Raw genomic sequence first — 57671 nt, forward strand, 5'->3', positions numbered from 1 at the left:
AATGAATACTGATAAGTTTCTAGTCCCTAGAAGCTAGTTCCTAGAAAACTTGAATTGACTGTGCTCGATACCGAAGTATCAAATTGGTCACTCAGTTCATTGATAAATCTTTTGGATTATCATCAACAAGTGCCCACACAGATTGATAGGTTTATATTGTTAAAGAGCTTTCTTCCTGCTTCAGTGACTGAGTCACCGTGGAAGAGGCGGCCATTTTAGCGAGTTAAGTTTTTGTGTCAACCACTTTTTTTCAAAACTTTTTCAGGTGAATCACCTGACTAAAATGCCTTGCTGATTTGCCTTGGTTCCTTATGGAGCCTTGCCGTGTCAGCGAGGTGGCATTATAGAGATTGCGATCACATTGGCAAGCCATTTTTGCACTTTATTTTGCTTTTTTTGCCTTATGGGTGTTTTTTACGCACAAAAGGGTATTTTTGCTACTTAAGTAACCGAAACCTTCGGCCTTAAACCTCAACTCAAGGAGAAATAATGAGCTCAATAAGAAGTTATAAAGGTATTTGCCCACAAATTGGCGACCGCGTTTACATCGATAGTAGCTCGGTTTTAGTTGGTGACATCCAAATTGGCGATGACTCGAGCATTTGGCCACTGGTTGCTGCACGTGGCGATGTTAACCACATTCGTATTGGCGAGCGCAGCAATATCCAAGATGGTAGTGTTTTGCACGTCACACATAAAAATGCCGTCAACCCCGATGGCTATCCACTGCTCATTGGTAATGATGTCACCGTCGGGCACAAAGTGATGCTGCATGGCTGCACGATAAAAGATCGGGTTTTGGTCGGTATGGGGGCGATTGTGCTGGATGGGGTAATAATAGAAGAAGAGGTGATGATCGGCGCAGGCAGTTTGGTCCCCCCCGGAAAAGTCTTAGAAAGTGGCTTTCTTTATGTAGGCAGCCCAGTAAAGCAAGCTCGTCCTTTAACCGACAAAGAGCGAGCATTTCTGCAAAAGTCCGCGGATAATTACGTGCAAAACAAAAATGACTACCTCAGCCAAGTAAAAGTCATCAACCAATAACAATGTGGCCTTCGTCATCGAAGGCTTCTTCTTCAATGAGCTCTTCTGCTAATTCTTCAAGGTCAAAACGACACAGACCAAATGCACTTAGCGCCTGTTCTTGGTTCGCAATCGTCGACATGGTTAATTGCTCTAACTTCGCTTTCTCGACAAAGCACTGAATCAAAGCCCCAGATTGCTGCGCAGCAAACTGCACCACCTGACGCTTCTCATCCCAACTCTGTATATCGGGGAACAAAATGGCTTGGTTCATTGACTACTGACCTTCTAGGTTTTTGCGTAATTCACGTAATATCTGCTTTGCGCTCGGCCGCAAGCCGCGCCACAACATAAAACTTTCCGCCGCTTGGTTGACCAACATTCCCAGGCCGTCATACGCTTGGGCTACACCATGCGCTTTAGCCCATTGGTTAAATGTCGTGTCTCCTTTGCCATACATCATGTCGTAGCTAATGCTGCTGGTGGTAAATATAGCGGGGCTGACAGAGGGGAGCTCATCACTCAAAGAAGCGGACGTGGAATTGATAATGACATCGTACCCTTCCTCAATCGCACTCATCGCTTTTGCCATGACTGGCCCATAGGGGGAAAATAGCTCCGCAAGCGCCTGTGCTTTGACGAAGGTGCGGTTGGTAATAGTCAATGATGCGGGCCGCTGTTGCAACAAAGGCAGGATGACACCCCGCGCGGCGCCACCAGCACCGATTAACAAGATTTTTGCGCCACTAAGCGACACTTGATACTGCAATAAATCTTGCACTAACCCTGCACCATCGGTGTTATCACCAATGATCTCACCGTCATCAAGTTTCTTTAAGGTATTCACGGCCCCTGCCAGTTGCGCGCGCTCGGTTAACCGATCCGCCAATTGATAAGCCTCTTCCTTAAACGGCACCGTCACATTACACCCTTTTCCACCTGTGGCAAAAAAGGCGTTTGCGGCGGACTGAAAACCATCCAGCGGAGCGAGCTCTGCGGTATAGCTTAGGGACTGATTAGTTTGGCGAGCAAACAGGGTATGGATAAACGGCGATTTACTGTGCCCGATCGGGTTACCAAACACCGCATAGCGATCAAGTTGCTGGGTCATTTCCTTACCTTAAAAACAAAACAGGGCCATCTAATTCGATGACCCTATCATTATCTCCTTGAGGAGAAAAGCGTTACCAATCTCTCGGCTGGAGGAACTCGTCATACAAGCGTGCTTCCGCCGAACCCGGTTGTGGCTGATAAGCATATTCCCAGCGAGCCAATGGCGGCATAGACATCAATATCGACTCAGTTCGACCGCCACTTTGCAGACCAAACAAGGTGCCGCGGTCATAGACCAAATTGAATTCTACATAACGACCTCGACGATAGAGTTGGAACTCCCGCTCGCGCTCACCATATTCAAGCACTTTGCGACGTGCGACGATTGGCAAATACGCCTGACAATAGCCTTCCCCCACCGCCTTAAGGTAATCAAAGCATTTATCAAATTCCCATTGGTTCAGATCGTCAAAGAACAAACCGCCCACACCGCGGGTTTCGTTGCGATGCGGCAAGAAGAAGTATTGGTCGCACCACGCCTTGTGCTCAGCGTAAACCGTCTCACCAAACGGCGTGCATAGCGCTTTGGCCGTGTCATGCCATGATTGGCAATCTTCTTCAAACGGATAGAAAGGCGTCAGATCGAAACCGCCACCAAACCACCAAATCGGCGCTTCGCCCTCTTTTTCGGCGATGAAAAAACGCACGTTGGCGTGTGAGGTGGGTACATAAGGATTTTTCGGATGCATCACCAAAGACACGCCCATCGCTTCAAAACGCCGCCCAGCCAACTCCGGGCGATGTGCTGTGGCAGAAGCTGGCATCATTTGGCCCTGAACGTGAGAAAAATTAACCCCACCTTGCTCAAACACATCACCATCACGCATTACCCGCGTGCGGCCTCCACCGCCCAGTTTTTCTCCGGGTTCACGCTGCCAAGCATCCTCGACAAACACCGCTCGTCCATCTTCTTGTTCTAATTGCTGACAAATTGCATCCTGCAGTGCCATCAAATACTGCTTCACTGCTTGTTTATTGATTGCTGACATTCTTTACTTACCTTTGAAGCAATGCAGGGTTATCCCTGTCTTAATATTTGTGCGCTTCGCACATCGCGAATTTCACTCGGTTTTGTTCGCCCACCCGTTTCACCAATGAGTATGGCCTGAACTTTATCGCCCAACTGCTGTTGCACTTGTTCCAAAGTGAGGCAGGCAGGAAGCCCGGACAGATTGGCGCTGGTAGAGGTTAACGGCTTTGCAAAGGCGATGCACAACTTTTGCACTAAAGGATGATCGCTGACACGCACCGCGACCGTATCATACTGTCCCGTGACCCAAGATGAGGCAGACGTGCTGGCAGGAACCACCCACGTATACGGCCCCGGCCAGCTTTGCTGCATGCGTTCGATCTCGATGTCAGTCAGAGCGTCTCGGTCGATGTAGGGCCATAACTGGTCAACATTGGCTGCAATCAAAATCAGCCCTTTATCGACCGGGCGCTGTTTGATTTCCAGCAGCTTACCGATCGCTCTACTGTTATCCGGATCGCAGCCCAAACCAAATACCCCTTCGGTAGGGTAAGCGATGACTTCGCCTTGCTGTAAAGCACGCAGTACCTGTTGAAAATTGTCCATCCCATATCTACCCACTGTTTGATTCGTTCTCAGTGTACAAACAATTCTCTCAGTGAGCGAAAAGGAATTACTTGAGCTCAGCGATTGGCGAAGTGACGCAAACGTTTGCTTGGCATCAAAAACCCCGTATAATGCGCACAAATTTTATCAGCTCACCCAATTATGCAGCTTGAAGGAGTTTGAGATGAAAGTCGGTATCATCATGGGTTCTAAATCGGATTGGCCAACCATGAAATTGGCAGCAGAAATGCTGGACAAATTTGGGGTTGAATACGAAACCAAAGTCGTTTCTGCACACCGCACCCCTCAACTTCTGGCTGAATACGCGTCCACCGCCAAAGCGCGCGGACTCAAAGTGATCATTGCTGGTGCAGGCGGCGCCGCTCATTTACCCGGCATGACCGCCGCATTCACAAGTTTGCCTGTACTTGGCGTTCCGGTGCAATCGCGCGCGCTCTCTGGGCTGGACTCGCTCTACTCCATCGTACAAATGCCAAAAGGCATCGCGGTTGGCACATTGGCGATCGGTGAAGCAGGGGCGGCCAACGCAGGGTTATTAGCTGCGCAAATTCTCGGCACCCATGATGAGGCTATTATGGCAAAAGTCGAAGCGTTTCGCGCCGAGCAAACCGAAAGCGTCCTTGCTCATCCAAATCCGGCCGAGGATTAATCCCATGCATGTACTGGTTCTTGGTGCGGGTCAATTGGCTCGCATGATGTCTCTGGCTGGTGCGCCACTGAATATTCAGATCTCCGCCTACGATGTGGCAAGCGGTAATATCGTCCACCCTCTGACTCAGCACCTGCTCGGCTATGGCTTAGAAAATGCCATTGAACAAGTCGATGTGATTACCGCAGAGTTCGAGCACATTCCCCATGATGTACTTGATGTGTGTGAAGCGAGTGGCAAGTTTCTACCTAGCACGCAAGCGATTAAAGCTGGTGGTGATCGTCGCTTGGAAAAAGCGTTGTTGGATAACGCAGGTGCGCGCAATGCAAACTACTACATCATTGAGACGCGTGAAGATTTTTCTCGGGCGATAGAGCATGTCGGTGTACCTATGGTGCTCAAAAGCGCCTTGGGTGGCTATGATGGCAAAGGCCAGTGGCGCTTGAAAGACGCCACTCAGGCGGAGGCTATCTGGAAGGAAATGGCCGAATGCATTGCGGCCACGCCAACCCAAGCGATTGTCGCTGAAGAGTTTGTCCCTTTTAACCGTGAAGTCTCGTTAGTCGGCGCACGAGCCAAAGATGACCACGTCGAAGTGTATCCTTTAGCGGAGAACGTACACACCAACGGCGTTCTGAGCCTTTCCACCGCAATTGATGCGCCAGAGCTGCAAGCCCAGGCAAAGCAGATGTTTACCGCGGTCGCGGAGAGCCTCGATTACGTGGGTGTGCTGGCGCTGGAGTTTTTTGATGTCGATGGGCAACTGCTGGTGAATGAAATCGCGCCTCGAGTACATAACTCTGGCCATTGGACACAGCAGGGCGCGGAGACCTGTCAGTTTGAAAATCATCTGCGTGCCGTATGTGGCCTGCCACTTGGCAGTACCAAGCTGGTGCGTGAAACGGCGATGATCAATATTCTCGGCGAAGAGAGTTTGCCTGAGTCGGTGCTCGCGATGGCTGGCTGCCATGTTCATTGGTATGGCAAAGAAAAACGGACTGGACGCAAGATGGGACACATCAATGTGTGCGGTGACTACAGCGGTGAACTGCAACGCCGTTTGTGCGCGTTAGCCAAAGTGCTGGACGCCGATGCGTTTCCGGCCGTGCAAGCCTTTGCCAGCAAATGGCGTGATTAATTCAATCGCTGATGATAACGAAGATAACAAAGGAGCACATGGCCCCTTTGTTGTTTAATCGTCCTCTTTAGGATTCAGTACCACTCGATTGCACATGCTGGCACTTACGATCTGCGCACTGATATTTCACCCCGTGAGCGGATTTCTTCTCCACCAATAAAGCAAAACCGCACTGCTCACAGCGCCCTTTCACTGGGGCTTGATTGAGCGCGAATTTGCATTTTGGGAACTGATCGCAGGCATAGAAGGTTTTACCAAAGCGATTTTTCCGTTCCAGCAAATGGCCTTTTCCGCATTCAGGGCAAGCGAACAACACCTTTTGATCTCTGGCTTCAACTGGATTAATCGATTCGATATGATGGCACTGCGGGTAAGCACTGCAACCGACAAACATGCCATAACGCCCCTGACGCAGCACCAACTCTTGACCACACTCTGGACAGGCGACGCCAAGTTCTTTAACGATATGACCGTCATTGTGATGCAGCGCTTTGATGTAATCACACGCGGGATAGTGGCCGCAGCCAAGGAAAGGACCGTGTTTACCGTGCTTTAACACCAATTCTCCACCGCATTTCGGGCATGGCTCACGCTCTAATGCGTGTTCATGCGCCGAAAATAGGGTGTGGTCGATTTTACTACTCATAGATACCGTGCAGGGAAAGCGTTAATGCAAAATGCCTTGTTCTTTGGTGTACAACAGCTCTTCCATCAGCGTGTAGGCGTTTTCATTGCCGGGCACATTAAACAGCACCATCAGAATAATCCACTTGAGATCGTCGAGCTCAAATTCGTTGGTTTCGAGCCCCATCACCCGATCGATCACCATTTCACGGATTTCGGTGGTCAGCACATTAATTTGCTCGAGAAACAACAGAAAGCCACGACTTTCGAGATCCAATCGTTGCATTTCCTGCGCCGTATAGATACGGGTAGACGCGGTGGCACTACAACGCGAAATGGCTGAGTGCGCATCGCTTTGCTGCAACGCGGCGAGCTCTTCTAACCAAAGAAGGGCTTTATAGATATCTTGTTGGTGAAATCCCGCTCGAAGCAGTTCTTCTTCAAGCTCATCTTGATCCACTTGCAAATCTGCATCGCTATGGATGTAAGTTTCAAACAGATACATCAGTATATCCATCATCATAGCTAGCCCCTCCCCCTTCGAATATAGCCACCGTTAATTGCAACAACATGTCCTGAAAGCTCAAGCTCTAGGAGCTGCATCATGACTTCTTGCACAGGTATATTGGTCCTGTTTGCCAGAATATCAACTGGTGTCGCCTCACTTCCTACGTTAGCTAACAGCTCAGAAAATGGCAATTGTTCTTCGGTATTAAGTGGAGAAAATAAATCTCCCGTTTGCTGCTGATAAGACCAATCCAGTAACGATTGTATTTCACGCAAGATGTCATTGGGCTCAGAGACTAAGCACGCCCCGTTTTTGATCAGTTGATTGCCACCTCGGCCATTCACCGAAGAAATCGAACAAGGCAGAGCAAAGACTTCTCGCCCTTGCTCTGCCGCATAACGAGCGGTGATGAGTGAGCCGCTTTTTTCAGCCGCTTCCACAACCAACACCCCCAGCGCCAAGCCACTGATAATACGATTACGGCGAGGGAAGTTCTCCGCACGGGGTTTAGCATCAGGGCGAAACTCAGACACCAGCGCACCTTGCTCGGCGATTCGTTGCGCCAACTTGCGATGGCGAGCGGGATAAATGTGTTCGAGCCCTGAGCCTAGCACGGCGATGGTGTCACCACCTGCATTGAGTGCGCCATCGTGAGCGTGGCCATCAATACCCAGCGCTAAACCACTGGTCACCGCAAGCCCCTGTTGAACTAAAAACTCCGCAAACTGCCGAGCATGCTGTAGCCCTTCTAGACTGGCATTGCGACTACCAACCATCGCAAGTTGCGGCTTGCTCAGTGCGCCCACCTCCCCTTTAACAAACAGATAAGGCGGCGCGGCTCCAGCTTCTTTAAGCAGTGGCGGATAATCGTCATCGACTAAGGTGAGAATGTGATGACCTTGTTGCAGTTGCCAAGTCAGTGACGCTTCCACATCGCGGCGAGCCTCTTGCCGCAGATAGGCGAGTTGAACGGCAGAAAACCCCAAATTGAGCAATGCATTATCTGAGTAGGCGAGAATATTGAGCGGAGAATCAATACTGAGTAATTTGGCTAATCGTTTTACCCCGATCTGCGGCGTAAAACTTAAGCTTAACCAAGCGATCAGTTCTTGCTCTGACATTACGGCTCCTGAGCAGAGGGACGCGGTTGATGAGCTTTGGGCGGCACAACGATAATGTCTCGGGTGATCGGTTTATTGCTGCGAGTAATCAAAGCAAGACTAAAATAGTCGTAAGGGCGGATCACCATCAGTTCGCCAACGCGCGTTTGTGGCAAGGTGATGGCTTCGTCAGCCGAACCGGATTCATAGCTAAAGGCATCATCTCGGCGATACACCTCAGCCGAGGAGTTATACAACTCAAACATATGCCCTTGACGCAGATTGTCCGCCGAACCTTTATCCAAAATTACCACCTGATTTGGCGCGCTGTAATCAATGCCATCAATATTGCCAAGCATTTTCACCGCTAACCCTTGCGGTGCCGGAGAAGGATAAAAGGTTGCAGAAAGGGTATTGAGCTGAGTTTCTGAGACGGGCAAAGCAATGTCATTCAGCAAGACTTCTTGGCGAAGGGCTGTCACTTCAAGACTCGAATAGTCTTCAGCACTTTGACGAAGCTTCCCTTCTGCGACCACACGCAGCGCAACCACTGGCGATGATTGATCGTCACGGGTAAACTCGGCCACCACACGGTAGATGGCCCACTGCTTTTCACTGTGTTGGCCGCTGATAAACAAGCTCTCTTCTTTTGCGAGATATTGATGCCCCTCACTGGTGCCCATCACTCGAGCGACCGTGGCGAGCTTTTCCTTTTCTAATAAGCGATCCGATTGGAGATAAGGGAGCACTAAGCTTTCCACCACAACCGGCAGAGCTTTCTTCTCGGTAATGCGCGCTTTGGGGCTCAAGGTGACCACGGGTTTTAAACTCAGCATCGGCTGACCATTTTTCCACACCAGCGACAACTTATCGCCCGGATAGATCAGGTGAGGGTTCTCAATCTCCGGGTTAATCTGCCATAAACGTGGCCACAACCAAGGGCTGTCTAAGTAGAGCGCGGAAATATCCCACAAGGTATCGCCCTTCACCACCACATAGGTTTTCGGTGCATCCGCTTTAATCGCCAAAGGCACCGTTTCGGCCTGAGCCATTAACGTAGCGGTACAAAACAGAGGCAATAATATGGCGCGCGACAGCGCTTTAATGGCTAGCTTCATGATTAAGTTCCCTACTCCAAGAACGGGAGTAACACGCGGAAATTGGTGTCAGGATGCTGTCATTTAGGCTATAAAATGTCTAGAATTGAGCCAACTAGGTTTGTGCTGTTTCGGCACGCTTCAACATTTTGAGTGTATATGTCTGTATTGCAAGTATTAACATTCCCGGATGATCGCCTGCGCACCGTTGCAAAACCGGTCGAAACCGTGACCCCTGAAATTCAGAAAATCGTCGACGACATGATCGAAACCATGTACGACGAAGAGGGCATCGGCCTTGCTGCAACACAGGTGGATATCCACCAGCGTATCGTGGTGATTGATATCTCCGAAAACCGTGATCAGCCGATGGTGCTGATCAATCCAGAAATTTTAGAAAAACGCGGCGAAGACGGCATTGAAGAAGGCTGTTTGTCGGTTCCCGGCGCGCGCGCATTGGTACCTCGTGCGGCAGAAGTCACCGTCAAGGCGCTGGATCGTGATGGCACCCCATTCACGCTTGAGGCCGATGATTTATTGGCGATCTGTATTCAACACGAGCTCGACCATCTTCAAGGTAAGTTATTTGTCGATTACCTCTCGCCGCTTAAGCGCAAACGTATTCAGGACAAATTAGCGAAAATTAAACGCTACAACGAAAAAAACGCCTAATACGACCATTTTTAATTTAGAAGGAAGTCAGCCTTGAGCCAGTCTTTACGTATTGTCTTTGCAGGGACTCCGGATTTCGCCGCCCGTCATTTGGCGGCGTTGTTGTCTTCGGAGCACGACATTATTGCGGTGTACACTAACCCCGATCGCCCCGCGGGCCGGGGTAAAAAACTGGCCGCGCCGCCAGTCAAAGAGTTAGCCCTAGAGCACAACATTCCAGTGTATCAACCGGAAAACTTTAAATCGGCTGAAGCCAAGCAAGCGCTTGCCGACTTAAATGCCGATCTCATGGTGGTGGTGGCTTATGGGATGTTACTGCCGCAAGCGGTATTGGACACGCCTAAACTCGGTTGCATTAACGTACACGGTTCTATCTTGCCACGTTGGCGTGGCGCTGCGCCGATTCAGCGTTCTATCTGGGCGGGTGATGCCGAAACAGGCGTAACCATCATGCAGATGGACATCGGCCTCGATACCGGTGACATGCTCAAAGTCGCCACTTTACCGATTGAACCGAGTGACACCAGCAGCTCGATGTACGACAAACTGGCGCAACTGGGTCCGAAAGCGTTACTCGACTGTTTGAGCGAAATTGCCTCTGGCACCGCCGTGGCGGTAAAACAAGACGACGAGCTTGCTAACTACGCGAAAAAACTCAGCAAAGAAGAAGCACGCATCAACTGGCAAGACGATGCAGCGCACATTGAACGCTGTGTACGCGCCTTCAACCCTTGGCCGATCAGCCACTTTAACGTGGCCGAAAACAGCATCAAGGTGTGGCAAAGCCGCGTCGCAGAGCAAACCAGCTCAAAAGCGGCTGGGACCATTTTGCAAGCAGACAAAAACGGTATATACGTCTCCACTGGCAACGGTGTACTGGTTTTAGAACAGATCCAAATCCCGGGTAAAAAAGCGATGCCAGTGCAGGATGTACTTAACTCGCGCGCGGCTTGGTTTGAAGTCGGCTCGGTGCTGGTTTAATTTTCCGGGCGATGCAATTCGCCTCACTAAGAACTTTACGAGGGCAGAGACGCCCTCTTTAACTTTAAGGTACTCAACATGAATGTTCGCGCTGCGGCTGCCAACGTCCTGTATCTTGTGGTCGACAAAGGCCACTCGCTGTCCAATGCCCTTCCAGAAGCTCAACAATCAATTCGTCCACGTGACCACGCGCTGCTGCAAGAGATCTGCTATGGCGCGCTGCGCTATCTTCCTCGTTTGGAAAGCATTGCCAGCCAGTTGATGGAAAAACCGCTGAAAGGCAAACAACGCGTCTTTCATCATCTGATTTTGGTTGGCCTGTATCAACTCGGGCACATGCGCATTCCAGCCCATGCCGCCGTAGCGGATACCGTAGAAGGTGCGCAGGATCTCAAAGGGCCACGCCTGCGCGGTCTGATTAACGCGGTGCTGCGTAACTACCAGCGCAACCAAGAACAGCTTGATGCCTTTTCCGTTAGCCACAATGCGGGAAAATACGCCCACCCAAGCTGGCTGCTGAAAACACTACAACAAGCCTATCCGCAGCAATGGCAAGAGATTGTGGACGCCAATAACCAAAAAGCGCCAATGTGGCTGCGAGTCAATCGACAGCACCACGATCGCGATGCCTATGTGGCGCTGCTCAATGATGCAAACATTGATAGCACAACGCACAGCGAAGCAAAAGACGCGATAAAATTGGCCGCGCCTTGCGATGTGCGCGCTCTACCCGGGTTTGCTGAAGGCTGGGTTTCAGTCCAAGATGCCGCTGCCCAATTGGCTCTGCGTTATCTACAGCCACAAGATGGCGAGTTGATCCTCGACTGCTGCGCGGCACCGGGTGGCAAAACCGCCCATGTGTTAGAGCAGGTAAGCGCGCGAGAAGTGGTGGCGATCGACTGCGATGAAACGAGAACCTGCAGCGCCTCAATCTGCAAGCGCAGGTGATTTGCGGCGATGCACGCTACCCACAGCAGTGGTGGCAAGGCGAACAATTTGACCGCATTTTGCTTGATGCTCCTTGCTCTGCCACGGGCGTGATTCGTCGTCACCCCGACATCAAATGGCTGCGCCGCGAGGACGATATTGCGGCCTTGGCCCAACTGCAGAGCGAGATTTTCGATGCAATGTGGACACAGCTCAAACCGGGCGGTACGCTGGTTTACGCCACCTGTTCCATCATGCCAATGGAAAACGTCGAGCAGGTCAACGCGTTTTTGCAGCGCACCCAAGATGCCGAGTTAGTGGGCTCCGATCCTGAGCAGCCAGGGCGTCAGATTCTGCCGGGCGAAGAAGACATGGACGGCTTCTACTACGCGGTACTTCGCAAGCACGCATAAGCACAACAGGCGATTGAGCACAGCTCAGTCGCCTGTTCCCATTTAAGAGAACAGAGTATGAAGATCATTATTCTTGGTGCTGGCCAAGTTGGCGGCACGCTGGCAGAGAACCTGGTCGGGGAAAACAACGACATCACCATCGTCGACAAAAACGGCGACCGACTGAGGGAGTTGCAGGACAAATACGATCTGCGCGTGGTTAACGGCCATGCCAGCCACCCCGATGTGCTGCATGAAGCGGGCGCGCAGGATGCCGACATGCTGGTCGCCGTGACCAACACCGACGAAACCAACATGGCGGCGTGTCAGGTGGCGTTTACTCTGTTCAACACCCCGAACCGCATTGCGCGTATTCGCTCTCCGCAATACTTAGCTGAAAAAGAGGCACTTTTTAAATCGGGCGCGATTCCGGTCGATCACTTGATTGCACCAGAAGAGCTGGTGACCAGCTACATCGAACGTTTGATCCAATACCCGGGCGCGTTGCAAGTGGTCAGTTTTGCCGATGAAAAAGTCAGCCTCGTGGCGGTCAAAGCCTATTACGGCGGGCCATTGGTTGGCAATGCACTCTCTGCACTGCGCGAACACATGCCGCACATCGACACCCGCGTCGCGGCGATTTTCCGCCAAGGCAGACCGATCCGCCCGCAAGGCACCACGATTATTGAAGCCGACGACGAGGTGTTCTTCGTTGCGGCGAGCAATCACATCCGCTCGGTAATGAGTGAATTGCAACGGCTGGAGAAAACCTATCGCCGCATCATGATTGTCGGCGGGGGCAACATCGGCGCCAGTTTGGCGAAAAGACTTGAGCAGACTTACAGCGTCAAACTCATTGAGCGCAACTTGCAGCGCGCCGAAAAACTGTCGGAAGAGCTGGAAAACACCATCGTTTTCTGCGGTGACGCCGCAGACCAAGAGCTGCTGACGGAAGAGAACATCGACCAAGTGGACGTGTTTATCGCCCTAACCAACGAAGACGAAACCAACATTATGTCTGCCATGCTGGCCAAACGCATGGGGGCAAAAAAAGTGATGGTATTGATCCAGCGTGGCGCGTATGTGGATCTCGTGCAAGGCGGCGTGATTGACGTGGCGATTTCCCCACAACAAGCCACCATTTCAGCCCTGTTAACCCACGTTCGCCGCGCGGACATCGTCAACGTTTCCTCACTACGCCGCGGCGCGGCAGAGGCGATTGAAGCGGTCGCACACGGCGATGAAAACACCTCGAAAGTGGTTGGCCGCGCGGTGGGCGACATCAAACTGCCACCGGGTACCACCATTGGCGCCATCGTACGTGGTGAAGAAGTACTGATTGCCCACGACAGAACCGTGATTGAGCAAGATGACCACGTGGTGATGTTCTTGGTCGATAAGAAATACGTGCCCGACGTGGAAGCCTTATTCCAACCGAGCCCATTCTTCCTCTAGGACTGTTGTATGGTTAACTTTCGTCCCGTACTGTTTGTGATTGGGCTGGTATTGTCCAAAATCGCCCTATTCATGTACGTTCCGACGCTAGTGGCGTTTTTTACCGCGACCGGCGGCTTTCTCGATTTCGCCCAAGCGGTAGTGATTACGCATATTGCGGCGTTTATCTGTTTGAGCATCGGCCGCACCGCGCACTTTAAACTCAGCGTGCGCGATATGTTCCTCATCACCAGTTTGGTGTGGACCATTGCCAGTGCGTTTGCCGCGCTGCCTTTCATGTTCATCAACCACATCAGCTTTACCGATGCCTACTTTGAAACCATGTCCGGCATCACCACCACAGGCTCGACCGTGCTCAGTGGTTTGGACAACATGGCACCGAGCATCTTATTGTGGCGTTCGATTTTGCAATGGCTCGGCGGAGTGGGCTTTATCGTTATGGCGGTAGCGGTTTTGCCGATGCTCAACGTCGGTGGGATGAAGTTGTTCCAAACCGAATCTTCCGATTGGTCGGACAAAAGCAGCCCCAGAGCGAAAACCGTGGCCAAAAATATTGTGGCGGTGTACCTAATCCTCACTGTGCTTTGTCTGATGGGTTATTTGCTGACCGGGATGAACCTGTTTGACGCCATCAACCACTCATTCACCACCTTATCAACCGGTGGCTACTCCACTTCCGACGGCTCGATGAACCATTTTTCCAAAGGGGCACATTGGGTTGCAACCCTGTTTATGTTTTTGGGCGGCTTGCCTTTTCTGCTGTTTGTCTCGGCGCTGCGCAAACGACGTTTAGACGCGCTGTTTCGCGATGCGCAAGTGCAAGGCTTTACCTTTTTGTTTCTCGGTTCAAGCTTAGTGGTCGCGACTTGGTTGGTTATGCGCGACGGTTATACCATCGCCGATGCACTGCGGGTGGCAATGTTCAATATTGTCTCTGTGGTGACCACCACCGGATTTGGCCTGGAAGATTTCACCGCGTGGGGCGCTCTGCCGACCACGTTATTTGCCTTTTTGATGATGGCCGGAGCCTGCTCTGGCTCGACCTCAGGCGGAATTAAAGTCTTCCGCTTTCAGATAGCGATGACGCTGCTCAATAAGCAGATCATGAAACTCATCCACCCTTCGGGAATTTTCGTGCAGCGCTACAACCATCGCCCAGTCAATGACGACATTGTGCGATCCGTGGTGGCTTTTGGTCTGATGTTTTTTATTACTATCATCGCCATCGCAGGGGGGTTGAGTGCCATGGGGCTGGATCCCGTCACCAGCATTTCGGGCTCAATCACCGCAGTGGCGAACGTCGGCCCGGGAATGGGCAATGTGATTGGCCCAACAGGCAATTTTGCCCCGCTGCCGGATGCTGCCAAGTGGTTACTTAGCCTAGGTATGTTGATGGGACGTTTAGAAATTTTGACCTTGTTGGTGCTGTTCTTCCCCGCTTTTTGGCGACGTTAAGGAGATGCGATGAAACTGTGGACAACGGCCTTGATGCTACTGAGTGGCGCCAGCTATGCCGGGCAAGTGATTACCCTGCCCGATGGGCGGCAAGCCGAACTGAATGATGATTTTACTTGGCGCTATCTGCTACCAGAACAGAGCGAGAGAACACCGCAACCAATGCCACTGCGTAAACCGCTGCTGGCCGGCGTAACCATCACTCCCGGTAATGGCAAACCCGTGTTGCAACTCTCGCACTCTGGTGTGGATGTGATCCTGCGAGCGGCCGAGTATCAAGACGGCGAGTTGCTCATTCCGCTCTCCGTCGCCAATCAGAGCACGCAATCGGTGATCACTGTCGCCGTAGAGCTGACGATCACTAACTTAGATGGAGAAATTCTCTATCACGACAACGTCGGCGTCTGGCAATCAATCAAGCGTTTAGCAGAAACCTATTTGCGCCCACAACAGTTAGCGCAAGGCAAAACGATAAAAATCGCTTTGCCACCGCATGCTCAGTATCAGCTACAAGCCAATATCGTGCAGATAGAAAGCCGTTAAACCGGCTGAACGTAGAGATAAATAGCCAAGAAGTGGCAAACGCATCCAGCCAAGACAAAACAGTGCCAGATGGCATGATTGAAGGGAATGCGCTTTGCCACATAGAAAATCACGCCCAGCGAGTAGATAACCCCACCACAAGCTAAGAGCGTCAGCCCGCCCACATCCAACGTGATCGCCAATTGGTAAATCACGACCAAAGAGAGCCACCCCATCAGCAGGTATGATATGAGAGAAAAGCGCTTAAAGCGGTAGACAAACGCCACTTTCATGATGATGCCAAGCAGGGCTATCGACCAGATGACGATCATTAAACCAATCGCCAGTGGCGTGCGTAAACTCACCAACAGAAAAGGCGTATAGCTGCCCGCGATCAACAGATAGATGGCGCTATGATCAAACGTTTTTAGCCAACGTTTGGCCTGCGGTGAGGGAATCGCGTGATAAAGTGTCGAGGCCAAAAACAGCACAATAATACTGGCGCCGTAAACGGCCATACTGGTTATGGTTAACGGGTCGGCATTGTGTTCAGCGGCTTTGAGCAACAACAAAACCAGCCCAACAATCCCAAACACCATGCCCAGTGCGTGCGTCACCGCGTTGGCGACTTCTTCACGCACACTGTATTGATTTACTGACATAACAAACTGCACCGCACAAGATGACTGAATCTCGCGTCAGTATCGCACATTTAGCTTACACGTGTAAGCTAAAAATTATGACGCTTTGTTTACGTGCTTTGTTCCAAAAACTGCACCACTCGCGCACCAGCCTCTTGGCCACTGACATCAAGGGGAATCGTCAACTCGCGTTTCAGTTTTCCCGCCCCAAGCAGGCTGGCTAGCATGCCTTTTCCGCCTTCACGCAGGCGATCCACTTCAAACCACAAACTCAACCCATTCTCTTTACGATAGGCCACCATTTCCAGCTCACGCCAACGCCCGTGATAAGGACCTGCGGTTGGAACAAACTCAAATTCTTGCACAAAGGGCAACTCAAAACCCTCAGCAGCTTCGCATTCCACTTGGCGAATGCGCAGCCCCTTCTCTTCCAACGCAGTGAAAATGCCATCCATCAACGCATCTGGTCGCACGGTCAAACTGTCTTTGTCTGTAGGATCCAACGCCATCGCCACATCCAATCCCGTTTCCAGCCAAACACGCGCATCGCCTAAGGTGATCGGCGTGTTGCACGGAATCGCCAAGCTCACATCAAAGACCCGCTCTTCGCCTGGCTGGATGGTAAACGCATAGGGTAACGTCCACTTGGCCAGCACATGCGTTTGAGCGACGCGCCGCAACACCTGGCTTTCTCGATCGCCACTGTCCTGCGCGACTTCGGCGATATAGCGGCAGCAAAGCTTTACATCGATGTTGTCAATCTCCTGCGCACTCGCCCCACCATAGACATGGATTTTGAGCTCCGCCTGCTGGCCGGCGTACAACACATCCTGCTGCAACACCGAATCTACTTTGGCACTGCCGATACCAAAACTGGCCAACGTTTTTTTGAAAAATGACATATTCACCTCCTTGAACAGACATTCAGTGTACTGACGAATCGCCACTGGCGAATAGTATCCAGCTCACAGATAGTCGCTGCAATCTTTGTCTTGTCACATCGGTTAGACATTTTTTCCAGCGATCAATTGTGCACCTATCGATCGATTTTAATAAGGGTGCTAATCTATACCTGATATGCATGCATATCGTTATTCCTGCACATTTATTTGGATTGGCAGACGCCAGAAAGAGCCACCCTTCAAGTTTTGAAGTTCAACTCATAAATGTACAGGCCATTAGATTGGCAATGGATATGCCTGACCGTTAGGTAAAAAATGCGCCCAACAGCAGTCAGGTTCTCGCACACAAACCGTAGTGCAATGCGTCGTCGTAATGGTTTTGCCGTTGCTCCGACTGCAAAAAAAATGGCTCTTGGTATGACCTTAGTCGAGCAAGCCGCTCTGATGCAAACTCCGGCTAAAATCATTCAGGCAGCCTAATCTAAAAAGCGTAGCAGTTGCTGCGCTTTTTTCTTTTGCCAAGCTACACATTCCCGTTTGGCCTTCTGTTTGCAATTTGATACCTTAACGCAAAATACCTATAAAATTTGTGGAGAAAGAGATGAAGTGTCATCGCATTGAAGAGCTGCTTGAACTACTCGAACCGGAGTGGCAAAAAGAGCAAGAGATGAACTTGCTGCAATTTATCGTCAAACTCGCTGGCGAAGCAGGATTTAAAGGGCCATTGGAAACGCTTTCTGACGATGTGCTGATTTATCACCTCAAAATGCGCAACAGCGCCAAAGATGAGATGATTCCTGGGCTGAAAAAAGATCAGGAAGAAGACTTCAAAACCGCCATTCTACGAGCTCGTGGCATCATCGAATAAGCTCTCACTGATTGATTTTCTCAAAGCGATTCCGATGAATCGCTTTTTTATTTTCTCCCGCTGTTCAGAGAAAAATTGCGTTAACTGTACTGAAATTTGTTGTTAAAGGTTGATAGCGTTAAAGAAATACAAATGTTATTGGTTGTATAATCGTCATTCATCAGTATTTACTAAAATAGTAGATAGCCCTGTTCAATTCTATGAATGGCGGCCTATCAGCAATGTCACTGAGCGCAAACAAACAGAAATTGCGCCGCCAAAGCCTAAGAAGGATCAATCCATGAGTCAGGATAAAATCGATATCAAAGATGTGACTCCCAAAACGTTTAACCCGAAAACCCACAAAGGAAATGGCGATAGATTTAACCCCAGCAACCGGATTTACGTTCGTGAAAGCAAAGGCACTTACCAGAAGCTGCGCCGATATGGTGGTTGGTTTTTGCTTGTCTTGTTTGCGATGGTACCGTGGATCTCGTATGGCGATCGCCAAGCCATCTTACTCGACTTTAGCCACCAGCAATTTAACTTCTTTGGCACCACACTCTACCCACAAGATCTGACCTTGCTGGCGCTGCTGTTTATGATCGCTGCATTTGGCCTGTTCTTTATCACCACCTTTCTTGGCCGGGTGTGGTGTGGTTATCTCTGCCCGCAGACCGTTTGGACGTTTATGTACATCTGGTTTGAAGAAAAACTCGAAGGCAGCGCCAACAAGCGTCGCAAACAAGATGCCGGCAAGCTAACCACCGATTTGGTGCTGCGCAAAACCGTCAAACACCTTGCGTGGTTTGCTATCGCGCTGGCGACCGGATTTACCTTTGTCGGCTATTTTGTGCCAATCCGTGATTTGGTGGTGGATTTCTTTACCCTCAACGCCAGCTTTGGCCCGGTGTTCTGGGTGATGTTCTTTGCTATCTGTACCTATGGTAATGCAGGTTGGATGCGTTCGATCATGTGTATTCACATGTGCCCGTACGCCCGCTTCCAATCAGCGATGTTTGACAAAGATACCTTCATCGTCGGTTATAACACCAAGCGCGGTGAGCAACGCGGACCTCGTTCGCGCAAAGCCGATCCCAAACAGCTGGGCTTGGGTGATTGTATCGACTGTGACTTGTGTGTGCAGGTCTGCCCAACCGGGATTGATATCCGTGACGGTTTACAATACGAATGCATCAACTGCGGCGCCTGTATCGACGCTTGTGATACTACCATGGAGCGAATGGGCTACGAAAAAGGGCTGATCAGCTACACCACCGAACATCGTCTTTCTGGCAAACACACCAAAGTGATGCGCCCGAAACTGATTGGTTATGGTCTGGTGCTGTTAGTCATGATCGGGCTGTTCTTTGCCCAAGTGGCCTCGGTGGATCCAGCCGGGTTGAGTGTGATTCGTGACCGCAGTCAGCTGTTTAAAGTCAATAGCTCCGGCGAAGTGGAAAACACGTACACGCTGAAAGTGATCAACAAGACGCAGCAAACTCAAGAATATCAACTGGATGTGAAAGGCTTGTCGGATGTGAGCTGGTATGGCAAACAAACCATTCACGTCAGCCCCGGTGAGGTTTTGAATCTGCCGTTAAGTTTAGGGGTTAATCCCGACAAGCTGAGCTCTTCAATTACGACAATTCAGTTTATACTGACCGATAAGAGCAACGACTTCAGCATTGAAGTAGAAAGCCGTTTCATCAAGAAACTGTAACTTCACCCTTAATTATGGAAAAAGGCTCAGTAATGAGCCTTTTTGTTTTTATGTCGCAAAGTGAGTTTAATTTTGCCGCGGTAACCCCTGACTTTATGTGGTACGCCTTAGAAAGTATTGGTGTGCGCGCTGAATCCGGATTTCTGCCGTTAAACAGTTACGAAAACCGCGTGTATCAGTTCAGCGATGAAGACCGAAAACGCTACGTGGTGAAATTCTATCGTCCAGAGCGCTGGAGCGCCGAACAGATCGAAGAGGAGCACCAGTTCACTTTGGAGCTACTCGACAACGACATTCCGGTCGCCCCGCCTTTGGTGATCAATGGCCGCACTTTGCATCACTATCAAGGACACTTATTTGCCCTGTTTACCAGCGTGGGTGGGCGGCAATTTGAAGTGGACAACCTCGATCAGCTCGAAGGCGTCGGCCGTTTTCTGGGTCGGATGCACAAAGTGGGCGGCCAACAACGTTTTGCCCATCGTCCAACCATCGGCCTGCAAGAGTACCTGCACCAGCCGCGTGCCACTCTTGAGCAATCAAAGATGATCCCACATCATCTGCAAAATAGTTTTTTCAGCGACCTTGATCGACTGATCAGTGCCATCGAGCATCACTGGCCAGCTCATAACGACATTATCCGCTTGCACGGCGATTGCCATCCGGGGAATATTCTCTGGCGCGACGGACCAATGTTCGTCGATTTAGACGATGCGCGAAATGGCCCAGCGGTACAAGATTTATGGATGTTACTCAGTGGCGAACGTCACGAAAAAACCATGCAACTGGATATTTTGCTGGAAGGCTACCAAGAGTTTTGCGATTTTAATCACGCTCAATTGAAACTTATCGAGCCTTTACGTGGTCTACGAATGGTGCATTATATGGCCTGGTTGGCAAAACGATGGCAGGATCCGGCGTTTCCCCTCGCCTTTCCTTGGTTCAATGAGCCAAAATACTGGGAAGGTCAGGTTCTGGCGTTTAAAGAACAAATCGCCGCTTTAGAAGAGCCCCCTCTTTCATTGATGCCGCAATGGTAACCAGCCTTACAACTAACGGAGAAATTATTAGATGAAAAAGTTGTTCGCATTTTTTTCACTGCTCATGCTCAGCCTGACAGCCAACGCTGCCAATTTTAAACAAGGTGAGCACTACAAAGTGCTGGATCTCGAAGCATCGAAAAAACCCAGTGTCACCGAATTCTTCTCTTTCTACTGCCCCCACTGCAATAGCTTTGAGCCAATCATCCAGCAACTGAAAAATCAGTTGCCTGACGGGGTCAAACTGCAAAAAAATCACGTCTCTTTTATGGGCGGTTCGATGGGACTGTCGATGAGTAAAGCCTACGCCACCATGATTGCGCTAAAAGTCGAAGATAAAATGGTTCCAGTGATGTTTAACCGCATTCACAACCTGCGCAAAGCGCCAAAAGATGACGCCGAGCTGCGCCAAATCTTCCTTGATGAAGGTATTGATGCGAAGAAATTTGATGCGGCCTTCAATGGCTTTGCCGTGGATTCTATGGTGCGTCGCTTTGACAAACAGTTCCAAGATAGCGGTTTATCTGGCGTGCCTGCGGTGTTGGTGAACAACAAATACCTCGTTCAGGCGCAAGGCATCAAGAGCGTTGATGAGTACATTGAACTGGTCAACTTCCTGCTGAAGAAATAATATCACTAGGTTGATAAAAATCGGGGAGCCCAATGGGCTCCCCGATTTTTTAACCTCGGTGAATCTCTTTGAGCACAGCATCTTTTTCCTGCCAAAGATCGCCGAGCCACTGCTGAAACTGACGCTTGTAGGGTTTATCGTTGAAATAGTCGCCCATCACCTGCTCATTCACCGGTAAGACACGGATACGCACCACGATTTTACGCATTCGCCCAAGCAGCAGATCGCGAAAAGGTTTGTCGGTGTTGTGCGGGTAAGCCAGCGTCACATCGATGATATGGTCAAACTGCTCGCCCATCGCCGCTAAAGTGTACGCAATACCACCCGATTTTGGTTGCAGCAAATAGTCGTAACCCGCTTTACTACTACGCTTTTTCTGCTCAGTAAAACGCGTTCCTTCAACATAATTAACCACGGTGGTTGGCGAATGTTGAAACTTGGCGCAAGAGCGGCGTGTGGTTTGTAAATCTTGCCCGCGCTTGTGTGGATGGCGGATCAAATACTCACGTGAATAACGACGCATAAATGGCATATCCAAAGCCCAACAAGCCATACCGATAAAAGGCACGTACAGCAGCTGCTGTTTGAGAAAAAACTTCGGCATGGGAATACGATCTTTGAACACGCTGCACAGCACCACAATGTCGGTCCAACTGAGATGATTACTGATCAGTAGGTACCAGCCATCCTTCTTTAACCCTTCTCCACCCTGAATATCCCACTCGACCCGGTTGGACAGAGACAAAAGCTGGGTATTGACCGTTGCCCATAACCACATCATACGATTGGCGGCCGCCGTGGCATGAGATTTTAAACGTATGGTCGGCAACACCATTTTGATGAGGGCAATCAGGCAGATTGCAATCGAACACACTGCCGAGTTGAGAATAACCAGAAAAACGTTAATCAAAAGTAACAAATATGCCAACATAATGATGTTCAATAACCCATCTATCAGGTGAAGAAAAAAACAGCGTGTGATTATACTGTTCCAGGGTCAGTTTGGAACACGTGAAAAAATGGTCAGAGTAGTTTTCACCAATTAATGTGCGCCTTCACCCGCGAACACAGCAAACCATAAGGATAAACCATGCGAAAACTCATTTTGGCAACCCTCATCGGCGTTGCCACTCAGTCAGCACAGGCAGGGCTAGCGGATAGCCAAGGCTACAGCGGGGAGTTGTCAATCATCACCGGTTACAGCGCCAGTGAATCCAACTTCAATACCGAAGCAGAGGCCAGCATCAGCGATTATCGCGCCCCCTCTTCAAGCGAAAGCCAAGCACTGATTGGCATTCTGGGCAACCTCGCCTACACCTTCGGTCAAGGGTTGGAACATCAAGTCTATCTGGGTACCACTCGCGAAGATGTTGCGATCGGCACGCTGGCGCTACAACTGGGTTATAAGCACCAACTGCCGTCGGGTATCGTGCTTGATGTTTCGCTCCTACCAACCATAATGTCAGGCGAAACGTGGCAAGATCCTTATGCACTCAATACTCAGCGCCAAACCACCGATGAAGATGGCATGGCGTATCGCTTTAAATTAGAAAATCTCGCCGACGGTAACCTCAGCGCCGATTTTGCTTATGCAAGCAAAGAGATAGAGAAAGATAGCGTGAGCGATGCCAGTTTACGTCGAGATAGCAAGAGTTATTACGTCAAGGTGGATTATCGGTATATGCTGCGCCCAACCAGTTTCTTACTGCCTGCGTTCACCTACATCCAGCACGATGCGGATGGCAAAGCCGCCTCTTATGACTCCTACGCCGCCGATCTAAGTTGGTTTAACATCATGGATCGTCACCGCTTAGCTTTAACCGCAGGTTATAGCTTGCAAGATTACCAAGCCAGCAGCCAGGTCTTTACTAAAACGCGCGAAGATCAGCAATTGAGCCTGTTTTTGGCCTATGAATATCAGAACCTGTTCATGCAGCCTCAATGGTCGTTCATCACGCTCGCTGGCTACAACCAGACTAGTTCGAACATCGCCTTTTACGATGCGCAAGATGTGCTACTTTCTGTCGGGATCAACTACCGTTTTTAAACTGCTTGTGCGGTCAATTGCCTGAGCAGCCGATCCATCGCCCGATAGCCCAGCGCTTCCGCCAAATGAGGACGGGTTATCTGCTCAGCCCCTTGCAGATCGGCAATGGTGCGCGCCACTTTGATAATACGATGATAGGCGCGAATAGAGAGCCCGAGTCGATGCAGGGCGGTTTCTAAAAATTGCGCATCTTCCTTGGCCAGCGGGCAGTAGGTCTCAATCTCTCGACTGCCTAACAGTGCATTCACTTTGCCATTGCGCTGTTGCATGCGCTCTCTGGCCAAGTTGACGCGCTGTTTGACCAACGCAGTTGGCTCCCCGCGATCCCCGCCTTCCGCCAGCATCCCTTTGGGAAGGGAGGGGATTTCTAACGACATATCGAAGCGATCAAGCAGCGGCCCTGACAAACGGCTCAGATAACGCAGAATTGCCTGCGGATTGGCGCGTGCTTGGTTCCCTTCGTAATAGCCGGTTGGACTCGGGTTTAGCGCTCCGACCAACTGAAAGCGCGCTGGAAAGCGGGTTTTGCCTTGCGCCCGAGAGATAATAATTTCACCCGACTCCAACGGCTCTCGTAGCGAGTCAAGCACCTTGCGTTCAAACTCAGGCATTTCATCGAGAAAGAGCAAGCCATTGTGCGCCAGGGAAATTTCGCCCGGCCGAGGAATCGATCCACCGCCGACTAACGCCGCCATTGAACTGGAGTGGTGCGGCGCGCGAAACGGTCGTTGCTTCCAGTTGTGTTCGGTGATATCACTTTGCATCAGAGAAGCCACCGAGGCGGTTTCCATCGCCTCCTCCGTACTCATTTCCGGCAGTAAATCGCGCAAACGTGACGCGAGCATGGTTTTTCCTGTGCCGGGCGGGCCAAGGAAAAGTAAGTTGTGGTTGCCCGCCGCCGCAATCTCTAACGCACGTTTACCCTGCTGCTGACCGATAATATCCTGCAAATCCCGTTCATGGCTTTGGCGAGTTGGCTGCTTGGGTGTTTGATACAAAGTCAAACTTTGCTGACCACACAGGTGCGCGCACACTTCCAACAGTGATTGTGCCGAGCGGTGTCGCTCCTTACTCACCAGTGCCACTTGATCGCCATTAGCGTGAGGAACCACTAACTGACGATCGGCCAGATTGGCCGCCAGTGCTGCAGGTAGTACCCCCTTTACGCAGCGCAGCTCTCCACTTAACGCCAGCTCGCCAATAAATTCATGTGCCGCGATATGTTGCATAGGGATTTGATCCGATGCCGCCAAGATCCCCAGCGCAATCGGTAAGTCGAAACGCCCGCCCTCTTTGGGCAAGTCGGCTGGCGCCAAATTGACCGTGATCCGTTTGGCGGGAAACTGAAAATTGCTGTTGACGATCGCGCTGCGCACTCGATCTTTCGATTCTTTAACGGTGGTTTCCGGCAAACCCACCAAAGTAAATCCAGGTAGACCGTTACTGATATGGACTTCCACACTCACCAATGGCGCTTCGACCCCAACACTTGCACGACTATGAATGATGGCCAGTCCCATTTTATCCTCGTTAATTTATAGGTTCGATAAAGCAAAGTTTTTTAGCCAGACCAGTTATATAGCTTGAAGCGCCAAGAGGAGAATGTGAAAAAAGAATGAGTTTTTGCTTGTCACACTGCAGTTTTGTGTGTTACCACTAGTGACGCAAACAATTTCGTACAACATTACATAACAGATTTAACGACAGACAGATGAACTTTGCCGCTCAAATTAACTCTCTAATTATCCTCATTATCGTGGTCCTGATTAGCACCGCGCGGGGTAGAGTGGGCGCAAAATAACCACAAGATTTTAAAAACCCCCGCACTGAAAAGTCCGGGGGTTTTTTTACAGCCATGGGTTGGCGAAGTTCTAAACTGAATACAACAAATTTTACAGTTCAGAAATGACGGGAAGTATGGGAGCGCACGCTATGTGCAATAAGTATGGAAATCGCTACCAACCACAAGGTAGCCAAGGGGGCACACGATGACTGGAGCAGAGTTAGTCGTTGCCGCATTAAAACAGCAGGGCATCAAAACCGTTTTCGGCTACCCAGGTGGTGCCATCATGCCAATTTACGATGCCCTATACGATGGCGGAGTAGAACACATTCTTTGCCGACATGAACAAGGTGCGGCGATGGCAGCGATTGGTATGGCGCGAGCCACGCAAGATGTGGCGGTGTGTATGGCCACATCCGGCCCCGGCGCAACCAACCTAGTGACTGGTTTGGCGGATGCCTTCCTGGATTCAGTGCCGCTGGTGGCCATCACAGGGCAAGTCGCCAGTTCACATATCGGCACCGACGCTTTCCAAGAGATGGATGTGATTGGTATGTCGCTATCCTGTACTAAACACAGTTACTTAGTGACCGATATCAACGAACTGGCCCCAACCTTGGCGGAAGCCTTTGAAGTAGCCAAAACCGGACGACCGGGCCCAGTGATTGTCGATATCGCCAAAGACGTCCAGCTTGCAAAAGCGCCTGTTGAACTGCTTCCTCCTTTTACGCCTCCTGCATTACCCAAAGTCAGCCAAATTGATGTCGCTCGCGCTCAAACACTTCTCGACCAATCCTCTCGCCCAGTGCTGTATGTCGGCGGGGGCGTGCAAATTGGCAAAGCGACCCATGCGGTACGTGAGTTTTTGCGCCTTAACCCAATGCCAGCTGTTAGTACCTTAAAAGGCCTTGGCACCATTGAGCGCCACGACCCTCACTATTTGGGCATGCTTGGCATGCACGGCACCAAAGCAGCCAACCTCGTGGTGCAAGAAGCGGATCTTTTGTTGGTCGTCGGTGCCCGTTTTGATGACCGTGTGACAGGCAAACTGGAGACCTTCGCCCCTCACGCCAAAGTGATCCACATCGATATCGACGCGGCAGAAATCAGTAAATTGCGTCATGCCAATGCGCCGTTACGCGGCGATATCAATGTCATCTTGCCTCAGCTCGAACTGACTCGTGATATTTCCCCTTGGGTTCATCACTGTGAAAGCCTACGCAGCGGTTTTAAGTGGCGCTACGATCATCCGGGCGAGCTTATTTACGCGCCGGGGCTACTCAAACAGCTCTCGGATTTGATGCCCGATAACACCATCGTCTCCACCGACGTGGGCCAACACCAGATGTGGGCAGCGCAGCACATTCAGCCACGCGAACCACAAAACTTCATCACCTCAGCGGGCCTTGGCACCATGGGGTTTGGCTTACCCGCCGCGATGGGCGCCGCGGTTGCAAGACCTGATGCACAATCGGTGCTGATCTCTGGTGATGGTTCAATCATGATGAACATCCAAGAGTTGGGCACGCTGAAGCGCCGCCAGATCCCAGTCAAAATCGTGTTGTTGAACAACCAACGTCTTGGCATGGTGCGTCAATGGCAATCGCTGTTTTTCGACGGTCGTCACAGTGAAACCATCCTAGACGACAACCCTGATTTCGTCATGTTGGCCAAAGCCTTTGATATTCCTGGTAAAACCATTACCAAGAAAGAAGAAGTGGAACCGGCACTCAAAGAGATGTTGGCAAGCAAAACGTCTTACTTGCTGCATGTGTTGATTGATGAAGAAGAGAATGTGTGGCCGCTGGTACCGCCAGGTGCGTCAAACAGTGATATGTTGGAAAACACCTAGGAGAACCCCTGATGGAACGTTATTTATTAGACATCAAAGCCGATGACAAACCGGTGCTGTTAGAGCGTGTTCTCCGTGTTATTCGCCACCGCGGCTTTGTGATTAAGCAAGTCGCTGCAACGCAAAACCATGAGAGCAAGGTCGCCAGTGTCGAGATCATTGTAGATAGCGATCGTCCTATCTCATTTCTCATCAATCAAATTGAAAAATTGTGGGATATTCGTAGTGTTGAGGTGATGAAGATTCGTAACGACGAGCTCCCGAACAACAATCTACAACAACACGTAAGTGCATAAGGAAGGCAATAATGGCAACGAAAACAGCAGATTATATCTGGTTTAATGGCAAGATGGTTCCCTGGGCAGAAGCGAATGTCCACGTTCTGACTCACGCCATGCACTACGGCACCTCGGTGTTTGAAGGGGTTCGCTGTTACAACACGCCAAAAGGGCCGATTGTCTTCCGTCACCAAGAACATGCACAGCGCCTGAAAGATTCAGCCAAGATTTATCGCTTCCCAATCCCCTTTTCGGTGGAAGAGATCATGGAAGCAACGCGCGAAACTCTGCGTCAAAACAAGCTGGATAATGCCTACATTCGCCCACTGGCGTTTGTTGGCAACGTTGGCTTGGGCGTTTGCCCACCAGTGGGAAGCGAAATGGAGTTGATCATTGCCGCCTTCCCTTGGGGCTCTTACTTAGGGGAAGAAGCGTTGGAAAATGGCGTCGATGCCATGGTCTCAAGCTGGAACCGCGCCGCGCCAAATACCATTCCGACCGCCGCGAAAGCAGGCGGCAACTACCTCTCTTCTCTCCTGGTTGGTGGTGAAGCGCGCCGACATGGCTATGCCGAAGGGATTGCATTGAGTGTTGATGGTTACCTTTCAGAAGGCGCCGGTGAAAACATTTTTGTGATCAAAAATGGCGTCATCACAACACCACCAGCGACTGCGGCAATTCTACCCGGCATCACCCGCGATTCCATCATGACGCTGGCGCGTGAGATGGGTTATGAAGTGCGTGAAGCCAACATCGCCCGTGAAGCCCTCTACTTGGCAGACGAAGTGTTTATGACGGGTACGGCCGCCGAAGTCGTTCCGGTGCGTAGCGTCGATCAAATTCAAGTGGGCGCAGGTAAACGCGGCCCAATCACCAAAGCCGTTCAAGAAGCGTACTTTGGTTTATTCAATGGCACCACGGAAGATAAGTGGGGCTGGTTAGATTACGTGTACCCAGAGAAGAAGTAGGGAGACAACAGAATGCCTAAATACAGATCAGCCACCACCACTCATGGTCGCAACATGGCCGGTGCACGCGCACTCTGGCGTGCCACAGGCGTAAAAGATGAAGACTTCGGTAAACCGATTATTGCCGTAGTCAACTCCTTCACCCAGTTCGTACCGGGCCACGTACACCTGAAAGACCTTGGTCAATTGGTGGCGAGAGAAATTGAAGCCGCAGGCGGCATTGCCAAAGAATTCAACACCATCGCGGTGGATGATGGTATCGCCATGGGTCACGGCGGCATGCTTTATTCACTGCCTTCTCGTGAATTGATTGCTGACTCGGTGGAGTACATGGTCAACGCGCACTGTGCTGATGCCATGGTGTGTATCTCCAACTGTGACAAAATCACCCCGGGAATGCTGATGGCGTCAATGCGCCTTAATATCCCAGTGATCTTTGTCTCGGGCGGGCCAATGGAAGCGGGCAAAACCAAGCTGTCGGATCAGATCATCAAGCTGGATCTGGTCGATGCGATGATCCAAGGCGCGGATCCTAAAGTCTCCGATGAGCAGAGCGAACAGATCGAGCGCAGCGCGTGCCCGACCTGTGGATCTTGCTCGGGGATGTTCACCGCCAACTCAATGAACTGCCTTACCGAAGCACTTGGCCTTTCCCAGCCCGGCAACGGCTCCTTGCTTGCAACGCATGCCGATCGCAAACAGCTGTTTTTGAGCGCTGGCCAACGCATCGTTGAACTGACCAAGCGTTATTACGAACAAGATGACGAAAGCGCACTGCCACGCAACATTGCCAACAAAGCGGCGTTTGAAAATGCGGTGGCACTGGATATCGCCATGGGCGGGTCCACCAACACGGTGTTGCACCTACTGGCCGCAGCGCAAGAAGGTGAAATCGACTTCGACATGAGCGACATCGACCGCATGTCACGCATCGTACCGCATCTGTGTAAAGTGGCGCCATCAACCCAGAAATACCACATGGAAGATGTGCACCGCGCAGGTGGCGTGGTCGGTATTTTGGGTGAACTTGACCGCGCAGGTTTGCTGCACAATCAATCCAAAACCGTACTTGGCCTGACTTGGCAAGAGCAGCTTGCCCAGTACGATATCATGCTCACCGATTCGGAAGAGGTGAAACGCTTCTACCGCGCAGGTCCTGCGGGCATTCGCACCACTCAAGCGTTCTCGCAAGAGTGCCGCTGGGATACTTTGGATGACGATCGCGCGCAAGGCTGCATTCGCACCAAAGAAAACGCCTTTAGCCAAGATGGCGGCCTCGCGGTGCTCAAAGGCAACATCGCGCTCGATGGTTGTATCGTAAAAACCGCGGGCGTGGATGAGAGCATTCTAAAATTCACTGGCCCTGCGATTGTATTTGAAAGCCAAGAAGACGCGGTGGAAGGCATTTTGGGTGGCAAAGTCAAAGCCGGCGATGTGGTGGTGATTCGCTACGAAGGCCCGAAAGGCGGCCCTGGCATGCAAGAGATGCTCTACCCCACCACCTATCTGAAATCGATGGGCCTTGGCAAAGCATGTGCACTACTGACCGACGGGCGTTTCTCTGGTGGTACATCGGGGCTTTCCATCGGTCACGCCTCACCTGAAGCAGCCAACGGTGGAGCAATTGGTTTGGTCCAAAATGGCGATTTGATTGCTATCGACATTCCCAACCGCACCATTTCGCTGGAAATTTCTGAGCAAGAAATGGCGGAACGCCGCGCTAAACAAGATGCGCTCGGCTGGAAACCTGTCTCTCGCCAGCGTGAAGTCTCCCTTGCACTCAAAGCGTACGCGAGCATGGCAACCAGCGCAGATAAAGGCGCGGTAAGAGACAAGTCAAAGCTTGAGGGCTAAGCGATGTCATTAACCCAACAAACTGGCGCAGATTATCTGCGCCAGATATTGCGCGCTCCGGTCTACGAAATTGCCATGGTCACTCCGCTGCAAACCATGCCACGTTTATCTGCGCGCATTGGTAACCAGGTGCAAATCAAACGGGAAGATCGCCAGCCGGTGCATTCGTTTAAATTGCGTGGTGCTTACAATATGGTGGCCAATCTGTCGCAAGCACAGAAAGATGCGGGGGTGATTGCCGCCTCAGCCGGCAACCATGCACAAGGCATGGCGCTCTCTGGCACACGACTAGGCATTGAAACCACCATCGTAATGCCTCGTACCACACCAGACATTAAAGTCGACGCGGTGCGCAGTTTCGGAGGCAAGGTGGTGCTGCATGGCAGCAACTTCGATGAAGCCAAAGCCGAAGCGGAGCGTCTTTCGCAAGAGAAAGGCTACACCTTTGTTCCGCCCTTCGATCATCCTTTGGTGATTGCTGGGCAAGGCACCATCGGCATGGAAATGCTGCAGCAAAACGGCCACCTCGACCACATTTTCGTCCCTGTTGGGGGCGGCGGTTTAGCCGCAGGTGTGGCAGTGTTGGTCAAGCAACTGATGCCGGAAATCAAAGTGATTGCCGTTGAGCCCGAAGATTCCGCTTGCCTCAAAGCCGCGCTGGATGCCGGTGAGCCCGTGGTGTTGGATCAAGTCAGCATGTTTGCTGATGGTGTGGCGGTCAAACGCATTGGCGATGAAACCTTTCGCCTTTGTCAGCACTACATTGACGATCACATCACCGTTTCCAGTGATGAGATCTGCTCTGCGGTCAAAGATATTTTTGAAGACACTCGTGCGATTGCCGAACCTTCCGGGGCATTGGCGCTGGCGGGGCTGAAAAAGTACGCCGAGAAACACAAGCTCAAAGGGTGTAACTTGGGTACCGTGCTTTCGGGCGCTAACACCAACTTCCACGGTTTGCGTTATGTTTCTGAACGTTGTGAGCTGGGTGAAAAGCGCGAAGGCTTGCTGGCGGTGACCATTCCAGAGCGCAAAGGGGCGTTTTTTGAGTTCTGTCATTTGATTGGTGGACGTGCGGTAACGGAGTTTAATTACCGTTACAACGACGACTCTCTGGCCAATATTTTTGTCGGCGTTCGCCTGCAAAACGGCCAAGAGGAACTCGATGGCATCATTCGCGACTTGCGCGAGGGTGGCTACCCAGTGGTCGACCTTTCTGAGGATGAAATGGCCAAACTGCACGTACGCTACATGATTGGCGGAAAACCGTCCAAACCACTCAAAGAGCGCTTATACAGCTTTGAGTTTCCAGAATACCCAGGCGCGCTACTTAAGTTCCTTAGCACACTGGGCACACACTGGAACATTAGCCTGTTTAACTACCGCAACCATGGGGCCGATTATGGCCGCGTACTGTGTGGTTTTGAGCTTGATGAGCGTGATTTGTCTCGCTTTTCGGCACATTTACGCGAACTTGGCTACCAATGCAAAGATGTCACGGATAACCCATCCTACCGTTTCTTTCTTTCATAACGCTGTTAAAAACGCCCTGTCATACAGGGCGTTTTGTTTCGCTCAGCAACCAATCTTGATGCAGTTGATATGAGTTTCCTAAGTAGTCCACCATCCACTGAATCAACTTGTGGTTGTCATCTTTTCGCCATACCAAACAACATTGACTCAGCGGTTTATCGTCCGGTAGCACCTTCTCCACCAGCACACCGTCGTTAATCAGCGGCATGGCAATATGACGCGGCATATAACCGACCCCAACGCCATTTTTTAAACACTCGATGGCACTGTACCAGTTGGGCAACAACAAACGACGCTGCTGCGGATAATGCCCAGTATGGCGCTTGGGTAGCACACTAGAGGTATCATCCAAGCAGATCGCGGGAAACTGACTGACAAACGCTTCTGTCAGCACTTGCTGACGCACGCAAGGATGCGCTGGAGACATAACAAAAGCCCAATCCAATCGTCCCATATCGCGCACTTCAAAATCGCCCCCAACAGGAATGGCGGAGGTGGCTCCGATGACGATATCCGCACGCCCTTGGGCAATCGCCTCCCAAGAGCCATTGAACACTTCCATATTGATTTGCAGCTCGGCAAAATCAAATTCGCGGTAGAAATCCTCGACCAAAGGTTTGAGCTTGTCGAGCTTGACCACGTTATCCAGCGTCAATTTGAGCGTGGATTGCCAACCTTGCGCCGCGCGCCGTGTCTGCGATTTCACTTCTTCCATCTGCCTTAGCAACATTCGCGCTTCCGCGATGAACAGCTCACCTGCAGGGGTCAATTCGACTTTTCTCGGTAAGCGGCGAAACAACAACACGCCCAGTTCTTGTTCCACCTGACGCACACCATAGCTGATAGCCGAAGGTACTTTGTGCAGCACCTCAGCGGCGGCAGTAAAACTGCCTAAACGAGCGACGGTATTCAACATTTCTAGCGATGATTTTGAAAACACAGACTACCCTTCAAAAATTTCGATTGATAACTATAAATTTTAGCGTTTTATTTTATCAAAAGCGAAAAATAGAATAGCAGGGTATATAAATCAGGGTTGGCGCCAACTGATCACAAAACATTTTTAGTGAAAAAAATTGAATGGAATAACCATGAACATTTCAAAAATCCAGCTTGTGTATCTTGCAGCCCTCTCGATGCTCGGCTTTGTCGCAACAGACATGTACCTCCCCGCCTTTAAAGCAATGGAAATCGACTTTATGACTGGGCCAGAACAGATCGCACTCTCGTTAACGGTCTTCTTGGTCGGCATGGCAGTCGGTCAACTGCTTTGGGGCCTTGCCTCTGATAAATTTGGCCACCGTAATACCTTGGCAGTTGGCCTCGCTCTGTTTACGCTGGCCTCATTTGGCTTGGCATTCAGTGATCAAGTCTGGCAGCTGCTCAGCTTGCGTTTTGTGCAAGCGATCGGCGTGTGCGCGCCTGCAGTCATCTGGCAAGCCATGGTCATCAAACGTTACTCCAGCAGCAGCCAACAAATTTTTGCTACCATTATGCCGCTGGTGGCGCTTTCTCCTGCGCTCGCGCCTCAACTGGGCGTGGTGCTAGCAGATAGTTTTGGCTGGCACAGTATTTTTGTCGCGTTAACCGTACTGGGATTGGTCTTGGTTGCGGCGACCATGGCACAGCCGAGTGTCGCCAATGAGTCAAAGCAAAGCAGTGTAAAAGCGGATATCAAACAGCTACTCAGCTCAAAAACCTATTTGGGCAACGTGCTGATGTTCGCCACCGCGTCTGCCGCTTTCTTTGCTTACCTGACTGGGATGCCTGAAATCATGGCGCAGCTTGGCTACGATGCCAAAGATATCGGCATGAGCTTTGTGCCGCAAACCATCGCGTTTATGGTGGGGGGATACTTAGGTAAAGTTGGCGTGCGTAAATTTGGTGATGAAAAAGTCCTGCGTCAACTGATTGGTCTGTTTAGCGTCGCCACACTGCTGATTTTCATCGCATCACAATGGCAGTTAACCTCTATTTGGCCAATCTTAGCGCCATTCTGTTTGATTGCCGTGGCCAATGGTGCGCTCTATCCTATCGTGGTCAACCGTGCACTTGCCAGTGCTAAGCAGAGCCCGGCGACCGCGGCGGGTTTGCAAAACAGCTTGCAAATCACCGTCAGTAGCTTGTCGAGTGCCTTGGTTGCAGCGCTTGCCAGCCAAGCGCAAGCGGTTACCGGTATCGCGATCATTCTGGTTATGGGTGGGTTATGGGATATCCAATCGTGAACTGTCAAAACATTTCACCACGCCTGACAACGCACGCGTAGTCAGCGACGAGTAACGCCTTTTGAAAAAATCGCCGCTCTATTGAGCGGCGATACTTTTGTTATTTCTGCTTTACAGGACGCTGCCAGCCAGCAATTTTACGTTCTTTAACGCGAGTAATCACTAACTCACCTTCAGCAACATCTTTGGTTAACGTGGTACCAGCGCCAATGGTTGCGCCATCGGCAATCGTCACTGGAGCCACCAGTTGGCTATCTGAGCCAACAAACACGTCATTACCAATGATGGTTTTAAACTTGTTCGCGCCATCGTAGTTACAGGTGATGGTTCCCGCGCCAATGTTAGTACGCTGGCCAATTTCTGCATCGCCAAGATAGGTTAGATGGTTCGCTTTCGATCCTTCACCAATACGCGCATTTTTTACTTCAACGAAGTTACCCACATGCGAGTCATTGCGCATTTCCGCGCCAGGGCGAAGACGGGTAAACGGACCCACGGTGCACTGCTCACCAACGGTAGCACCTTCAATCACACTGTACGGACGAATGATGGTGTTGTCGTCGATTTCACAATCTTTCAGTACGCAACCCGCGCCGATCACCACGTTATCACCTAAAGAGACGTTACCTTCAATGATCACGTTCACATCGATCTCACAGTCCATACCGCATTGCAGCTCACCACGCAGATCAAAACGCGCAGGATCACGCAACATCACACCTTGCTCAAGCAGTTTTTTCGCTTGCATGGATTGGAAAGCACGCTCTAGGCGAGCCAGTTGAATGCGGTCATTCACGCCTTCCACTTCAATCGGATTGACCGGATGCACCGCTTCCACCGCATTGCCTTCGTCGTGCGCCGCCGCAATCACATCGGTCAGATAGTATTCACCTTGAGCGTTGTTGCAATTGAGTCCTGATAACCAACGTTTCAAGTCACTTCCTGTCGCAACCATCACCCCTGTGTTGATCTCTTTGATCAGTTTCTGCTCTTCATTGGCATCTTTCTGCTCAACGATCGCCACAACAGGACCATTTTTACGCACAATACGGCCATAACCGGTTGGGTTATCCAGCACTACAGTTAAAAGAGCAATACCGCCTTTGGGCTGTGCATCCAACAAGCTTTCAATCGTTTCGGAAGAGATGAGCGGTACATCGCCGTACAGAACCAAGATTTTTTCGTCATCTTGGAACTGCGCTGACGCTTGATCGACCGCATGCCCCGTCCCTAGCTGCTCAGCCTGTAATACCCAATTAACTGACTCATCAGCCAGTGCCGCTTGCATTTGATCGCCGCCATGGCCGTACACCAAATGAATATTTTGCGCGCCAAGACCAGTGCAAGTGTCTATCACATGTTTGACCATCGGTTTACCCGCTAACGAGTGCAATACCTTGGGCATATTGGAATACATACGGGTACCTTTACCCGCCGCGAGAATTACCGCACTAAATTTCATTGTTCTAACCTATGACGTTGACAAAAATATTGGCGCTTATTTTACCCAGCTAATTGATATTAGTTAACTTGATGATAAAAATTTCTGATAAAAAATAAGCAAAAAGGCGGTCAATATGACCGCCTTTATCACTACTAAAACACCGCTAAAATTAACGACGTTTCTTTGTCAGCTCGATTACACGAAGCTGAGCAATGGCTTTAGCCAGTTCACTGGCCGCTTGTGCGAAGTCCATATCGCCATGCTGGCTGAGAATATTCTCTTTAGCACGACGTTTCGCTTCTTCTGCCTTCGCTGCGTCTAGCTCTTCACCACGAATCGCTGTATCAGCCAGCACGGTTGCCGTGCCAGGCTGAACTTCAACGATACCACCAGAGACATAAATGAACTCTTCGTGGCCGTGTTGCTTCACAATACGCACCATACCAGGCTTGATAGCGGTCAGCAGCGGTGTGTGGCCATGGAAAATACCCAGCTCACCTTCGCTACCGGTCACCTGAAAGGTTTCAACACGACCAGAGAAGATTTTCTTCTCCGCGCTCACCACATCCAGATGAAAGGTTATTGCTGCCATATCGCCTCCTAGTTAGCCTTATAGCTTCTTCGCATTCTCGATAGCATCGTCAATCGTACCGCAGTACATAAACGCTTGCTCTGGAATGTCATCGTATTCACCAGCTAGCAGACCTTTGAAGCCACGTAGAGTCTCTTTTAGAGATACGTAAACACCTGGGTCACCTGTAAATACTTCCGCTACGTGGTAAGGCTGAGTTAAGAAACGCTCAATCTTACGAGCACGTGCAACCACTTGCTTGTCCGATTCAGACAGTTCATCCATACCTAGGATTGCGATGATGTCTTTCAGCTCTTTGTAGCGCTGAAGTGTCTGTTGAACACCACGCGCTGTGTCGTAGTGGTCTTGACCAACAACCAGTGGATCTAGCTGACGAGACGTCGAATCTAGTGGGTCGATCGCTGGGTACAGACCCATTGCTGCGATGTTACGGTTAAGTACAACCGTTGCATCTAAGTGCGCGAACGTGGTTGCTGGAGACGGGTCAGTCAAGTCATCCGCAGGTACATATACCGCCTGTACAGAGGTGATAGAACCTTGTTTGGTTGACGTGATACGCTCCTGCAGTACGCCCATCTCTTCTGCTAGCGTTGGCTGGTAGCCTACCGCAGATGGCATACGACCTAGTAGTGCAGATACTTCTGTACCAGCTAGTGTGTAGCGGTAGATGTTGTCAACGAACAGTAGAACGTCACGACCTTCGTCACGGAAACGCTCTGCCATTGTCAAACCAGTCAGTGCAACGCGTAGACGGTTGCCCGGTGGCTCGTTCATCTGACCGTAAACCATCGCTACTTTCGATTCTTCTGGTTTCTCGATGTTTACAACGCCCGCTTCCTGCATTTCGTGGTAGAAGTCGTTACCCTCACGAGTACGCTCACCAACACCAGCAAATACAGACAGACCTGAGTGTTGCAGTGCGATGTTGTTGATAAGTTCCATCATGTTAACGGTCTTACCTACACCTGCACCACCGAATAGACCGATCTTACCACCCTTAGCGAATGGACAGATTAGGTCGATTACTTTAACGCCCGTTTCCAGCAGCTCAGTTGCGTTTGACTGCTCTTCGTAGCTAGGCGCTGGGCGGTGAATTGAGTACAGCTCTTCTGCACCGATTTCACCACGCTCGTCAATCGCATCACCAAGTACGTTCATGATACGACCTAGGGTCTTAGTACCTACTGGTACTGAAATTGGAGCACCAGTATTTACCACTTCTACTCCACGACGTAAACCATCAGAGCTACCCATCACGATACAACGAACTACGCCACCGCCTAGCTGTTGCTGAACTTCAAGAACGAGACGCTCTTTTGAGTCCTTAACGTTAAGAGCATCATATACGCTTGGTACTGCGCTCTGTGGGAACTCTACGTCGACTACCGCACCGATGATCTGTACGATCTTACCTGTAGCCATCGTTAATCCTCTAAACTGTTTCGTTTAACCTAAGCTTAAACCGCCGCTGCACCACCAACGATTTCCGACAGTTCTTGTGTGATCGCCGCCTGACGGGCTTTGTTGTACACAAGTTCTAAATCTTCAATCAGGTTAGTCGCGTTATCGGTTGCAGCCTTCATCGCAATCATTCGAGCCGCTTGCTCACAAGCAAGGTTCTCAACCACACCTTGGTAAACCTGAGACTCTACGTAACGCACCAACAGGGCATCAAGCAGAGGTTTTGGTTCAGGCTCATAGATGTAGTCCCATGAGTGCTGACGCTGCATCTCTTCGCTGTTCGATTTAGGCAAAGGTAGCAATTGATCGATCGTTGGTTGCTGAACCATGGTGTTAACGAATTTGTTCGATACCACAAACAAACGGTCCAGTTCACCTTCATCATATTTCTTCAACATGACACTGACTGAGCCGATCAAGTCTTCAAGGCTCGGGCTATCGCCCAAACCAGATACCTGAGCCGCTACTTTAGCGCCGCTGTTCTTAAAGAAAGCCGTTGCTTTCGAACCAACCAGAGCCAGTTCGACGTCAGCGCCTTTCTCTTTCCACGCTTGCATGTCTGTGAGGGATTTTTTGAACACGTTGATGTTCAAGCCGCCACACAGACCGCGGTCGGTGGAAACGATGATGTAACCAACACGCTTGGCTTCACGCTCTTCTAGATACGGATGACGATATTCTAGACTCGCGTTTGCCACATGACCGATCACTTTACGCATTGTTTCCGCGTATGGACGAGAAGCTTCCATGGCGTCTTGAGAACGACGCATTTTTGAAGCTGCTACCATTTCCATCGCTTTCGTAATCTTCTGAGTGCTTTTAACACTACCGATTTTACTACGTATCTCTTTTGCGCCGGCCATCGTTACTCTCCATTAGTTGGTGGCAGCCACTGCCACCGACTTATTACCAAGTTTGGGTTGCTTTAAAATCGTCAACCAGTTTCTTGAACTGAGCTTCGATTTCATCGTTGTAAGCACCCGTCTTGTCGATCTGCGCTGCTAGTTCAGCGTATTGACCGCGAGCATACGATAGTAGAGCCGCTTCGAAATCCAGCACTTTATTCAGTGCTACATCACTTAGATAGCCGCGCTCTGCCGCAAAGATAGTTAACGCTTGGTCAAAAACTGACATCGGAGCATATTGCTTCTGCTTCATCAGTTCAGTGACTTTTTGACCGTGGTTCAACTGTCTCTTAGTCGCTTCATCAAGATCCGAAGAGAACTGAGCGAACGCCGCCAATTCACGGTAAGCCGCTAGCGCGGTACGGATACCACCTGATAGCTTCTTGATGATTTTCGTCTGAGCAGAACCACCTACACGAGATACTGAAATACCTGGGTCAACCGCTGGGCGGACACCCGCGTTGAACAGTTCAGTTTGCAGGAAGATCTGACCGTCAGTAATCGAGATTACGTTAGTCGGTACGAATGCAGAAACGTCACCAGCTTGAGTTTCGATGATAGGAAGAGCAGTCAGAGAACCGGTCTTACCTTTCACTTCACCCTTAGTAAAACGCTCTACGTAGTCTGCGTTTACACGAGCAGCACGCTCTAGTAGACGAGAGTGGAGATAGAATACGTCACCTGGGAATGCTTCACGGCCTGGTGGGCGCTTCAGAAGTAGAGAGATCTGACGGTAAGCAACAGCTTGCTTAGAAAGATCATCATAAACAATCAACGCATCTTCACCACGATCACGGAAGTATTCACCCATTGCACAACCTGCATATGGCGCCAGGTATTGCAGTGCAGCAGATTCAGACGCTGAAGCCACCACCACAATGGTGTTTTTCAGAGCACCGTGCTCTTCCAGTTTACGTACTACGTTAGCGATAGTAGAAGCTTTCTGACCAATCGCGACGTAGATAGAGAAGATACCAGAGTTTTTCTGGTTGATGATTGCGTCGATCGCCATGGCTGTTTTACCAGTTTGACGGTCACCGATGATAAGTTCACGCTGACCACGACCGATTGGGATCATGGAGTCAACTGACTTATAACCAGTTTGTACAGGTTGATCAACCGATTGACGGTCGATTACACCCGGTGCAATCACTTCAACAGGAGAAGTCAATTTGGCTTCAATTGGACCTTTACCGTCAATTGGCTCACCCAGTGTGTTCACTACGCGACCAAGCAGTTCTGGACCGACTGGCACTTCAAGAATGCGACCAGTACCTGTTACTTTCATGCCTTCCTTAAGGTCAGCATAGGGGCCCATGACTACCGCACCAACCGAGTCACGCTCAAGGTTAAGTGCTAGTGCATAACGGCCACCCGGTAATTCAATCATTTCACCTTGCATCACGTCCGCTAGGCCGTGAATGCGAATAATACCATCGCTTACCGATACGATAGTACCTTCATTACGAGCTTCACTAACAACGTTGAATGATTCAATACGCTGCTTGATTAGATCGCTGATTTCCGTGGAATTAAGTTGCATGCTCCAATCCCCATTAAGACTGCAATGCATCGCTCAGGCGGTTCAAACGACCACGTGCTGAGTTGTCGATGACTAAGTCTCCGGCTCGAATAATCACCCCACCAAGTAGGGCCTCATCTATACTGCAATTCAGCTTCACTTTGCGTTCAAGACGCAGCTCAAGTTTGCTGCTGATATTTGCAATTTGTTCATCAGAAAGTTCTGTTGCAGAAATCACGTCTACATCAATCTCTTTCTCATACTCTTTTTTCAGAGCAAAGAACTGCTTACAAACATCAGGAAGGGCCTTTAACCGACCATTCTCAGCCATCACCTTCAGAAGGTTATGACCATATTCATCCACTTGTTCGCCGCAAATCGCTACAAATAGCTCCGTCAGCTTTTCGGCTGACATTGAACCAGTTAACAGTTCACTAATTTGTTCGTTCTTGGCAACTTCCGCAGCGAAAGACAACATTTGACCCCATTGGTCCAGTTGGCCTTTTTCTACGGCAAAGTCGAATGCTGCTTTAGCATAGGGGCGTGCGATTGTAGTCAAATCAGACATAAGCGCCCCCAAACTTAAAGTTTTGCAGTAATGTTATCGAGAATATCTTTGTGCGCATCTTTATCGATGGAACGCTCAAGGATTTTCTCTGCACCAGCGACAGCCAGAGTTGCAACTTGTTTGCGCAGTTCATCGCGGGCACGGTTACGCTCTGCGTCGATTTCTGCTTCCGCTTGCGCAAGGATCTTACGGCGTTCAGCCTGTGCATCCTCGCGAGCTTCATCAATAATCTGCGCTTTACGTTTGTTGGCCTGATCGATGATCTCAGTTGCTGTGCGCTTTGCTTCTTTCATTTGAGAAGAAGCATTAGCTTGCGCTAGATCCAAGTCTTTCGCAGCACGTTCCGCTGCTTGCAGACCGTCAGCAATTTTCTTCTGACGCTCTTCAATCGCTTGCATGATTGGTGGCCATACGTATTTCATACAGAACCACACAAAGAGTGCAAACGAGAATGCTTGACCTAGCAGAGTTGCGTTAATATTCACAACAGCTACCCCTCTATTCGAGTTAGTGTTAATCAAAGACAAGCTGACGCTTGTCGTTCAAAACCGATGATTAACCAGCTAGTTGACCTACGAATGGGTTTGCGAACGTGAATAGAAGTGCGATTACGATACCGATCATTGGAACCGCATCAAGTAGGCCTGCGATGATGAACATCTTAACTTGAAGCATAGGCGCCATTTCTGGTTGACGAGCAGCACCTTCTAGGAATTTACCACCTAGAACAGCGAAGCCTACCGCAGTGCCTAAAGCACACAGGCCAACGATGATTGCTACTGCGATTGCAGAAAAGCTTAGTACAGTTTCCATTACTATCTCCAATTATAGCGATTAACTAAAAGTCTAATAAGAATAAACAAAATTAATGATCACTGTCTTCGTGGGCCATTGACATATAAACAATCGTTAACATCATGAACACGAATGACTGAATCAGGATTACCAGAATATGGAAGATCGCCCATGGTAGTGAGCCCATCCATTGTAGATACCATGGTAGCATTGCCGCACAAAGAATGAATACAACCTCACCCGCGAACATGTTACCAAACAGACGCATACCAAGAGAGAGAGGTTTCGCCAGTAGCGATACCACTTCAATCAGTAGGTTGAATGGGATCATTGTCCAGTGGTTAAATGGATGCAAAGCCAGTTCTTTGGCAAACCCGCCCAGACCTTTCACTTTGATGCTGTAGTAAATCATCAGAGCAAAAACGCCTAGTGCCATAGCCATGGTGATATTCACATCAGCCGACGGAACCACTTTCAAATAAGGGATACCGAGCCAATGCTCTGCCGGGTATGGTAGGAAGTCGATAGGCACAAGGTCCATCAAGTTCATTAAAAATACCCAACAAAAGATAGTCAGTGCTAGAGGTGCAATCAGCGGGTTGCGTCCATGGAATGTGTCTTTGACGTTTGTGGCGACAAATTCTACAACCATTTCTACAGCACACTGAAGCTTACCTGGTACACCGGCTGTTGTTTTGCGCGCCACAGAGTAAAAAATTCCGAGGAAAATTAGACCTGTAAACCACGAAAAAAACAGACTATCGATATGTACGTTCCAGAAACTCGTCTCTTCCGCCACCAGCCCCAACTTGTAAGTTGAAAGGTTGGTAAGGTGGTGAGTGATGTAACCGGAAGCTGTTAGCGCTTCACCTGGCGCAGCCATAACTCATCCTATTTTTTGTTGTTAATGAATAGCGCTGGCGCAAAGATATTAATACCGAGAACCAGCAAATAGGTTAGTTTCAGGGGAACAAGTTCCACCTGCATATACATGTAGGCCACAGAAAATAGCGCTACTGTAATGAGGATCTTCAGCGCTTCACCTGTGTAAAAGGAAATGGCAACGTATTTCGCCGCCCTAGCCCCCACAAACAGGAACGCACAAACAGAAAACACCGCATTAGCCGCAACAAAAATGCTACCGCCTATTAGCGATGAAAACCCCCATTCAGCATTAACAGCCACCGCCATCCCTGCTGCCAGCAAAATAACCGCGCCAGCCTCGATCAATAACAATTGCTTTGCAAGCTCTCGTCCTGGCCTAGCTAACGCAGCTACCATGTATTCGTACCTCTAGTAACTCCCATATCACCTTGTCTTTTTAGGGGTGAGGGAAATTGGCGAAAATTATACGGTGAGTCCAACCGATTGCAATTAAAACGCAGCAAAAACTTACAGTTTTGTTTACAAACCGACAACTTTCGTACAAAAAATGATTTTTTGCATAATTGACCTAAATCAATTATCTCATTTAGCTTTCTAGCTTGGCAATTAGTTGCTCTAATTTGTGAGGCTCATCAAGACTAATTGTCAATTTTGCTTTGCCGTTCATGGATCTCACAATAGAAACCTTAGCACCCAACAGTCGACTCAATTTTTGTGACATTTGTTGTGTTTCTTCATCCTTTGATGGCAATTCTTGCTCAACCTTAGGTGTTAAACACTTTTTCACTAATTGCTCGGTCTGGCGTACGGTCAACAGCTTGCTCGCAACTTGCTGAGCCACTTCAACTTGCTGCTCACCTTCCAAGGCCAACAAGGCTCTGGCATGGCCCATCTCCAGCAGCTTCTGCGAGACAAATTGTTTCACTTCAGGCTCAAGGCTATTCAATCGGAGCAGATTACTCACCGTGGTTCGCGATTTACCAATCACATCCGCCACTTGCTGGTGTGTCAGTGCAAACTCATCTTGTAGCCGTTCTAATGCTTGAGCTTCTTCGATCGCATTGAGATCTTCACGCTGAATATTCTCTATCAATGCCATGGCGATCGCCGCGCGATCTTCGACATTTTTCACCAGACAAGGCACGCGTTTTAGCCCAGCCTGCTTAGCCGCACGCCAACGGCGCTCACCTGCAATAATTTCGAAATGGCCATCATTGAGCGCACGCACCACAATCGGCTGAATAATGCCTTGCGATTGAATGGAGGCTGCCAGTTCCTCCAACGCTTGTGGAGACATCTCTTTACGTGGCTGGTAAATCCCGGGTTGCAGGTGACCAACAGCAATATCGGTCAATTCACCTTCGGCCGACAAACTTTGGCTGTGGGTGGCGATTTGTTGTTTTTCACGAGCTAACGAACTGGTGGACAGCAGAGCATCCAGTCCTTTTCCTAGACCACGCTTAGTCATGGGGACGAATTCCTTCGGTTAAGGTTAAACTGGGATTTCTTCTCGACGCAGCATTTCGCCAGCGAGCGCAAGATACGCTTTTGAGCCTGCTGAGTGTTTGTCGTAGTACATTGCCGGTTTCCCGTGGCTTGGCGCTTCAGCCAGGCGCACATTACGTGGGATCACCGTGCGATATACCTTACTACCGAAATGCTTTTTCAGTTGATCGGATACTTCATTGGAAAGGCGGTTGCGCGGGTCGTACATGGTACGCAGTAACCCCTCAATTTTGAGGTTCTCATTCACCACCGCAGCCAACTTACTAATGGTATCCATAAGCGCAGTTAAACCTTCTAATGCAAAATATTCACATTGCATTGGCACTAAAACGGAATCCGCCGCAGCCATGGCATTGATTGTAAGAAGGTTTAAAGAAGGAGGACAATCAATAAAGATGAAATCATAGTTATCACGAACTGCGGCTAAGGCGTTCTTTAAACGCACTTCGCGAGCAAACACTTCCATCAGTTTTATTTCAGCGGCAGTAACATCACCGTTGGCCGCAATCAGGTCATATTTACCAGTGGTAGTGGTACAGACCACCTGATCAAACGGAGTATCTTCCACCAACAGTTCGTAGGCGGTGGCATCCACCATGTACTTGTCGACGCCACTGGCCATCGTAGCGTTTCCTTGCGGATCAAGGTCGATAACCAGAACTTTGCGTTTGGTGGCAGCCATGGAGGCCGCTAAATTCACACAGGTAGTCGTTTTTCCGACTCCGCCTTTCTGATTGGCAATGGCTACGATTTTACCCACGATGACCTCGCTATTATTCCTTGCGCGATAAGATTACAAGATGGCGATCACCTTCTAACTCGGGAACTGTCAAAGATATGATCTCTGTCACGCAGCACCAGTCAGGAAGCTGATCAATTTCATCTTTCGGGTGTTGTCCCTTCAATGCGAGGAAAACACCGTGATCGGTTTTCGGCAGATGATGACACCACTCCACCATATCTGTCATTGAAGCAAATGCACGACTTAGAACACCATCAAAATTTTCGTCTGGTTGAAACGCTTCGACGCGACTTTGAACCGGGGTCACATTATGAATACCAAGTTCATGCACCACTTGCTTCAAAAAGCGGATACGTTTGCCAAGGCTATCAAGCAAAAAGAAGCTTTTGTCGGGATTCATGATGGCCAGAGGTATCCCGGGCAACCCTGGCCCGGTACCGACATCAATAAAACGTTCGCCACGCAGATGAGGTGACACCACGATGCTATCAAGAATATGTTTCACTAGCATCTCAAGCGGATCGCGCACAGAGGTTAAGTTGTAAGCTTTGTTCCATTTATGGAGCAACTCAACGTAACCGACCAGTTGCTGACGCTGTTTATCCGACACCTCTAACGACGTTTGGGCGATCAAGGCATCAAGCTTGGCGCGCAGTGCACTCATAGTTGCTCTTCTCCCACTTTCAACATGCCGATCTTCTTCAAATGCACCAGCAAAATTGAAATCGCCGCAGGAGTGATACCCGAAATACGCGAGGCGATGCCAATGGTTTCAGGCTTAGCATTATTGAGCTTGAGCACCACTTCGTTTGACAGCCCTTTGACTTCTTTGTAATCCAAATCGCTTGGCAACTTGGTGTGCTCGTAGCGCAATGATTTTTCTACTTCATCCTGCTGACGCTGAATGTAGCCTTCGTATTTCACTTGGATTTCAACCTGTTCTGCCGCTTCACGGTCATCCATGGCAGGGGCAAACGCAGGTAAGGAAGTCAGCAGGTCGTAGCTCATTTCTGGGCGACGTAGCAGATCTTCACCGCTCGCTTCACGCGACATGGGCGTCTTGAGCAATGCATTGAGCTGATCCACGCCTGACGAGTTCGGATTCATCCACGTCTCTTTGAGGCGCTGACGCTCAAGCTGCATGTTTTCCATTTTCTGGTTAAAACGCGCCCAGCGCGCATCGCTAATCAGGCCAAGTTCACGCGCTTTCTCGGTCAAACGCAGGTCTGCATTGTCTTCACGCAGCAGCAGACGGTATTCGGCTCGAGAGGTAAACATGCGGTAGGGCTCTTTGGTGCCCATGGTCGAGAGATCGTCGATGAGCACCCCCATGTAGGCTTGATCGCGACGTGGGCTCCAGCCCTCTTTCTCTTGGCTAAATAGGCTAGCATTGAGGCCAGCCATCAAACCTTGCGCCGCCGCTTCTTCGTAGCCAGTGGTGCCGTTGATCTGGCCAGCAAAGAACAAGCCTTGAATAAATTTTGTTTCGTAAGTCTGTTTGAGGTCTCGCGGATCAAAGAAATCGTATTCGATCGCGTAGCCCGGACGAACGATTTGGGCGTTCTCAAACCCTTTCATCGAGCGGACAATTTGTACTTGAACATCAAACGGCAGACTGGTCGAGATGCCATTTGGATACAGTTCCGTGGTGGTTAGTCCTTCAGGCTCGATAAAAATCTGATGGCTGTTCTTGTCAGCAAAACGCATCACCTTATCTTCGATCGACGGGCAGTAACGAGGCCCGATCCCTTCAATCACGCCAGCGTACATTGGGCTACGATCAAGGTTATTACGGATCACATCATGCGTCTGTTCGTTAGTGTGGGTAATAAAACACGGGATCTGACGTGGGTGCTGCGTGCGATTGCCCATGAAAGAGAACACGGGCGTCGGGTTGTCGCCATGTTGCACTTCAAGCTGTGAAAAATCGACACTGCGCGCATCGATGCGTGGTGGAGTGCCAGTTTTTAGACGATCGACACGGAAAGGCAGCTCGCGTAAACGATCCGCCAAGGCGATCGACGGTGGATCTCCAGCTCGGCCACCCGAGAAATTCTCAAGACCAATGTGGATCTTACCCCCGAGGAAGGTGCCGACGGTCAACACCACTGCTTTAGCGCGGAATTTGAGCCCCATCTGGGTAACCACACCGCAGACACGATCGTTTTCCACCATCAGATCATCGGCAGCTTGTTGGAACAGGGTCAGATTAGGCGTGTTTTCCAATGCATGACGCACATAGGCTTTGTATAAAGCACGGTCCGCTTGTGCACGCGTTGCTCGTACAGCCGGCCCTTTTGAGGCATTTAGGGTGCGAAATTGAATACCTGCGTGATCAATAGCCTCAGCCATCAAACCGCCCATCGCATCCACTTCTTTCACCAGATGACCTTTACCGATACCCCCAATAGCAGGGTTACAAGACATCTGCCCCAAAGTATCAATATTGTGAGTCAGCAACAGGGTTTTCTGCCCTGTGCGAGCTGATGTGAGTGCGGCTTCCGTTCCTGCGTGTCCGCCACCGACAACAATGACGTCAAAGTTTTCGTGATAAAGCATGAACCGACCTCAGGTATTCAAAAGATTCAATCGAGAAAATAAAAGAGCGGTATTCTACCTTCTTTATCAGTGAGTGAAAATTGTTTTCTCTCTTAGCGCGGATCAAAGTGAAGACTAAATATATATAAAGATCTTTATATAGGATCTTTTACTGGATCTATTATTAGGATCCTACCCACCTGTGGATAAGCGGGAAATGATCAATAAGATCATGGATCTTTTTTAGATCATATCGTGTGATCATGATTTGATCAGCATGAGGATTAGCTGGGATCAAAATCGATAGTTATACACAGCCCATCGCGAGTGGATAAGTTGTTATTGGGATAACTATAGGAAGATCACTGGATTTGTCTATGTTTATCCACAGGTGGTTTGTATGAGAAATAAGCAGTTTAAATGGCAGGGGATGGCTCGTGGATAAAACGCCTGCCGTCACAGCAGGCGAGAAAGAACTGGGTGAGATGGTTTAACTCAACAGAGGCAAGTGACTTTTCAGCCAGTTTTCCGCAGCGTCTTCTGGAACGGTATGTTCTAGCACATCAATAGTGAGGCATTCAGTAATTGGGGTTGCCCCAATGTCTTGCAGCAGATGATGGGCGTGTTGGCCGGCGGCGCAGAAGGTGTCGTAACTCGAATCACCAATCGCGATCACCGCGTAGCGCACCTCACTCATTTTGGGAGGCGTATTCTGCAGAGCTGCAATAAAGGGTTGGATATTGTCTGGGTATTCGCCCGCACCATGGGTGGAGGTGATGATCAACCAAATGCCTTGATTGGCGATCTCGTTTAACTCAGGTTGGTTGTGGATGGTGGTTTCCAATCCTTCGGCATTGAGGAGATCACTTAAGTGATCTCCAACATATTCGGCCCCACCTAAGGTGCTGCCTGTAATAATGTGGATCATAGATCTTCCTTTAAACGGTTTGCATTCGTTATCGAGTCTATGATGCGCGATTTCCTCCAAGAGAGGAAGTGTCGGCTTTAAAAAGGCAGCCGCGTCAATGAGATGGTTTATGCCAGTGTTTACAGGTATTGAAAAAGCAGCCCGGAGGCTGCTTTGCAACAAGTCGATTATTTGCCAATACAAAACGAGGAGAAGATTCGGCCGAGCAAATCGTCAGAGCTGAACTCACCGGTAATCTCGTTTAAATGCTGCTGAGCGATGCGTAGCTCTTCCGCGAGGATTTCCCCGGCCATGTAGCCTTCAAGCTGCTCTTGGCCGATTTGCAGGTGCTCTGCGGCGCGTTGCAACGCATCGAGGTGGCGGCGGCGGGCCATAAAGCCCCCTTCGCTCTGGCCAGAAAAGCCCATGCACTCTTTCAAGTGCTTTCTCAGCGCATCAACCCCTTGACCTGTTTTGGCAGAAAGGCGGATCAAGGTCGGGTTACTAACATGGCAGATCCCAAGTTCTTCTTGGGTTTGATCGGCTTTATTACGGATCACCGTGATGCCGATGCTGCTGGGCAGGCGGTCAACAAAATCGGGCCAGATTTCTTGAGGATCAGTCGCTTCGGTGGTGGTGCCATCGACCATAAACAGCACGCGATCAGCTTGACGAATTTCATCCCACGCACGTTCAATACCTATTTTCTCCACTTCGTCAGATGCATCACGCAGGCCCGCGGTATCGATGATGTGCAGTGGCATGCCATCGATGTGGATGTGCTCACGCAACACGTCACGGGTGGTGCCAGCAATGTCAGTGACAATCGCGGACTCTTTACCGGAAAGTGCGTTGAGCAGACTGGATTTTCCTGCGTTTGGTCGTCCGGCTATCACCACCTTCATCCCTTCGCGCATAATTGCACCTTGGTTAGCTTCTTGGCGCACCGCATCAAGGTTATCGATGATCCCTTGCAGGTCGGCTGCGACTTTGCCGTCCGCCAAAAAATCGATCTCTTCTTCAGGAAAATCAATCGCGGCCTCAACGTAGATACGCAGATGAATCAAGGATTCGACCAAGGTGTTGATGCGTTTGGAAAACTGACCTTGCAATGAATGGAGCGCCGATTTGGCCGCCTCTTCTGAGCTGGCGTCAATCAGGTCGGCAATCGCTTCGGCTTGAGTGAGGTCCATTTTGTCGTTGAGAAAGGCGCGCTCAGAAAACTCTCCGGGTCTCGCTGGACGAAGCCCTTTGATGGTGAGAATGCGCTTAATCAGCATGTCCATCACGACCGGGCCGCCGTGGCCTTGAAACTCCACGACATCTTCGCCGGTAAACGAATGTGGGTTGGGGAAGTAGAGGACGATGCCCTGATCGAGCACGCTGCCATCTTGCGCGGTAAAAGGGAGGTACTCGGCGTAGCGCGGTTTGAGGGCCTTACCGGTCACTTCCAGCGCCACCTGAGCGGCTTTTGGCCCAGAGACGCGAATGATCCCGACACCGCCGCGACCCGGCGCAGTGGCTTGGGCAACAATCGTATCTGTTGTCATAAAGAAACCTATTTGTTTGTGGTCACAGTGACCTGAAAAAGCAGTTAGCTGAATTGTAATCAGCGAAAAACAAAAAGGCGACCTTTTGGCCGCCTTTCCTTACTCTGAGTTCACTTACTTGGTGTGTAAGCCTTTTTTCTCCAGCGCTTTGTAAATCAAAGACTGTTGGATCAGAGTGACGATGTTCGATACCAGCCAGTACAAAACCAGACCTGACGGGAACCACAGGAAGAAGAAGGTGAACATTACAGGCATGAAGGTCATGATCTTCTGCTGCATTGGGTCTGTGACTGTGGTTGGGCTCATTTTTTGGATCATGAACATTGAAGCACCCATCAGCAGTGGCAGGATGTAGTACGGGTCCTGCGCAGACAGGTCTGTGATCCAACCAAAGAAAGGTGAGTGGCGCAGTTCAACCGATTCCATCAGCGACCAGTACAGAGCAATAAAGATTGGCATCTGCAGTACTAGTGGTAGACAGCCACCCAGTGGGTTCACTTTCTCTTTCTTGTACAGCTCCATCATCTCTTGGCTCATGCGTTGGCGGTCATCGCCGATACGCTCACGCATTGCTTGCAGTTTAGGTTGCAGCATGCGCATTTTCGCCATTGAGGTGTATTGCGCTTTGGTCAGCGGGTACATGGCGCCACGGACAATGAAGGTCAAGCAGATGATGGCCACCCCCCAGTTGCTGACAAAGCTTTGAATAAACGACAGCAGCATGTGCAGTGGCTTGGCGATAAACCATAGCCAGCCATAGTCTACAACCAGATCAAGGTTTGGCGCGGTGGCAGCCATCTGATCTTGCAGTTTAGGGCCAGTCCATAAGGTGGCGCTGAAATGCGCTTTTTCGCCGTTGGCAATGGTTTTGTTTGGCATACGTACGCCAATGTCGCCCATGTTGCCAATCACGCGAGTGTAAAGGTTAGTGCCTGGTTCGTTACGAGGGATCCACGCGGCAGCAAAGTAGTGCTGGATCATCGCCGCCCAGCCTTCGCCATTTGGCAGGTTAACAGACAGGTTGCGATCTTGCATGTCGTCGAAGCTGTACTTCTTGTAGCGAGTCTCTTCGCTTGAGTAGGCACCGCCACGGTAAGTTGGCATGGTAATGCTGCCGCCCGCGTCCATCAGATTTTGACGCAAATGCGCGTACATACCGAAAGTGGCGTTGTTGCCAGAGTTGTTCACCACGTCAAACTCAACGTCCACCGCGTAGCTGTTGCGTTTTAGCACGAACGTTTTGGTGTATTGCAGACCATTGGCTTCATAGCTCATTGGAATGCGTAGCTCGTCTTGACCGTCAGCCAGCGCAAAGCTCTCCGCACTGACTTGATATTGAGGACGGTTGCTGCTGCTCAAATCGATCCCTTGTGGGCCGACTAAGCCGCTTTGAGCGATAAATTGATGACCTTGAATGTCCTTCAACAGCACAAAGGCGTCAGGAGAATTCTGCTCAGCCGCATACTGGTTCAGTTCTGCGGTTACCACATCACCACCCACTGTGTCGATTGACAGAGTCAGGACATCCGTCGTCACTGTGATGAGTTTGGCCGATGCCTGTTGAGCCGGAGACGGGTCCAGTTCATCAGCAAAAGATGGTGCAGGTAGCGCACTGCTTGATTGAGCCTGAGTAGCCGCTTGTGGTGCTGGATTCTTTGCTACTTGCCACTGTTGGAACAGCAGGAAAGAAACCAATGCCAGAGCGATTAACAGGATATTGCGTTGAGAATCCATCGTTATTTATCTCTGTCTTGTTTTTGGACTGGTGGAACGGGGTCATACCCCCCTTCGTTCAAAGGGTGGCATTTTAATAGACGTTTGCCTGATAACCAACATCCTTTTACCAAACCGTGAGCTTTCAACGCTTCTATCGCATAGGTTGAACAGGTTGGAGTAAAACGACAGCGTGGTCCGAGAAGAGGACTGATGAGACCTTGATAAAGACGGACGAGTCCGATCGCTAACCACGTGAAGGGCGAGACAGGCGATGCCATAGCTTATCAAACAACTTAAACAGTTCTTCATTGCTCAAATCTTGCGCGCTTTTCTTGGCAATCACAACAAAATCTTTATTGGGAAGCTGATGTTGTGTGTTACGAAAACTTTCACGAGCGATGCGTTTGAAGCGGTTGCGACCAACGGCAGTTTTAATTTGCTTTTTGGGAACAGCCAAGCCTAAACGAGGATGAGAAAGGTTATTATCGCGAGCAATGATAGTGAAATGAGGAGAGCCAGCCCGGTGAGCTTGCTGAAAGACGTTTTGATAATGCTCGGGAGTTAACAAACGTAACTCCCGATTGAACGCGTACGTATTCAAAATAAGCTAGTGATTATTTTGACAGGCGCGCACGGCCTTTCGCACGACGTGCATTGATTACTTTACGACCGTTCTTAGTCGCCATGCGAGCACGGAAGCCGTGAGTACGCTTGCGCTTCAGAACTGAAGGTTGAAAAGTGCGTTTAGTAGCCATTGTAATTACCTTACTGATCAGTAGTTTTAGGTTCTTGTTAAACCCGGCGTGGGCATTGTGCTTTCTTTATATAAAGAAGCTCTTTATTAAAGAAGAATAACCGACGCCTCTCAACAAAGAGGCGGAATTGTAATCACAGTCACACAAAGTGTCAATCTTTGCAGGGCTGTAAAAAAATCCGCCGGGGGATTATACGGAGTGTGAGTAAAATCTCAAGGATCTCGCGATCTTTGTCGGGATCTTTACCGCTCTCCAACTTGGCGAAGGAATTTTTGCAGTCGAGGATCTTGTGGATTATCGAAGATATCCTGTGGAGATCCTTGTTCAACAATGTTTCCTTCGGCCATAAAGATCACTCGGTCGGCGACCTCTTTGGCAAATTGCATCTCATGCGTCACCACCAGCATGGTTTGATGTTGCGTGGCGAGTTTTTTCATCAGCGCCAGTACTTCGCCGACCCATTCTGGGTCGAGCGCTGAAGTCGGCTCATCGAAGAGCAGCAGTTCAGGTTGCTGTGCCATGGCGCGGCCAATGCCGACGCGTTGTTGCTGACCGCCGGAGAGCGCGGCTGGGTAGCTGTCACCTTTGTCGCCAAGGCCGATGTCGTCCAAAATTTGCTGCGCGCGCTTGAGGGCATCGGCTTTCTTCCAGCCACGTACCGTCACTAGGCCTTCGGCAATGTTTTGTCGCGCAGTCAGATGGGCAAACAGCGCGTAGTTTTGAAACACAAACCCCGTGCGGCGGCGCAGCGCTAATACTTCGGCTTTGCTGTGATTTTGCGTGTCGACACGGATGTCATCAATGGTAATGGTGCCTTGATCGGCTTGCTCAAGAAAGTTAACGCAGCGCAATAAGGTCGATTTCCCAGTGCCGCTTGAACCGATGATGACGATGATCTCGCCTTGCTCAATCTCAATGTCGATCCCTTTCAAGACTTCGCTGTCGCCGTAGCGTTTATGAATGTTGCTCAGTTTAATCATCGTACGTACGCCTTATTCAGTTTGGCTTCGGCCCAAGTTTGCACGCGGGTGAGAATCAACACCACGCCCCAATAAATCAGTGCCACCGCGAGGAAGGCCTCAAAAAAGCGGAAACTGGACGACGCTTCCATCTGCGCTTTGGCCATGATTTCGGCCACGCCTAAAGTAAACGCCAGCGAGGTGGATTTGATCATGTCGATAAAGTAATTCATCAAGGAAGGCAGGGCTACGCGGGTCGCTTGTGGCAGGATGACGCGGCGCATCGCTTGGCTGGTGGTCATGCCGACCGACAAGCTCGCTTCCATCTGGCTCCGGTCGATGCCGATGATGGCGGCGCGGATGCTTTCCGCCATGTATGCGGCGAAGTGCAGCGTTAAACCGATCACGGCGGCGGAAAAGGCATCGATGCCCACCAGCAGAGGAAAGACTTGCGGCAAACCGTAATAAAGCAGGAACAGTTGCACCAACAGTGGGGTGCCACGGAAAAAGCTGATGTACAGTTGGCTAAGCTGATCCAACACCGGAACACGGAAGACGCGCAGATTGGCCAGTACCACGGCAAGGATCAGAGAGAAGACTAATCCCCACGCGGCCATCTCCATCGTCGTACCGAGGTACTTGAGCAGGATCGGCAATAGCTCGAGCATATAGTTAAAATCAAATCCCATATCACTTACCTTTAAAGACGAGAAAAGGTGGAATACGCGCTTCCACCTTGAGTAAAAAACAGAGTTATCGAGTGTGCGTGCACTTACTTAGTGATATCAGCACCAAACCACTTCAGAGAAATTTTCTCTACCGTACCGTCGGCACGCATCGCCGCGAGAGCTTGGTTTACTTCGCCTTGCAGCTTAGCTCCGCGCTCATTATTCACAAACGGCCACGCATTGGCGATGGTTTCAAACGGCTGACCTGCCAATTGTAGCGGAAGGCCAGTTTTTTTGATCAGTTCCAGCGCAGACAAACGGTCCATGACAAACGCATCGGCACGGCCGAGCGCCACATCATGCTCAATGCCCGTTTCGTAGGTTTTCACCTTGATTTTGCCATCTTTGTCATAGCTGCGCAGCAACTGCTCAAAATTCGAGCCAAGGTTGACCGCGACGGTTTTGCCTGCGAGATCGTCAATGCCTTGAATGCTGTCGTTGCCTTTACGCACCGTGATTTGCGCGCCATCGATCACATACGGGTCAGCAAACAGGTATTTCGCCTTACGTGCTTCCGTGATGGTGATCTGGTTGGAGATGGTATCAATGCGTCCGGTCTCTAGCAAACCAAACAGACCTGAGAAGTTTGCCGTCACGTACTCGATTTGGTAGCCATTGCGTTTACCGATCTCATCCCACATGTCGACTTCAAACCCTTGCAGCTTATCTTTCTGTACAAAAGTAAATGGGAAATAACGGCCAGACATCCCCACTTTTACTACCTCTTGCGCGAGAGCTTGGGTGGTCGCGGCAGACAGAGCAATGGCAGCAATACTTGCTTTAATCCAGTTTTTCATTTTGTGACTCCTCAGAATTATAGGACGTGATGTTAATGTGAATTGTCTCATTAGAATAAATAACAAGTTGTTATGATTCATAACCAGATGGTAGCGCGCTTGGGTGGTTCTGGGGATAAATGGCGAAGATCCTGGGAAAAGTGGATCCTTATGTGGGTAAAGCGCGGGCAAGGTGTGATGATCTCGCAAAATCTGTCGAAAATATTGTGAATAACTTGGATCTTATTCACTGGATCCTCGATCAATCGCTGGCGATCTCGGTTATCAACAGGTAAAATTGCCAATCTTTTCCGATCATTTCTTACATCCGTGGGGGCACCGTGTCATCTTCGCTTTGGTTGCAATGTATGCAGCGGCTTCAAGAAGAGCTACCAGCTACAGAATTCAGCATGTGGGTCCGTCCGTTACAAGCGGAGCTCAATGGCAACACGCTCACCTTGTTTGCTCCTAACCGCTTCGTACTTGACTGGGTGCGTGATAAATACCTCAACAGCATCAATCGACTGCTGCAGGAATATTGCGGTCATGACATTCCCAATCTGCGTTTTGAGATCGGTAGCCGGCCCGTGGCCGCGCCAAAGCCTGCGCCCACCCGTACACCAGCCGATGTGGCGGCGGAGTCGTCGGCTCCCGCACAACTGCACGCCCGCAAACCCGTGCATAAAACGTGGGACGATGATGCCCAAGCGATTGCGGACATCAACCACCGCTCCAACGTTAACCCGAAACACAAGTTCAATAACTTTGTTGAAGGTAAATCAAACCAATTGGGTTTGGCTGCGGCGCGTCAGGTGGCGGATAACCCAGGCGGTGCCTACAACCCCCTCTTTTTATACGGTGGAACGGGTTTAGGTAAAACCCACTTGTTGCACGCGGTCGGCAATGCCATTGTGGATAACAAGCCCAACGCGAAAGTGGTGTACATGCACTCAGAGCGTTTTGTGCAAGACATGGTTAAAGCGCTGCAAAACAACGCGATTGAAGAATTCAAACGTTACTACCGCAGCGTCGATGCACTGCTTATCGATGACATCCAATTCTTTGCCAACAAAGAGCGTTCACAAGAAGAGTTCTTCCACACCTTTAACGCACTTTTAGAAGGTAACCAACAGATCATCCTCACCTCAGACCGCTATCCGAAAGAGATCAGTGGCGTCGAGGATCGTCTGAAATCACGCTTTGGTTGGGGCTTGACCGTGGCGATAGAGCCGCCGGAGTTGGAAACCCGTGTGGCGATCTTGATGAAGAAAGCCGAAGATCACCAAATCCATCTTGCTGATGAAGTGGCTTTCTTTATCGCCAAACGTCTGCGCTCCAACGTGCGTGAACTTGAAGGTGCACTCAATCGCGTGATTGCCAATGCGAATTTTACTGGCCGCCCAATTACCATTGATTTTGTGCGTGAAGCGCTGCGCGATTTGTTGGCGCTGCAAGAGAAGCTCGTCACCATCGACAACATTCAAAAGACCGTCGCGGAATACTACAAAATCAAAGTGGCGGATCTGCTCTCGAAACGCCGTTCCCGCTCCGTTGCGCGCCCGCGTCAACTGGCGATGGCGCTGGCGAAAGAGCTCACCAACCACAGCCTGCCGGAAATCGGCGATGCGTTTGGCGGCCGTGACCACACCACGGTTTTGCATGCCTGCCGTAAAATTGAGCAGCTACGTGAAGAGAGCCACGACATTAAAGAAGATTACTCGAACTTGATTCGCACCTTGTCGTCCTAATCGGTTAAAATGGCAGAATTCTAAGCAAATCCCAATTTGAGCTGACAGCGTAAAGAGCCAAGCATGAAATTTACCATTGAACGTAGTCATTTTATTAAACCGCTGCAACAGGTCTCCGGTGCTCTGGGTGGCCGTCCTACTTTGCCTATTTTGGGTAACTTGTTAATCAAGGTCGACAACGGTCAGTTGTCGATGACCGCGACGGATTTGGAAGTCGAACTGATTAGCCGCGTCACCTTGGAAGGGGAGTTTGAAGCGGGCAGCATTACGGTGCCCTCGCGTAAATTTCTCGATATTTGCCGCGGTTTGCCCGATGACGCGCGAATTACCTTTGTCCTTGAAGGCGATCGCGTGCAATTGCGCTCAGGCCGCAGCCGCTTCTCGCTGGCAACGTTGCCGGCCAACGATTTCCCGAATATTGAAGATTGGCAAAGTGACGTTGAAGTGTCGCTGACGCAAGGTGAACTGCGCGCACTGATTGAGAAGACGCAGTTCTCTATGGCGAACCAAGATGTGCGCTACTACCTCAACGGCATGCTGTTTGAAATAGATGGCACCACCCTGCGCAGCGTGGCGACCGACGGGCACCGAATGGCGGTCTCGCAAGTTGCACTCGGCGCAGATTTCGCGCAAAAACAGATCATTGTGCCGCGCAAAGGGGTGCAAGAGTTGGTTAAATTGCTCGATGCGCCAGAACAGCCTGTGATGCTGCAAATCGGCAGCTCCAACCTGCGCGCTGAAGTCAATAACTTTGTCTTCACCTCTAAACTGGTGGATGGCCGTTTCCCGGATTATCGTCGCGTTATGCCGCAGCACACCACAAAAACGCTTGAAGCAAGCTGTGACGAGCTGCGTCAATCGTTCGCGCGTGCGGCGATTTTGTCGAATGAAAAATTCCGTGGCGTACGGGTGAATTTAGCGGGCAGTGACATGCGCATTACCGCCAATAACCCGGAGCAGGAAGAAGCAGAAGAGATGCTGGATGTCTCTTTTGAAGGCGAAGCGATTGAAATTGGCTTTAACGTCAGTTACGTGCTGGATGTGCTCAATACACTGCGCTGTGACAAAGTGCGTATTTCGATGTCGGATGCCAACGCCAGTGCGCTGATTGAAAATGTCGACGACGACAGCGCTATGTACGTCGTGATGCCGATCCGCCTGTAAGCTGATTGAATGCCGCTTTCTCGTCTGATTATTCAGCAATTTCGTAATATCAAAGCCTGTGACATCGCCTTGTCACCAGGCTTTAACTTTCTTATCGGCCCCAATGGCAGCGGTAAAACCAGTGTGCTAGAAGCGGTCTACTTATTGGGACATGGCCGCTCGTTTCGCAGCGCGCTGACTGGTCGAGTGATTCAAAACGAGTGTGACCAACTGTTTGTTCATGGTCGTTTTTTGAACTCGGATCAATTTGAGCTACCCGTTGGCATTAATAAGCAGCGCGATGGTACAACTGAGGTTAAAATAGGCGGTCAGTCTGGGCAAAAGCTCGCTCAGTTGGCGCAGGTTCTGCCATTGCAACTGATTCATCCTGAAGGGTTTGATCTGTTGACCGATGGGCCGAAACATCGCCGCGCTTTTATCGATTGGGGCGTGTTTCATAGCGAAGCGGCCTTTTTTGATGCTTGGGGTCGCTTTAAGCGTCTCAACAAGCAGCGTAATGCCCTGCTCAAAACGGCCAGAAGCTACCGCGAACTCAGTTATTGGGATCAAGAAATGGCACGTTTGGCGGAGCAGATAAGCCAGTGGCGTGAGCATTATGTCGAGCAGATGCAAAGCAAAGCCGAGCAACTGTGTCGCGATTTTTTGCCAGAGTTTGATATTCAGCTGAAGTACTATCGCGGTTGGGACAAAGAGACGCCTTATCAGCAGATCCTCGAGAAAAACTTCGAACGGGATCAGGCGCTTGGCTATACCTTCAGTGGGCCGAATAAAGCGGATTTACGCATCAAAGTGAATGGCACGCCGGTGGAAGATGTGCTGTCACGTGGTCAACTGAAACT

General features: G+C 50.2%; 58 protein-coding genes and 2 pseudogenes (1 of these 60 running past the window's edge). 24 read left to right on the forward strand and 36 right to left on the reverse strand.

What is annotated here, in order from left to right; translation table 11 throughout:
• The first annotated feature begins 489 nt into the window (after positions 1–489).
• A complete protein-coding gene (locus UF06_RS02410) occupies positions 490–1041 on the forward strand; it encodes a gamma carbonic anhydrase family protein (protein WP_045569030.1) in 552 nt (183 codons plus the stop codon).
• Here the strand turns inward: UF06_RS02410 and UF06_RS02415 are convergent.
• From UF06_RS02415 to UF06_RS02430, 4 genes are all read right to left on the reverse strand, one after another.
• Positions 1031–1294: a DUF1488 domain-containing protein gene (locus UF06_RS02415; protein WP_045569031.1), complete on the reverse strand. Its 264-nt coding sequence runs from the start codon at positions 1292–1294 to the stop codon at positions 1031–1033. The two genes, UF06_RS02410 and UF06_RS02415, sit on opposite strands and share 11 nt — an antisense overlap.
• Positions 1295–1297: 3 nt before the next feature.
• Positions 1298–2131: a shikimate dehydrogenase gene (aroE, locus tag UF06_RS02420; RefSeq protein ID WP_045569032.1), complete on the reverse strand. Its 834-nt coding sequence runs from the start codon at positions 2129–2131 to the stop codon at positions 1298–1300.
• Positions 2132–2204: 73 nt separating this feature from the next.
• Complete coding sequence (gene hemF, locus UF06_RS02425) at positions 2205–3122, reverse strand: oxygen-dependent coproporphyrinogen oxidase (protein ID WP_045569033.1); 918 nt, start codon at positions 3120–3122, stop codon at positions 2205–2207.
• Positions 3123–3151: 29 nt separating this feature from the next.
• Positions 3152–3709 (reverse strand): L-threonylcarbamoyladenylate synthase, encoded by a 558-nt coding sequence (locus UF06_RS02430; protein WP_045569034.1) that lies wholly within the window; start codon positions 3707–3709, stop codon positions 3152–3154.
• Positions 3710–3893: 184 nt separating this feature from the next.
• Here UF06_RS02430 and purE point away from each other — a divergent pair, with 184 nt between their 5' ends.
• A complete protein-coding gene (purE, locus tag UF06_RS02435; RefSeq protein WP_039460909.1) occupies positions 3894–4379 on the forward strand; it encodes a 5-(carboxyamino)imidazole ribonucleotide mutase in 486 nt (161 codons plus the stop codon).
• A gap of 4 nt (positions 4380–4383) precedes the next feature.
• Complete coding sequence (locus tag UF06_RS02440; protein WP_045569035.1) at positions 4384–5517, forward strand: 5-(carboxyamino)imidazole ribonucleotide synthase; 1134 nt, start codon at positions 4384–4386, stop codon at positions 5515–5517.
• A 67-nt stretch (positions 5518–5584) separates the two neighbouring features.
• On the opposite strand, the gene UF06_RS02445 is transcribed toward UF06_RS02440, so the two are convergent.
• From UF06_RS02445 to UF06_RS02460, 4 genes are read right to left on the reverse strand one after another with little or no spacing between them, the layout of a single operon-like run.
• Entirely contained in the window at positions 5585–6163 is a 579-nt protein-coding gene (locus UF06_RS02445; protein WP_045569036.1) for a type I DNA topoisomerase, read from the reverse strand.
• Positions 6164–6184: 21 nt separating this feature from the next.
• On the reverse strand, positions 6185–6664 hold the full coding sequence (locus UF06_RS02450; protein WP_045569037.1) for a DUF494 family protein: 480 nt from the start codon (positions 6662–6664) through the stop codon (positions 6185–6187).
• A 2-nt stretch (positions 6665–6666) separates the two neighbouring features.
• Positions 6667–7770 (reverse strand): DNA-processing protein DprA, encoded by a 1104-nt coding sequence (gene dprA, locus UF06_RS02455; RefSeq protein ID WP_045569038.1) that lies wholly within the window; start codon positions 7768–7770, stop codon positions 6667–6669.
• Positions 7770–8867 carry a LysM peptidoglycan-binding domain-containing protein gene (locus UF06_RS02460; protein WP_045569039.1) on the reverse strand — a complete coding sequence of 366 codons (1098 nt, stop codon included), beginning with the start codon at positions 8865–8867 and terminating at the stop codon, positions 7770–7772. The genes dprA and UF06_RS02460 overlap by 1 nt, the downstream gene beginning before the upstream one ends.
• 138 nt (positions 8868–9005) lie before the next feature.
• Between UF06_RS02460 and def the strand changes: the two genes are divergently transcribed.
• The 6 genes and pseudogenes from def to UF06_RS02490 all read left to right on the forward strand — a co-directional run bounded on the left by def (position 9006) and on the right by UF06_RS02490 (position 15271).
• Positions 9006–9518 (forward strand): peptide deformylase, encoded by a 513-nt coding sequence (gene def, locus UF06_RS02465; protein ID WP_045569040.1) that lies wholly within the window; start codon positions 9006–9008, stop codon positions 9516–9518.
• A gap of 33 nt (positions 9519–9551) precedes the next feature.
• Positions 9552–10499, forward strand: coding sequence for a methionyl-tRNA formyltransferase (fmt, locus tag UF06_RS02470; protein WP_045569041.1), 948 nt, complete (start codon positions 9552–9554; stop codon positions 10497–10499).
• A gap of 78 nt (positions 10500–10577) precedes the next feature.
• Positions 10578–11839, forward strand: a pseudogene (rsmB, locus tag UF06_RS02475) (16S rRNA (cytosine(967)-C(5))-methyltransferase RsmB).
• Positions 11840–11896: 57 nt separating this feature from the next.
• Entirely contained in the window at positions 11897–13273 is a 1377-nt protein-coding gene (gene trkA, locus UF06_RS02480; protein WP_039435980.1) for a Trk system potassium transporter TrkA, read from the forward strand.
• Between the two features lie 9 nt (positions 13274–13282).
• Entirely contained in the window at positions 13283–14728 is a 1446-nt protein-coding gene (locus tag UF06_RS02485; protein ID WP_045569042.1) for a TrkH family potassium uptake protein, read from the forward strand.
• A gap of 9 nt (positions 14729–14737) precedes the next feature.
• Complete coding sequence (locus tag UF06_RS02490) at positions 14738–15271, forward strand: DUF3157 family protein (protein WP_045569043.1); 534 nt, start codon at positions 14738–14740, stop codon at positions 15269–15271.
• Here the strand turns inward: UF06_RS02490 and UF06_RS02495 are convergent.
• Together UF06_RS02495 and UF06_RS02500 are read right to left on the reverse strand one after the other, a co-directional pair.
• Positions 15268–15912: a hemolysin III family protein gene (locus tag UF06_RS02495; RefSeq protein ID WP_045569044.1), complete on the reverse strand. Its 645-nt coding sequence runs from the start codon at positions 15910–15912 to the stop codon at positions 15268–15270. The genes UF06_RS02490 and UF06_RS02495 overlap by 4 nt on opposite strands.
• 89 nt (positions 15913–16001) lie before the next feature.
• Positions 16002–16793: a sporulation protein gene (locus UF06_RS02500; RefSeq protein ID WP_045569045.1), complete on the reverse strand. Its 792-nt coding sequence runs from the start codon at positions 16791–16793 to the stop codon at positions 16002–16004.
• Between the two features lie 601 nt (positions 16794–17394).
• Between UF06_RS02500 and UF06_RS02505 the strand changes: the two genes are divergently transcribed.
• The 4 genes from UF06_RS02505 to UF06_RS02520 all read left to right on the forward strand — a co-directional run bounded on the left by UF06_RS02505 (position 17395) and on the right by UF06_RS02520 (position 21031).
• On the forward strand, positions 17395–17661 hold the full coding sequence (locus tag UF06_RS02505; protein ID WP_039422426.1) for a YihD family protein: 267 nt from the start codon (positions 17395–17397) through the stop codon (positions 17659–17661).
• A gap of 280 nt (positions 17662–17941) precedes the next feature.
• Complete coding sequence (gene ccoG, locus UF06_RS02510; RefSeq protein ID WP_045569046.1) at positions 17942–19363, forward strand: cytochrome c oxidase accessory protein CcoG; 1422 nt, start codon at positions 17942–17944, stop codon at positions 19361–19363.
• 50 nt (positions 19364–19413) lie between these two features.
• Positions 19414–20400, forward strand: a complete 987-nt coding sequence (locus tag UF06_RS02515) for a serine/threonine protein kinase (protein WP_045569081.1) — start codon at positions 19414–19416, stop codon at positions 20398–20400.
• 31 nt (positions 20401–20431) lie between these two features.
• Positions 20432–21031: a thiol:disulfide interchange protein DsbA/DsbL gene (locus UF06_RS02520; RefSeq protein ID WP_039422421.1), complete on the forward strand. Its 600-nt coding sequence runs from the start codon at positions 20432–20434 to the stop codon at positions 21029–21031.
• Positions 21032–21080: 49 nt separating this feature from the next.
• Here the strand turns inward: UF06_RS02520 and UF06_RS02525 are convergent, their stop codons facing one another.
• On the reverse strand, positions 21081–21962 hold the full coding sequence (locus UF06_RS02525) for an acyltransferase (RefSeq protein WP_039422418.1): 882 nt from the start codon (positions 21960–21962) through the stop codon (positions 21081–21083).
• A 159-nt stretch (positions 21963–22121) separates the two neighbouring features.
• Between UF06_RS02525 and UF06_RS02530 the strand changes: the two genes are divergently transcribed.
• Positions 22122–23078 carry a DUF2860 domain-containing protein gene (locus UF06_RS02530; protein WP_045569047.1) on the forward strand — a complete coding sequence of 319 codons (957 nt, stop codon included), beginning with the start codon at positions 22122–22124 and terminating at the stop codon, positions 23076–23078.
• Here the strand turns inward: UF06_RS02530 and UF06_RS02535 are convergent.
• Positions 23075–24598: a YifB family Mg chelatase-like AAA ATPase gene (locus tag UF06_RS02535; RefSeq protein ID WP_045569048.1), complete on the reverse strand. Its 1524-nt coding sequence runs from the start codon at positions 24596–24598 to the stop codon at positions 23075–23077. The genes UF06_RS02530 and UF06_RS02535 overlap by 4 nt on opposite strands.
• A 468-nt stretch (positions 24599–25066) precedes the next feature.
• Between UF06_RS02535 and ilvG the strand changes: the two genes are divergently transcribed.
• Genes ilvG through ilvA form a run of 5 tightly spaced genes read left to right on the forward strand, consistent with a single transcriptional unit; the run spans position 25067 to position 31346 of the window.
• Positions 25067–26713, forward strand: a complete 1647-nt coding sequence (gene ilvG, locus UF06_RS02540) for an acetolactate synthase 2 catalytic subunit (protein WP_045569049.1) — start codon at positions 25067–25069, stop codon at positions 26711–26713.
• 11 nt (positions 26714–26724) lie between these two features.
• Positions 26725–27009 carry an acetolactate synthase 2 small subunit gene (gene ilvM, locus UF06_RS02545; protein ID WP_039422406.1) on the forward strand — a complete coding sequence of 95 codons (285 nt, stop codon included), beginning with the start codon at positions 26725–26727 and terminating at the stop codon, positions 27007–27009.
• Positions 27010–27020: 11 nt separating this feature from the next.
• Entirely contained in the window at positions 27021–27959 is a 939-nt protein-coding gene (gene ilvE, locus UF06_RS02550; protein WP_045569050.1) for a branched-chain-amino-acid transaminase, read from the forward strand.
• 12 nt (positions 27960–27971) lie between these two features.
• Positions 27972–29813 (forward strand): dihydroxy-acid dehydratase, encoded by a 1842-nt coding sequence (gene ilvD, locus UF06_RS02555; RefSeq protein ID WP_045569051.1) that lies wholly within the window; start codon positions 27972–27974, stop codon positions 29811–29813.
• Positions 29814–29816: 3 nt separating this feature from the next.
• Positions 29817–31346, forward strand: a complete 1530-nt coding sequence (ilvA, locus tag UF06_RS02560; RefSeq protein WP_045569052.1) for a threonine ammonia-lyase, biosynthetic — start codon at positions 29817–29819, stop codon at positions 31344–31346.
• Positions 31347–31365: 19 nt separating this feature from the next.
• Here the strand turns inward: ilvA and punR are convergent, their stop codons facing one another.
• Positions 31366–32286 (reverse strand): DNA-binding transcriptional activator PunR, encoded by a 921-nt coding sequence (gene punR / locus UF06_RS02565; RefSeq protein ID WP_045569053.1) that lies wholly within the window; start codon positions 32284–32286, stop codon positions 31366–31368.
• Between the two features lie 151 nt (positions 32287–32437).
• Between punR and punC the strand changes: the two are divergent.
• A pseudogene (punC, locus tag UF06_RS02570) lies at positions 32438–33626 on the forward strand (purine nucleoside transporter PunC).
• Positions 33627–33671: 45 nt separating this feature from the next.
• Here punC and glmU read toward each other — a convergent pair.
• From glmU to UF06_RS02680, 23 genes are all read right to left on the reverse strand, one after another.
• Positions 33672–35033: a bifunctional UDP-N-acetylglucosamine diphosphorylase/glucosamine-1-phosphate N-acetyltransferase GlmU gene (gene glmU, locus UF06_RS02575; protein WP_045569054.1), complete on the reverse strand. Its 1362-nt coding sequence runs from the start codon at positions 35031–35033 to the stop codon at positions 33672–33674.
• 151 nt (positions 35034–35184) lie between these two features.
• Entirely contained in the window at positions 35185–35607 is a 423-nt protein-coding gene (locus tag UF06_RS02580; protein WP_045569055.1) for a F0F1 ATP synthase subunit epsilon, read from the reverse strand.
• An 18-nt stretch (positions 35608–35625) separates the two neighbouring features.
• Positions 35626–37029 (reverse strand): F0F1 ATP synthase subunit beta, encoded by a 1404-nt coding sequence (gene atpD / locus UF06_RS02585; protein ID WP_045569056.1) that lies wholly within the window; start codon positions 37027–37029, stop codon positions 35626–35628.
• 35 nt (positions 37030–37064) lie between these two features.
• Complete coding sequence (atpG, locus tag UF06_RS02590; RefSeq protein ID WP_045569057.1) at positions 37065–37931, reverse strand: F0F1 ATP synthase subunit gamma; 867 nt, start codon at positions 37929–37931, stop codon at positions 37065–37067.
• Positions 37932–37974: 43 nt separating this feature from the next.
• Complete coding sequence (atpA, locus tag UF06_RS02595) at positions 37975–39516, reverse strand: F0F1 ATP synthase subunit alpha (protein ID WP_045569058.1); 1542 nt, start codon at positions 39514–39516, stop codon at positions 37975–37977.
• A 13-nt stretch (positions 39517–39529) separates the two neighbouring features.
• Positions 39530–40063, reverse strand: a complete 534-nt coding sequence (gene atpH, locus UF06_RS02600) for a F0F1 ATP synthase subunit delta (protein WP_045569059.1) — start codon at positions 40061–40063, stop codon at positions 39530–39532.
• Between the two features lie 14 nt (positions 40064–40077).
• Positions 40078–40548, reverse strand: coding sequence for a F0F1 ATP synthase subunit B (gene atpF, locus UF06_RS02605; RefSeq protein ID WP_045569060.1), 471 nt, complete (start codon positions 40546–40548; stop codon positions 40078–40080).
• 70 nt (positions 40549–40618) lie between these two features.
• Positions 40619–40876: a F0F1 ATP synthase subunit C gene (gene atpE / locus UF06_RS02610; protein ID WP_011079050.1), complete on the reverse strand. Its 258-nt coding sequence runs from the start codon at positions 40874–40876 to the stop codon at positions 40619–40621.
• Positions 40877–40928: 52 nt separating this feature from the next.
• A complete protein-coding gene (atpB, locus tag UF06_RS02615) occupies positions 40929–41741 on the reverse strand; it encodes a F0F1 ATP synthase subunit A (RefSeq protein WP_039440860.1) in 813 nt (270 codons plus the stop codon).
• Positions 41742–41749: 8 nt separating this feature from the next.
• Complete coding sequence (locus UF06_RS02620) at positions 41750–42139, reverse strand: F0F1 ATP synthase subunit I (RefSeq protein WP_039422368.1); 390 nt, start codon at positions 42137–42139, stop codon at positions 41750–41752.
• A 190-nt stretch (positions 42140–42329) separates the two neighbouring features.
• The gene (locus tag UF06_RS02625; RefSeq protein ID WP_045569061.1) at positions 42330–43211 is read right to left on the reverse strand and encodes a ParB/RepB/Spo0J family partition protein; all 882 of its coding nucleotides are present in this window, start codon (positions 43209–43211) and stop codon (positions 42330–42332) included.
• Between the two features lie 24 nt (positions 43212–43235).
• Complete coding sequence (locus UF06_RS02630; protein ID WP_039422363.1) at positions 43236–44009, reverse strand: ParA family protein; 774 nt, start codon at positions 44007–44009, stop codon at positions 43236–43238.
• A 13-nt stretch (positions 44010–44022) separates the two neighbouring features.
• Entirely contained in the window at positions 44023–44655 is a 633-nt protein-coding gene (gene rsmG, locus UF06_RS02635; RefSeq protein WP_039440857.1) for a 16S rRNA (guanine(527)-N(7))-methyltransferase RsmG, read from the reverse strand.
• Positions 44652–46550 (reverse strand): tRNA uridine-5-carboxymethylaminomethyl(34) synthesis enzyme MnmG, encoded by a 1899-nt coding sequence (gene mnmG, locus UF06_RS02640; protein WP_045569062.1) that lies wholly within the window; start codon positions 46548–46550, stop codon positions 44652–44654. Before mnmG ends, rsmG begins: the two co-directional genes overlap by 4 nt.
• Positions 46551–47019: 469 nt before the next feature.
• Entirely contained in the window at positions 47020–47457 is a 438-nt protein-coding gene (mioC, locus tag UF06_RS02645) for an FMN-binding protein MioC (protein WP_045569063.1), read from the reverse strand.
• Between the two features lie 167 nt (positions 47458–47624).
• Positions 47625–48986 carry a tRNA uridine-5-carboxymethylaminomethyl(34) synthesis GTPase MnmE gene (gene mnmE / locus UF06_RS02650; RefSeq protein ID WP_045569064.1) on the reverse strand — a complete coding sequence of 454 codons (1362 nt, stop codon included), beginning with the start codon at positions 48984–48986 and terminating at the stop codon, positions 47625–47627.
• Positions 48987–49100: 114 nt separating this feature from the next.
• A complete protein-coding gene (yidC, locus tag UF06_RS02655; protein WP_045569065.1) occupies positions 49101–50720 on the reverse strand; it encodes a membrane protein insertase YidC in 1620 nt (539 codons plus the stop codon).
• Positions 50721–50722: 2 nt separating this feature from the next.
• Positions 50723–50980, reverse strand: a complete 258-nt coding sequence (gene yidD / locus UF06_RS23470; protein ID WP_081947004.1) for a membrane protein insertion efficiency factor YidD — start codon at positions 50978–50980, stop codon at positions 50723–50725.
• Positions 50947–51270 carry a ribonuclease P protein component gene (gene rnpA / locus UF06_RS02660; protein ID WP_039422349.1) on the reverse strand — a complete coding sequence of 108 codons (324 nt, stop codon included), beginning with the start codon at positions 51268–51270 and terminating at the stop codon, positions 50947–50949. The genes yidD and rnpA overlap by 34 nt, the downstream gene beginning before the upstream one ends.
• Before the next feature lie 46 nt (positions 51271–51316).
• Positions 51317–51457: a 50S ribosomal protein L34 gene (gene rpmH / locus UF06_RS02665; protein WP_011079039.1), complete on the reverse strand. Its 141-nt coding sequence runs from the start codon at positions 51455–51457 to the stop codon at positions 51317–51319.
• Positions 51458–51699: 242 nt separating this feature from the next.
• Positions 51700–52437, reverse strand: coding sequence for an amino acid ABC transporter ATP-binding protein (locus UF06_RS02670; RefSeq protein ID WP_045569066.1), 738 nt, complete (start codon positions 52435–52437; stop codon positions 51700–51702).
• Positions 52434–53105, reverse strand: a complete 672-nt coding sequence (locus UF06_RS02675; protein WP_039422334.1) for an amino acid ABC transporter permease — start codon at positions 53103–53105, stop codon at positions 52434–52436. The genes UF06_RS02670 and UF06_RS02675 overlap by 4 nt, the downstream gene beginning before the upstream one ends.
• A gap of 83 nt (positions 53106–53188) precedes the next feature.
• Complete coding sequence (locus UF06_RS02680) at positions 53189–53941, reverse strand: amino acid ABC transporter substrate-binding protein (RefSeq protein ID WP_039436002.1); 753 nt, start codon at positions 53939–53941, stop codon at positions 53189–53191.
• Between the two features lie 119 nt (positions 53942–54060).
• On the opposite strand from UF06_RS02680, the gene UF06_RS26715 reads away from it, so the two are divergent.
• From UF06_RS26715 to recF, 4 genes are all read left to right on the forward strand, one after another.
• The gene (locus tag UF06_RS26715; protein WP_171816684.1) at positions 54061–54216 is read left to right on the forward strand and encodes a hypothetical protein; all 156 of its coding nucleotides are present in this window, start codon (positions 54061–54063) and stop codon (positions 54214–54216) included.
• A gap of 45 nt (positions 54217–54261) precedes the next feature.
• Positions 54262–55668 (forward strand): chromosomal replication initiator protein DnaA, encoded by a 1407-nt coding sequence (gene dnaA / locus UF06_RS02685; protein ID WP_039422330.1) that lies wholly within the window; start codon positions 54262–54264, stop codon positions 55666–55668.
• Between the two features lie 63 nt (positions 55669–55731).
• Positions 55732–56832 (forward strand): DNA polymerase III subunit beta, encoded by a 1101-nt coding sequence (dnaN, locus tag UF06_RS02690; protein ID WP_039440820.1) that lies wholly within the window; start codon positions 55732–55734, stop codon positions 56830–56832.
• Positions 56833–56841: 9 nt separating this feature from the next.
• A protein-coding gene (gene recF, locus UF06_RS02695) for a DNA replication/repair protein RecF (RefSeq protein WP_039422325.1) crosses the window boundary here: on the forward strand, positions 56842–57671 show its 5' portion. The gene runs 250 nt beyond the window's last position; 830 of the gene's 1080 nt are visible here — the first part of the coding sequence; its start codon is at positions 56842–56844; its stop codon lies off the right edge, out of view.

The organism is Vibrio sp. S234-5 (genome assembly GCF_000960595.1).
Classification (GTDB): domain Bacteria; phylum Pseudomonadota; class Gammaproteobacteria; order Enterobacterales; family Vibrionaceae; genus Vibrio.

Excerpts from the sequence above, each read along its gene's own strand:
- ilvD (WP_045569051.1), top strand. The coding sequence starts at position 27,972 with ATGCCTAAATACAGATCAGCCACCACCACTCATGGTCGCAACATGGCC.
- UF06_RS02495 (WP_045569044.1), bottom strand. The coding sequence starts at position 15,912 with ATGTCAGTAAATCAATACAGTGTGCGTGAAGAAGTCGCCAACGCGGTG.
- UF06_RS02440 (WP_045569035.1), top strand. The coding sequence starts at position 4,384 with ATGCATGTACTGGTTCTTGGTGCGGGTCAATTGGCTCGCATGATGTCT.
- yidC (WP_045569065.1), bottom strand. The coding sequence starts at position 50,720 with ATGGATTCTCAACGCAATATCCTGTTAATCGCTCTGGCATTGGTTTCT.
- yidD (WP_081947004.1), bottom strand. The coding sequence starts at position 50,980 with ATGGCATCGCCTGTCTCGCCCTTCACGTGGTTAGCGATCGGACTCGTC.
- UF06_RS02485 (WP_045569042.1), top strand. The coding sequence starts at position 13,283 with ATGGTTAACTTTCGTCCCGTACTGTTTGTGATTGGGCTGGTATTGTCC.
- atpB (WP_039440860.1), bottom strand. The coding sequence starts at position 41,741 with ATGGCTGCGCCAGGTGAAGCGCTAACAGCTTCCGGTTACATCACTCAC.
- glmU (WP_045569054.1), bottom strand. The coding sequence starts at position 35,033 with ATGAAATTTAGTGCGGTAATTCTCGCGGCGGGTAAAGGTACCCGTATG.
- UF06_RS02500 (WP_045569045.1), bottom strand. The coding sequence starts at position 16,793 with ATGTCATTTTTCAAAAAAACGTTGGCCAGTTTTGGTATCGGCAGTGCC.
- UF06_RS02415 (WP_045569031.1), bottom strand. The coding sequence starts at position 1,294 with ATGAACCAAGCCATTTTGTTCCCCGATATACAGAGTTGGGATGAGAAG.
- UF06_RS02410 (WP_045569030.1), top strand. The coding sequence starts at position 490 with ATGAGCTCAATAAGAAGTTATAAAGGTATTTGCCCACAAATTGGCGAC.
- ilvA (WP_045569052.1), top strand. The coding sequence starts at position 29,817 with ATGTCATTAACCCAACAAACTGGCGCAGATTATCTGCGCCAGATATTG.
- trkA (WP_039435980.1), top strand. The coding sequence starts at position 11,897 with ATGAAGATCATTATTCTTGGTGCTGGCCAAGTTGGCGGCACGCTGGCA.
- UF06_RS02505 (WP_039422426.1), top strand. The coding sequence starts at position 17,395 with ATGAAGTGTCATCGCATTGAAGAGCTGCTTGAACTACTCGAACCGGAG.
- UF06_RS26715 (WP_171816684.1), top strand. The coding sequence starts at position 54,061 with ATGGCGAAGATCCTGGGAAAAGTGGATCCTTATGTGGGTAAAGCGCGG.
- UF06_RS02490 (WP_045569043.1), top strand. The coding sequence starts at position 14,738 with ATGAAACTGTGGACAACGGCCTTGATGCTACTGAGTGGCGCCAGCTAT.
- UF06_RS02535 (WP_045569048.1), bottom strand. The coding sequence starts at position 24,598 with ATGGGACTGGCCATCATTCATAGTCGTGCAAGTGTTGGGGTCGAAGCG.
- UF06_RS02670 (WP_045569066.1), bottom strand. The coding sequence starts at position 52,437 with ATGATTAAACTGAGCAACATTCATAAACGCTACGGCGACAGCGAAGTC.
- atpG (WP_045569057.1), bottom strand. The coding sequence starts at position 37,931 with ATGGCCGGCGCAAAAGAGATACGTAGTAAAATCGGTAGTGTTAAAAGC.
- dprA (WP_045569038.1), bottom strand. The coding sequence starts at position 7,770 with ATGTCAGAGCAAGAACTGATCGCTTGGTTAAGCTTAAGTTTTACGCCG.
- ilvE (WP_045569050.1), top strand. The coding sequence starts at position 27,021 with ATGGCAACGAAAACAGCAGATTATATCTGGTTTAATGGCAAGATGGTT.
- UF06_RS02460 (WP_045569039.1), bottom strand. The coding sequence starts at position 8,867 with ATGAAGCTAGCCATTAAAGCGCTGTCGCGCGCCATATTATTGCCTCTG.
- UF06_RS02530 (WP_045569047.1), top strand. The coding sequence starts at position 22,122 with ATGCGAAAACTCATTTTGGCAACCCTCATCGGCGTTGCCACTCAGTCA.
- atpE (WP_011079050.1), bottom strand. The coding sequence starts at position 40,876 with ATGGAAACTGTACTAAGCTTTTCTGCAATCGCAGTAGCAATCATCGTT.
- rpmH (WP_011079039.1), bottom strand. The coding sequence starts at position 51,457 with ATGGCTACTAAACGCACTTTTCAACCTTCAGTTCTGAAGCGCAAGCGT.
- UF06_RS02580 (WP_045569055.1), bottom strand. The coding sequence starts at position 35,607 with ATGGCAGCAATAACCTTTCATCTGGATGTGGTGAGCGCGGAGAAGAAA.
- UF06_RS02450 (WP_045569037.1), bottom strand. The coding sequence starts at position 6,664 with ATGATGATGGATATACTGATGTATCTGTTTGAAACTTACATCCATAGC.
- rsmG (WP_039440857.1), bottom strand. The coding sequence starts at position 44,655 with ATGAGTGCACTGCGCGCCAAGCTTGATGCCTTGATCGCCCAAACGTCG.
- atpD (WP_045569056.1), bottom strand. The coding sequence starts at position 37,029 with ATGGCTACAGGTAAGATCGTACAGATCATCGGTGCGGTAGTCGACGTA.
- UF06_RS02445 (WP_045569036.1), bottom strand. The coding sequence starts at position 6,163 with ATGAGTAGTAAAATCGACCACACCCTATTTTCGGCGCATGAACACGCA.
- UF06_RS02680 (WP_039436002.1), bottom strand. The coding sequence starts at position 53,941 with ATGAAAAACTGGATTAAAGCAAGTATTGCTGCCATTGCTCTGTCTGCC.
- UF06_RS02625 (WP_045569061.1), bottom strand. The coding sequence starts at position 43,211 with ATGACTAAGCGTGGTCTAGGAAAAGGACTGGATGCTCTGCTGTCCACC.
- UF06_RS02675 (WP_039422334.1), bottom strand. The coding sequence starts at position 53,105 with ATGGGATTTGATTTTAACTATATGCTCGAGCTATTGCCGATCCTGCTC.
- UF06_RS02520 (WP_039422421.1), top strand. The coding sequence starts at position 20,432 with ATGAAAAAGTTGTTCGCATTTTTTTCACTGCTCATGCTCAGCCTGACA.
- dnaN (WP_039440820.1), top strand. The coding sequence starts at position 55,732 with ATGAAATTTACCATTGAACGTAGTCATTTTATTAAACCGCTGCAACAG.
- mnmE (WP_045569064.1), bottom strand. The coding sequence starts at position 48,986 with ATGACAACAGATACGATTGTTGCCCAAGCCACTGCGCCGGGTCGCGGC.
- ilvG (WP_045569049.1), top strand. The coding sequence starts at position 25,067 with ATGACTGGAGCAGAGTTAGTCGTTGCCGCATTAAAACAGCAGGGCATC.
- ccoG (WP_045569046.1), top strand. The coding sequence starts at position 17,942 with ATGAGTCAGGATAAAATCGATATCAAAGATGTGACTCCCAAAACGTTT.
- mnmG (WP_045569062.1), bottom strand. The coding sequence starts at position 46,550 with ATGCTTTATCACGAAAACTTTGACGTCATTGTTGTCGGTGGCGGACAC.
- ilvM (WP_039422406.1), top strand. The coding sequence starts at position 26,725 with ATGGAACGTTATTTATTAGACATCAAAGCCGATGACAAACCGGTGCTG.
- UF06_RS02515 (WP_045569081.1), top strand. The coding sequence starts at position 19,414 with ATGTCGCAAAGTGAGTTTAATTTTGCCGCGGTAACCCCTGACTTTATG.
- atpA (WP_045569058.1), bottom strand. The coding sequence starts at position 39,516 with ATGCAACTTAATTCCACGGAAATCAGCGATCTAATCAAGCAGCGTATT.
- UF06_RS02430 (WP_045569034.1), bottom strand. The coding sequence starts at position 3,709 with ATGGACAATTTTCAACAGGTACTGCGTGCTTTACAGCAAGGCGAAGTC.
- mioC (WP_045569063.1), bottom strand. The coding sequence starts at position 47,457 with ATGATCCACATTATTACAGGCAGCACCTTAGGTGGGGCCGAATATGTT.
- aroE (WP_045569032.1), bottom strand. The coding sequence starts at position 2,131 with ATGACCCAGCAACTTGATCGCTATGCGGTGTTTGGTAACCCGATCGGG.
- atpH (WP_045569059.1), bottom strand. The coding sequence starts at position 40,063 with ATGTCTGATTTGACTACAATCGCACGCCCCTATGCTAAAGCAGCATTC.
- def (WP_045569040.1), top strand. The coding sequence starts at position 9,006 with ATGTCTGTATTGCAAGTATTAACATTCCCGGATGATCGCCTGCGCACC.
- hemF (WP_045569033.1), bottom strand. The coding sequence starts at position 3,122 with ATGTCAGCAATCAATAAACAAGCAGTGAAGCAGTATTTGATGGCACTG.
- UF06_RS02525 (WP_039422418.1), bottom strand. The coding sequence starts at position 21,962 with ATGTTGGCATATTTGTTACTTTTGATTAACGTTTTTCTGGTTATTCTC.
- purE (WP_039460909.1), top strand. The coding sequence starts at position 3,894 with ATGAAAGTCGGTATCATCATGGGTTCTAAATCGGATTGGCCAACCATG.
- UF06_RS02620 (WP_039422368.1), bottom strand. The coding sequence starts at position 42,139 with ATGGTAGCTGCGTTAGCTAGGCCAGGACGAGAGCTTGCAAAGCAATTG.